At 28.0% G+C, this 45,482-nt stretch carries 36 protein-coding genes, 5 tRNA genes, 1 rRNA gene and 1 other annotated feature (1 of these 43 cut by a window edge); of the genes, 36 read left to right on the top strand and 6 right to left on the bottom strand.

The genetic code is table 11. The annotated features are described in order from the left end of the window. The first annotated feature begins 125 nt into the window (after positions 1 to 125). The 19 genes from rrf to addA all read left to right on the top strand — a co-directional run bounded on the left by rrf (position 126) and on the right by addA (position 20,727). Positions 126 to 242, top strand: a 5S ribosomal RNA gene (gene rrf, locus I2E83_RS10345). An 11-nt stretch (positions 243 to 253) separates the two neighbouring features. Further along, positions 254 to 329: transfer RNA gene (locus I2E83_RS10340), tRNA-Ala, on the top strand. A gap of 157 nt (positions 330 to 486) precedes the next feature. Beyond that, positions 487 to 963: an IS200/IS605 family transposase gene (gene tnpA / locus I2E83_RS10335; RefSeq protein ID WP_195429680.1), complete on the top strand. Its 477-nt coding sequence runs from the start codon at positions 487 to 489 to the stop codon at positions 961 to 963. A gap of 225 nt (positions 964 to 1,188) precedes the next feature. Continuing rightward, a complete protein-coding gene (locus I2E83_RS10330; RefSeq protein ID WP_195263959.1) occupies positions 1,189 to 1,692 on the top strand; it encodes an HDIG domain-containing metalloprotein in 504 nt (167 codons plus the stop codon). Between the two features lie 15 nt (positions 1,693 to 1,707). After that, on the top strand, positions 1,708 to 2,214 hold the full coding sequence (locus I2E83_RS10325; RefSeq protein ID WP_195263958.1) for a transcription repressor NadR: 507 nt from the start codon (positions 1,708 to 1,710) through the stop codon (positions 2,212 to 2,214). 20 nt (positions 2,215 to 2,234) lie between these two features. Next, positions 2,235 to 3,647, top strand: a complete 1,413-nt coding sequence (locus I2E83_RS10320) for an FAD-dependent oxidoreductase (RefSeq protein ID WP_195263957.1) — start codon at positions 2,235 to 2,237, stop codon at positions 3,645 to 3,647. After that, complete coding sequence (locus I2E83_RS10315) at positions 3,640 to 3,894, top strand: DUF1667 domain-containing protein (RefSeq protein WP_195263956.1); 255 nt, start codon at positions 3,640 to 3,642, stop codon at positions 3,892 to 3,894. Before I2E83_RS10320 ends, I2E83_RS10315 begins: the two co-directional genes overlap by 8 nt. An 89-nt stretch (positions 3,895 to 3,983) precedes the next feature. After that, positions 3,984 to 4,183: a binding site (T-box leader), on the top strand. Positions 4,184 to 4,248: 65 nt separating this feature from the next. Next, positions 4,249 to 5,526 (top strand): serine--tRNA ligase, encoded by a 1,278-nt coding sequence (serS, locus tag I2E83_RS10310; RefSeq protein WP_195429679.1) that lies wholly within the window; start codon positions 4,249 to 4,251, stop codon positions 5,524 to 5,526. A 288-nt stretch (positions 5,527 to 5,814) separates the two neighbouring features. Further along, positions 5,815 to 5,905 (top strand) — tRNA-Ser (locus tag I2E83_RS10305). Positions 5,906 to 6,078: 173 nt separating this feature from the next. Further along, a tRNA-Ser gene (locus tag I2E83_RS10300) sits at positions 6,079 to 6,169 on the top strand. Between the two features lie 24 nt (positions 6,170 to 6,193). Beyond that, positions 6,194 to 6,284, top strand: a tRNA-Ser gene (locus tag I2E83_RS10295). Between the two features lie 172 nt (positions 6,285 to 6,456). Beyond that, positions 6,457 to 7,464 (top strand): LacI family DNA-binding transcriptional regulator, encoded by a 1,008-nt coding sequence (locus tag I2E83_RS10290; protein WP_195263954.1) that lies wholly within the window; start codon positions 6,457 to 6,459, stop codon positions 7,462 to 7,464. A gap of 187 nt (positions 7,465 to 7,651) precedes the next feature. Then, entirely contained in the window at positions 7,652 to 8,596 is a 945-nt protein-coding gene (locus I2E83_RS10285) for an ROK family protein (RefSeq protein WP_195263953.1), read from the top strand. Positions 8,597 to 8,687: 91 nt separating this feature from the next. Beyond that, positions 8,688 to 10,358 carry an alpha-glucosidase gene (locus I2E83_RS10280; protein WP_195429678.1) on the top strand — a complete coding sequence of 557 codons (1,671 nt, stop codon included), beginning with the start codon at positions 8,688 to 8,690 and terminating at the stop codon, positions 10,356 to 10,358. Between the two features lie 23 nt (positions 10,359 to 10,381). Beyond that, positions 10,382 to 12,052, top strand: a complete 1,671-nt coding sequence (locus I2E83_RS10275) for a PTS transporter subunit IIBC (protein WP_195263952.1) — start codon at positions 10,382 to 10,384, stop codon at positions 12,050 to 12,052. Position 12,053: 1 nt separating this feature from the next. Further along, positions 12,054 to 12,842 carry an endonuclease/exonuclease/phosphatase family protein gene (locus I2E83_RS10270; protein ID WP_195429677.1) on the top strand — a complete coding sequence of 263 codons (789 nt, stop codon included), beginning with the start codon at positions 12,054 to 12,056 and terminating at the stop codon, positions 12,840 to 12,842. 133 nt (positions 12,843 to 12,975) lie between these two features. Beyond that, positions 12,976 to 13,506 carry a GNAT family protein gene (locus tag I2E83_RS10265; protein WP_195429676.1) on the top strand — a complete coding sequence of 177 codons (531 nt, stop codon included), beginning with the start codon at positions 12,976 to 12,978 and terminating at the stop codon, positions 13,504 to 13,506. A 31-nt stretch (positions 13,507 to 13,537) separates the two neighbouring features. Continuing rightward, positions 13,538 to 16,969 (top strand): helicase-exonuclease AddAB subunit AddB, encoded by a 3,432-nt coding sequence (gene addB / locus I2E83_RS10260; RefSeq protein WP_195429675.1) that lies wholly within the window; start codon positions 13,538 to 13,540, stop codon positions 16,967 to 16,969. Between the two features lie 2 nt (positions 16,970 to 16,971). Beyond that, positions 16,972 to 20,727 (top strand): helicase-exonuclease AddAB subunit AddA, encoded by a 3,756-nt coding sequence (gene addA, locus I2E83_RS10255; protein WP_195429674.1) that lies wholly within the window; start codon positions 16,972 to 16,974, stop codon positions 20,725 to 20,727. Between the two features lie 161 nt (positions 20,728 to 20,888). Here addA and I2E83_RS10250 read toward each other — a convergent pair whose 3' ends face one another. Together I2E83_RS10250 and I2E83_RS10245 are read right to left on the bottom strand one after the other, a co-directional pair. Continuing rightward, a complete protein-coding gene (locus I2E83_RS10250) occupies positions 20,889 to 22,235 on the bottom strand; it encodes a CCA tRNA nucleotidyltransferase (RefSeq protein WP_195263947.1) in 1,347 nt (448 codons plus the stop codon). A 166-nt stretch (positions 22,236 to 22,401) separates the two neighbouring features. After that, complete coding sequence (locus I2E83_RS10245; RefSeq protein WP_195263946.1) at positions 22,402 to 23,682, bottom strand: L,D-transpeptidase family protein; 1,281 nt, start codon at positions 23,680 to 23,682, stop codon at positions 22,402 to 22,404. A 159-nt stretch (positions 23,683 to 23,841) separates the two neighbouring features. Here I2E83_RS10245 and I2E83_RS10240 point away from each other — a divergent pair, with 159 nt between their 5' ends. The 6 genes from I2E83_RS10240 to I2E83_RS10215 all read left to right on the top strand — a co-directional run bounded on the left by I2E83_RS10240 (position 23,842) and on the right by I2E83_RS10215 (position 30,554). Continuing rightward, complete coding sequence (locus I2E83_RS10240; RefSeq protein ID WP_195429673.1) at positions 23,842 to 24,603, top strand: DUF1189 family protein; 762 nt, start codon at positions 23,842 to 23,844, stop codon at positions 24,601 to 24,603. 277 nt (positions 24,604 to 24,880) lie between these two features. Then, positions 24,881 to 25,783 carry a HAMP domain-containing sensor histidine kinase gene (locus I2E83_RS10235; RefSeq protein WP_195429672.1) on the top strand — a complete coding sequence of 301 codons (903 nt, stop codon included), beginning with the start codon at positions 24,881 to 24,883 and terminating at the stop codon, positions 25,781 to 25,783. A gap of 82 nt (positions 25,784 to 25,865) precedes the next feature. Further along, a tRNA-Arg gene (locus I2E83_RS10230) sits at positions 25,866 to 25,942 on the top strand. Positions 25,943 to 26,394: 452 nt separating this feature from the next. Continuing rightward, positions 26,395 to 27,810 (top strand): FAD-dependent protein, encoded by a 1,416-nt coding sequence (locus I2E83_RS10225; RefSeq protein ID WP_195429671.1) that lies wholly within the window; start codon positions 26,395 to 26,397, stop codon positions 27,808 to 27,810. A 136-nt stretch (positions 27,811 to 27,946) separates the two neighbouring features. After that, positions 27,947 to 29,089 (top strand): DUF1887 family CARF protein, encoded by a 1,143-nt coding sequence (locus I2E83_RS10220; protein WP_195429670.1) that lies wholly within the window; start codon positions 27,947 to 27,949, stop codon positions 29,087 to 29,089. Positions 29,090 to 29,189: 100 nt separating this feature from the next. Continuing rightward, positions 29,190 to 30,554 (top strand): 6-phospho-beta-glucosidase, encoded by a 1,365-nt coding sequence (locus I2E83_RS10215; RefSeq protein ID WP_195263942.1) that lies wholly within the window; start codon positions 29,190 to 29,192, stop codon positions 30,552 to 30,554. 165 nt (positions 30,555 to 30,719) lie between these two features. Here the strand turns inward: I2E83_RS10215 and I2E83_RS10210 are convergent, their stop codons facing one another. After that, complete coding sequence (locus I2E83_RS10210; RefSeq protein ID WP_195263941.1) at positions 30,720 to 31,523, bottom strand: MurR/RpiR family transcriptional regulator; 804 nt, start codon at positions 31,521 to 31,523, stop codon at positions 30,720 to 30,722. Between the two features lie 121 nt (positions 31,524 to 31,644). Then, positions 31,645 to 32,532: a phosphatidylserine decarboxylase gene (locus tag I2E83_RS10205; protein WP_195429669.1), complete on the bottom strand. Its 888-nt coding sequence runs from the start codon at positions 32,530 to 32,532 to the stop codon at positions 31,645 to 31,647. Between the two features lie 142 nt (positions 32,533 to 32,674). Here I2E83_RS10205 and I2E83_RS10200 point away from each other — a divergent pair, with 142 nt between their 5' ends. The 5 genes from I2E83_RS10200 to I2E83_RS10180 all read left to right on the top strand — a co-directional run bounded on the left by I2E83_RS10200 (position 32,675) and on the right by I2E83_RS10180 (position 38,059). Then, positions 32,675 to 32,998, top strand: coding sequence for a DUF1622 domain-containing protein (locus tag I2E83_RS10200; RefSeq protein ID WP_195263939.1), 324 nt, complete (start codon positions 32,675 to 32,677; stop codon positions 32,996 to 32,998). Between the two features lie 263 nt (positions 32,999 to 33,261). Continuing rightward, positions 33,262 to 34,989, top strand: coding sequence for a ferredoxin hydrogenase (locus tag I2E83_RS10195; RefSeq protein ID WP_195263938.1), 1,728 nt, complete (start codon positions 33,262 to 33,264; stop codon positions 34,987 to 34,989). Between the two features lie 245 nt (positions 34,990 to 35,234). After that, positions 35,235 to 36,023 (top strand): Cof-type HAD-IIB family hydrolase, encoded by a 789-nt coding sequence (locus I2E83_RS10190; RefSeq protein ID WP_195429668.1) that lies wholly within the window; start codon positions 35,235 to 35,237, stop codon positions 36,021 to 36,023. Positions 36,024 to 36,242: 219 nt separating this feature from the next. Further along, positions 36,243 to 37,574 (top strand): MATE family efflux transporter, encoded by a 1,332-nt coding sequence (locus I2E83_RS10185; protein WP_195429667.1) that lies wholly within the window; start codon positions 36,243 to 36,245, stop codon positions 37,572 to 37,574. A gap of 26 nt (positions 37,575 to 37,600) precedes the next feature. Next, positions 37,601 to 38,059 (top strand): GNAT family N-acetyltransferase, encoded by a 459-nt coding sequence (locus tag I2E83_RS10180; RefSeq protein WP_195429665.1) that lies wholly within the window; start codon positions 37,601 to 37,603, stop codon positions 38,057 to 38,059. A gap of 46 nt (positions 38,060 to 38,105) precedes the next feature. Here the strand turns inward: I2E83_RS10180 and I2E83_RS10175 are convergent, their stop codons facing one another. Continuing rightward, positions 38,106 to 39,716, bottom strand: a complete 1,611-nt coding sequence (locus I2E83_RS10175; protein WP_195263934.1) for an ATP-binding cassette domain-containing protein — start codon at positions 39,714 to 39,716, stop codon at positions 38,106 to 38,108. A gap of 479 nt (positions 39,717 to 40,195) precedes the next feature. Between I2E83_RS10175 and I2E83_RS10170 the strand changes: the two genes are divergently transcribed. From I2E83_RS10170 to I2E83_RS10155, 4 genes are all read left to right on the top strand, one after another. Further along, on the top strand, positions 40,196 to 41,506 hold the full coding sequence (locus tag I2E83_RS10170; RefSeq protein ID WP_195263933.1) for a sodium-dependent transporter: 1,311 nt from the start codon (positions 40,196 to 40,198) through the stop codon (positions 41,504 to 41,506). A gap of 217 nt (positions 41,507 to 41,723) precedes the next feature. Beyond that, positions 41,724 to 42,086 (top strand): GntR family transcriptional regulator, encoded by a 363-nt coding sequence (locus I2E83_RS10165; protein ID WP_195263932.1) that lies wholly within the window; start codon positions 41,724 to 41,726, stop codon positions 42,084 to 42,086. A gap of 3 nt (positions 42,087 to 42,089) precedes the next feature. Further along, positions 42,090 to 42,965, top strand: coding sequence for an ABC transporter ATP-binding protein (locus I2E83_RS10160; RefSeq protein WP_195263931.1), 876 nt, complete (start codon positions 42,090 to 42,092; stop codon positions 42,963 to 42,965). Then, the gene (locus tag I2E83_RS10155; RefSeq protein WP_195263930.1) at positions 42,965 to 43,729 is read left to right on the top strand and encodes a hypothetical protein; all 765 of its coding nucleotides are present in this window, start codon (positions 42,965 to 42,967) and stop codon (positions 43,727 to 43,729) included. The genes I2E83_RS10160 and I2E83_RS10155 overlap by 1 nt, the downstream gene beginning before the upstream one ends. Before the next feature lie 48 nt (positions 43,730 to 43,777). Here I2E83_RS10155 and I2E83_RS10150 read toward each other — a convergent pair whose 3' ends face one another. Continuing rightward, positions 43,778 to 44,425 carry a hemolysin III family protein gene (locus tag I2E83_RS10150; RefSeq protein ID WP_195263929.1) on the bottom strand — a complete coding sequence of 216 codons (648 nt, stop codon included), beginning with the start codon at positions 44,423 to 44,425 and terminating at the stop codon, positions 43,778 to 43,780. 210 nt (positions 44,426 to 44,635) lie between these two features. Between I2E83_RS10150 and I2E83_RS10145 the strand changes: the two genes are divergently transcribed. After that, on the top strand, positions 44,636 to 45,220 hold the full coding sequence (locus tag I2E83_RS10145) for a DUF1836 domain-containing protein (RefSeq protein WP_195263928.1): 585 nt from the start codon (positions 44,636 to 44,638) through the stop codon (positions 45,218 to 45,220). A gap of 10 nt (positions 45,221 to 45,230) precedes the next feature. Then, positions 45,231 to 45,482 carry the 5' end (the start) of an ABC-ATPase domain-containing protein gene (locus I2E83_RS10140; protein ID WP_195429663.1) on the top strand. 1,449 nt of this gene lie beyond the right edge of the window, so the window shows 252 of its 1,701 coding nt (coding positions 1–252); it begins with the start codon at positions 45,231 to 45,233; its stop codon lies beyond the right edge, outside the window.

The following is a 45,482-nucleotide window of genomic DNA, read 5'->3' as shown; positions in this document are numbered from 1 at the left end:
TGATAGGTCAGAGGTGTAAGTGTGGTAACATATTTAGCTGACTGATACTAATAGGTCGAGGGCTTGACCAATAAAAAATAGGCTTAAAATTAATTCATGTGCAATTTTCAGAGAACACTCTGAAATCTGGTGATGATGGCGTAGAGGAAACACTCCTTTCCATTCCGAACAGGAAAGTTAAGCTCTACAGCGTCGATGGTACTGCATGGGAGACTGTGTGGGAGAGTAGAACATTGCCAGGTTATTTTTTTATGGGGGTATAGCTCAGTTGGGAGAGCACTTGCCTTGCACGCAAGGGGTCAAGGGTTCGAATCCCTTTACCTCCACCAAAGCTACGATATTAATCGTAGCTTTTTTTGTTGTGTTGAAAACCACTGGCTATGCCGGTGGATAAAATGGCTTAAGCTCTGCACAGAAAAAAGCTCCTATGATATAATTTCAACGACTGACAATCGTAAAACAAATTAATCATAGGAGGTGTGTCATATGGGTAACGACATAGAAAGCTTATCACATACAAAATGGAGGTGTCAATATCATATAGTATTTGCACCGAAGTATAGAAGACAAATAATATATGGAAAATATAAGGCTGAAATTGGTAAAATATTAAGAACTATATGTATAAGACATGGAGTAGAAATAATCGAAGCGAATGCTTGTCTGGATCATATACATATGTTAGTAACTATTCCACCGAAGATGAGCGTATCAAAATTTATGGGAATATTAAAGGGTAAGAGTAGTTTGATGATTTTTGATAGATTTGCAAATTTAAAATATAAATATGGAAATAGACATTTTTGGTGTAGAGAATATTACGTTGACACAGTGGGAAGAAATAAAACTGCAATTGCAAAGTATATTCAAAACCAAATTCAAGAAGATCAAATAGCAGAGCAACTTAGTTTTAAGGAATATATTGACCCGTTCACGGGATCGCCGGTAAAAGGAAGCAAATAGAAAAACCACCCGATGAGGGTGGTAGCTGAAACTGTTTTGCGATTGGCGGTTATTCAGAGCACGAGTAGTGCCGCCAGTATCATGCCCTTATAGGGCTTAATCAAGCCACCAGCTAAGCTGGTGGTACATGACTTTTAATAAAATTATATATAATTGATAATAAAAATATATAATGTTATTATTTTTATATAAAATAAAGTTAATTAAAGCGGTAAGGTGATAGAAATGGCTTTATATAGAGTAAAACAATTTATATGGGGATTTACATCATTATTTAAGGAGATAGACTATAAGTATATAAGTGAATTTTTAAACGAAGATGAAATTAAAATTTTTAATAAATTAAAGCATAATGATAAACATCACTGTATAAGAGTTTGCAAGGACTCAATTAAAATGAAATATGATTTGGATATAGATATAGACGTATATAAGTTAGGAAAAGCTGCACTTTTGCATGATGTGGGAAAAAGTAAAAAGCATTTGAGTTTGATGGAGAAATCTGTAGTGGTATTATTAGATAAGGCTACTAAAGGGAAAATAAAAAAATATGATAATATAAAGCAAATAGATATATATTATAATCATCCTAAGATAGGATTGGATATTCTTAAAGGGTTTGATTATGATAAAGAATTTTTGCAGGTTATTAGATATCATCATAATAAAGATAAAATCAAGGAAAATGAGATACTTAATATAATAAGTAGGTGTGATGATAAAAATTAATAAAGAGGTGAATTTATGAGTTCTATAGAAAGAAGAGAAGAAATTATGAAAATGTTAGTGGAAAGCAACAAGGCCATTAAGGGAACGGAGCTTGCCTCTTTATTTGGTGTTACTAGGCAGATAATAGTTAAAGACATTGCCATATTAAGAGCAGCAGGTAAAAATATTATAGCTACTCCTGATGGATATATCTATAATAAAAATATTAATAAAGTTAAGTCTATTATTGCTGTCAATCATGATAGTAGTAAAACTATTAGGGAATTAGAAATAGTAGTTAAATATGGTGGAATAATAGAAGATGTTATTATTGAGCATCCTCTTTATGGAGAAATAAGAGGGAATTTGATGATAAAAAACTTAAATGACTTAAATAAATTTGAAAATGAATTTAAAAGAAAAAATGCAAAGCCACTTTCAAATTTAACAAATGGTATTCATCTTCATACAATAGCAGCAGATAGTAAAGAAGATATTGAGGCAATAAAGAGAGAGTTGTTAGAAAAGGGATTTTTATTATAGACTATGGGAGGAAATAGATTATGGATTACGATATTCTTATATTGGGTGGAGGAATAATAGGATGTTCAGTTGCTTATGAACTTTCAAAATATAATTTTAATATTGCTTTAATAGAAAGGGATTATGACATAGCAGATGATATATCATTTGTAAATACATCAATAGTATATGACGGATCTGAAACATCGGATGATGTAATGGCAGGACTTGAGTATATAGGGAACTCAATAATGCTTGATACTTGTGAAAAGTTTAAGGTTCCTTTTAAGAAAATTGGAGCTTTAAGAGTTGTAAGTGATGAAAATGGAGTTAAAAAATTAGAAGAAATGTATGAAAGAGCTAAAAGGCGAGGAATAGATGGTGTATATTTAATAGATGATAAAGATGTATATGATATCGAACCTAATATAAATCCTAATATAAAAAAAGGTCTATATTCAGAAAATATAGGGATAGTTGCACCTTATGACTTGGCAATTGCCTATGCTGAAGTAGCAGCAGATAATGGTGTTAACTTTAGGTTAGAAGAAGAAGTTTTAAATATACAAAACTTAGCTAAAGGTTTTAGAGTAACAACTAATAAGAATAAGTTTACCTGTAAGGTTGTAATAAATACAATTCCGCATGAGATATATATAAGGGAAAATGGAAAGGTTGAAGATAAAGAGTTAGAAAGTGAAGAAGAGTACTTTAAGAATATGAGTTACTTATTGGTAGATGATAACTATAGAAATAAATTAAATAAGATAGTAATAGAGACCTTTGATAAAAATACATTTGTGCTAAGCACACCAACAACTACTACAGGTTCGTTAATAGGAATAAAGAGTACTGAAAAAACTAGTTTAGAGGATAATTTAATATATGCTAATAGCCTTTTAAAGAACTTAGAAAAGAATAATATTAATAATTTATTTAGAGAAAGTTATAATAAGGATTCAATGTTAATAGATGATAGTGAAATAGATAAGGGATATATAAGAGTAACAGGTACTCACTATGGAAAGATTACAATAGCTCCAGCAATTGCAAAAATGCTTTGTGATACAATTGCAAATAATTTAAGCTGTACATTAAAAAAGAATTTTATAGATAAGAGAAGAGAAGTCTATAAGTTTAGAGAGCTTGGTAAGAAAGAAGCTAATGAGATAATTTCACTAGATAATAGATATGGAAAGATTATATGCGTATGTAATAATATATCAGAAGGCGAAATAGTAGATTGTATAAGAAGACCATTAGGTGCAAGAACAGTAGAAGGTGTTAAGAGAAGGACTGGATCTGGATTTGGAAGTTGCCATGGTTCTTATTGCTATGAAAAAATTGTAAATATACTTGCAAGGGAATTGGATAAGAAGGTTACTGATATAGTAGATGATTCTAAAAATTCTAAAGTAATTTCAAGCAGAATAAAGGAGTTTGGAGATGTCTAATTTGCAAAATAAAGATGATAATAAGGATATATTTACATCTATAGTTAGGGTAAAAGGAAGTGACAAATATAGAGTTGTTCCTGTTAAGTCTAGCGAAAAAGTTGATAAAGGAGTCTGGATAGAATTATCTAAGGTATTAGCAAGAATATATGTTAGCGTTCCAATTAAGTCTGGAAGTTTAATATGTAAAAATATACTTAATACTGGAATTGATATAATTTGTACAAGGGACTTATATGATGAATAAATAAAATATAAAAGTATAATAATATATATAAATCATCTTAGTAAAATATTGACATATATATATTTTTATAATATATTAAGAATAATAAAATAAAACTGTTGAAGAGGCTAGTAATAACAATATTTATTTTAAGAGAGTCGGTGGTTGGTGTAAATCGATAGTAAAATGTTATGAATCCACCTTGGAGGGACTGTGATGAGCAGTACGGCTTAAACCGTTAAATTTATTTAAGAGAATAGCATATTTTGCTATTAATTAGGGTGGCAACGCGGAATCTTTCGTCCCTTATTTTGGGGAAAGGTTCTTTTTTTATGAAAAAAATTAATAAATATAAATTATTAGGAGGTATACATAATGTTAGATTTAAAATTTGTAAGAGAAAATCCAGAGATAGTTAAGAAGAATATAAAAAATAAGTTCCAAGATAGTAAACTTCCATTAGTAGATGAGGTAATAGAATTAGATAAAAAGCTTAGGGAAGCTAAACAACAAGCTGAAGCTTTAAGAGCTGACAGAAATAAGTTTTCAAAGCAAATTGGAGCTTTAATGGCTCAAGGAAAAAGAGAAGAAGCAGAAGAAATGAAAAAGAAGGTAACTGAAAACTCAGAGAGCTTATCTGAGCTAGAAGTTAAGGAAACAGAATTATCTGAAAGAGTTAATACAATAATGCTAACTTTACCAAATATAATTGATCCAAGTGTTCCAATTGGTAAGGATGATAGTGAAAATGTAGAGGTTGAACGCTTTGGAGAACCAAATGTTCCAGATTTTGAAGTTCCATATCATACAGAGATAATGGAAAAGTTAAGTGGATTAGATTTAGATAGTGCTAGAAAAGTAGCAGGAAGTGGATTCTATTATTTAATGGGTAATGTTGCAAGACTTCATTCAGCAATAATTTCATATGCTAGAGATTTTATGATAGATCGTGGATTTACTTATTGTATTCCTCCATACATGATTCGTAGTGAAGTTGTAACAGGTGTTATGAGTTTTGCTGAAATGGATGCTATGATGTATAAAATTGAAGGTGAAGATCTATATCTAATTGGAACAAGTGAACATTCTATGATAGGTAAGTACATAGATACTATATTACCTGAAGATTCATTACCACATACTTTAACAAGTTATTCTCCTTGTTTTAGAAAAGAAAAGGGAGCTCATGGAATAGAAGAAAGAGGAGTATATAGAATTCATCAATTTGAAAAGCAAGAGATGATAGTTGTATGTAAACCAGAAGAAAGTATGGAGTGGTATGAAAAGTTATGGAGAAATACTGTAGATTTATTCCGCTCTTTAGATATACCAGTTAGAACTTTAGAATGTTGCTCTGGAGATTTAGCAGACCTTAAAGTTAAGTCAGTAGATGTTGAAGCTTGGTCACCAAGACAAAAGAAATATTTTGAAGTCGGAAGTTGTTCAAATCTAGGCGATGCACAAGCCCGTCGTTTAAAGATACGTGTAAATTCTAAAGATGGAAAATATTTTGCTCATACATTAAATAATACAGTTGTTGCACCACCAAGAATGTTAATAGCATTTTTAGAAAATAACTTAAATGAGGATGGATCAGTAAATATTCCAACTGCACTTCAACCTTACATGGGAAACATGAAAGTAATTAAATAGTTTTAATTTTAAAGGCTAAATATATAATTTTGTATTTAGCCTTTATTTATTCTAAAGGTAGATTAAATTATCTAAAATATATTATTTTTATTTATAATATATTTATTTTTTCTAATTCTATTAGATACTTAAATTATTATTAGGCTAATTAAGAGTAATTTTAGTGGATAGTGAAGAAAGAAGAGTTTATTTTTTATTAGATTCATTATTTAATTAAAAAATATATAAATTTATAATTGACAACAAGCAATCTCATTGCTATAATAATATTTGTCGTCAGACAGATATGGAGAGATGGTCGAGCTGGCTTAAGGCACCGGTCTTGAAAACCGGCGTACCTTTGCGGGTACCGTGGGTTCAAATCCCACTCTCTCCGCCAAAGATGCATCTAAGTTTTCTTAGATGCATTTTAAATTAAATATAGGAGAAACTCATTAAAAAATTATTTTACTAAATATTTATTATATAATAAAAATAATAAAAAAGTTTAAAATAATAATTGACAATATATAGAGTGGTTGCTATAATAATACTTGTCGCAAGACATAATATGGAGAGATGGTCGAGCTGGCTTAAGGCACCGGTCTTGAAAACCGGCGTACCTTTGCGGGTACCGTGGGTTCAAATCCCACTCTCTCCGCCATAAAAACTTCAATAGAAGGCACGTGGAGAAATACTCAAGTGGCTGAAGAGGCGCCCCTGCTAAGGGCGTAGGTCGGGCAACTGGCGCCCGGGTTCAAATCCCGGTTTCTCCGCCAGAAAGCATCTAACAATGTTAGGTGCTTTTTTATTTTTATAAAAATATAGAGTTCTTAAACTTAAAAAATGAGTTGTATAATATTTTTAATTAAATAATAATTGGGAATCAGATTTATTTTATATATAAAATATACTATAATTTTATTAAGTACTTGTTAGGGGGAAGATAAGATGAAAGTTACAATTAAAGATGTAGCTAGAGAAGCAAATGTCGCAACATCAACAGTTTCTAGGGTATTATCTAATAGCCATAAAATAAGTGATAAAACGAAGGAAAAAGTAAATGAAGCAATAAGGAAGTTAAATTATACTCCAAATATAATTGCAAGAGGACTTGCTAATAATAGAACAAGAATTTTAGCTGTAATATTACCAAAAGAAGCAGAGGATATATTTTCAAATCCATTCTTTGTACAAGCGATGAAGGGAATAAGCATATATGCTCAAAAAGAAAATTATTATATAATGTATGCTTTCAAGCAAGAAGGAAAAGATGATAAGGAATGGTTTAGAAAATTTATAGATAGCAATTTGGTTGATGGAATATGTCTATTAAATTCTAAGGAAAATGATGATACAATAAAGTACCTAAATGATATAGAATTTCCTTTTGTAGTTATAGGAAGGCCAGATGAAGTAAAAAATGTATTATGGGTAGATAATGATAATGTAAAAGCTATGTATGATTTAGTGCAAATGCTAATAGATTATGGACATAAAAAAATAGCTTTTGTTGGTGCAAAGGCTAATTTAAATGTTTCTAGAGATAGACTAAGAGGTTATAAGCAAGCATTAATGGATAATGGAATAGAGATAAAAAGTAGTTTAATATATGAAGCTGAAGAATTTACACAAATTAACGGGAGTTATGCTATAAATAGAATTTTAGATGGCAATAAGCCAACTGCTATAGTAGCTACAGATGATCTGTTAGCTTTTGGAGTTCAAGAAGCTTTAAATGACATTGGGATAAGGGATGTATCCATTGCGGGATTTAATAATATACCAATGTCAGAATATCAAAATCCTCCATTAGCATCTGTAGATATTAATGCTGAAGAGTTAGGATTTTATGCTACAAAACTAATTATAAATAAGTTAGAAGAGAAAAGTAATAATAAGAATTCATATATAATAGATACTAAATTAATAGAAAGAGAATCGATAAAAAAGATATAAATTTAAATTAAATGCAATCGGTTGCACAAAACTTTAAATGTTAAAGAAAAATAAAGATAATTTTAAATAATTAAAAATTTTGAACGAAAATAAGCAATTAAATTATTGTAAACAATTTCTGAAAATGATATACTATGTCTATCGTGATGAGAGAAGCAAAATAAAATTTATATCTAGGGGGATTGAAATGGAAAAAAAGTATGTAGTTGGTGTTGATTTAGGTGGAACTAAAATATACACTGCGCTAGTTGATTTAAAAGGATCTATAGTAAAAGAAGTTACTGTTAAAACTGAAGCTCATAAAGGAGAAAGTGTAGTTTTAGAAAAATTATTAAAGACAATAGATGATGTACTAGAAGGCACAGATTTAAATGAAGTTAAAGCAATAGGAATAGGATCTCCGGGACCTTTAGATGTGGAGAAAGGATTAATAGTATATACTCCTAATTTACCATTTAAGAATTTCAATATAGTTCAACCTATAAAAGATAGATATAAATTAGATACTTATTTAGATAATGATGCAAATGTAGCAACATTAAGTGAATTTATGTTTGGAGCAGGCAAGGGAAGCAAGAATATGGTTTTCATTACTGTAAGTACAGGAATAGGTGGAGGAGCCATAATAAATGGTAATTTATTTAGAGGAAGCACATCAAATGCATTAGAGGTGGGACATACTACTGTTATGAAGGGTGGCCCAAGATGTGGATGTGGTAATACAGGATGTGCAGAAGCAGTTGCATCAGGAACTGCAATTATGAAGAGAGCAAAAGAAGCTGTAGATAGTAAAGTAGAAACTTCGCTAAAGAATTATGAACAAGTAACTGCTAAGGAAGTATTCTTAGATGCAGAAAAAGGGGATAAGGTTGCGCAAGACATATTAAATGATGCGTTATCTTATTTAGGAATAACTGTTGCTAATTTGGCAAATACATTTGATCCAGATAAAATTGTTATTGGTGGCGGTGTAAGTGAAGCTGGAAGGATTGTATTTGATAAAATAGAGAATGAAATGGAAAGAAGATGCTTAAAGACAATTTATAATCACTGTAAAGTTGAAAAAGCTGTATTAGGTAATCAAGCAGGGGTTTTAGGTGCAGCAGCATTAGCTATTTTAGAAAGCAAATAGGATAATGTGTACAGAAATATCTGTACACATATTTTACACTATTTTGGGCAAACGATTGCATGAATTAGATTTAGTTAATTTGGAGGAATATATGAAGCAAGTTTGGTGGAAAGAAGCAGTGGCATATCAAATATATCCAAGAAGTTTTATGGATAGTAATAATGATGGAATAGGTGACTTAAAGGGAATAACATCAAAATTAGATTATTTAAAAGATTTAGGGATAGATGTTATTTGGATTTGTCCTATGTACAAGTCACCTAATGATGATAATGGTTATGATATAAGTGATTATCAAGATATAATGACGGATTTTGGAACTATGGAGGATTTCAATGAGCTATTAGTAGAAATTCATAAGAGAGAAATGAAGTTGATAATAGATTTAGTAATAAATCATACTAGCGACGAACATGAATGGTTTATAGAATCAAAGTCATCTAAAGATAATCCTAAGAGGGATTGGTATATATGGAGAAAAGGAAAAAATAATAAAGAGCCTAATAACTGGGAAAGTATTTTTAAAGGATCAGCTTGGGAATATGATAAAAAGACTGATGAATATTTCTTACATTTATTCACTAAAAAGCAGCCGGATTTAAATTGGGAAAATGAGAATTTAAGAAAAGAAATATATAAAATGATAAATTGGTGGCTTGATAAAGGAGTAGATGGATTTAGAATAGATGCCATAAGTCATATTAAGAAAGATATAGAATTTAGTGACATGCCTAATATGGAAAATAAACAATATGTAAGCTGCTTTGAAAAGCATATGAATGTTGAAGGAATACATGATTTTTTAGAGGAATTGAGTGAAAATACATTCTCAAAATACGATGTTATGACAGTAGCAGAAGCAAATGGGGTAAGTGCTGAAGAAGCAGAAGAGTGGGTAGGCGAAGAAAAGGGAAAATTCAACATGGTATTTCAATTTGAGCATCTAGATTTATGGAACAATGAAGATAATGAGAGCTTTAATGTAAAGGAATGCAAAGAAGTTCTAACTAGATGGCAAGAAGGGCTAAATAATAGAGGTTGGAATGCACTGTTTATAGAAAATCATGATATACCAAGGGTAGTGTCCACCTGGGGAAATGATAAGGCGTATTGGATGGAAAGTGCAAAAGCGTTAGCATTAATGTACTTTATGCAACAAGGGACTCCATTTATATATCAAGGACAAGAAATTGGAATGACAAATGTAAAGTATTCATCTGTAGATAAGTACAATGATGTTAAAAGTATAAATGCCTATAATGAAATGTTAGAAAACGGTTTTACTAAGGAAGAATGTATGAAGCATTTATGGGCTACTTCTAGAGATAATGCTAGAACTCCAATGCAATGGAATAGTTCTATGAATGCAGGCTTTTCTAATAATAAACCTTGGATAGAAGTTAATGATAATTTCAAAGACATAAATGTTGAAAAGCAAATTGATGATGAGTATTCAATATTGAATTTTTATAAAAAAATGATAAAGATAAGAAAAAGCAACAATGCACTTATATATGGTGAATACAAATTAATATTAAAAGAGGATGAAAGTATTTATGCTTATATAAGAGAGTTAAATGATAAAAGGTTTATTATAGTAACAAATTTAACAAATAAGTCAGCTAGATATATTTATAAGGATGAATTATTAAAGTATGAGAACTTATTAATATCAAATTACAAAGTTTCTGAACATCATGATTTAAATAGTATAGATTTAAGACCATATGAAGCAAGAATGTATAAAATAGATTTAAATTGAAAGTAGTAAGGAGAGGAATAATAATGGGAAAAGCAAATAAGAGAGGTAAACTAATATCATTTGATTTTTGGCAAAAGTTTGGAAAGGCTCTACTAGTTGTAGTTGCGGTTATGCCAGCAGCTGGTCTTATGATTTCTATTGGAAAATTGATAGCAATGTCAGCAGATATAGCAATGATAGATACAATAGGAAGAGTTATGGAGGATATAGGTTGGGCTATAATTGGAAACCTTCATGTATTGTTTGCAGTTGCTATAGGTGGATCATGGGCTAAAGAAAGAGCTGGTGGTGCTTTTGCTGGATTGTTATCATTCATATTAATTAATCGTATTACAGGAGCTATATTTGGTGTAAGTTCAGATATGTTAGCTGATGCTACAGCAACAGTAAACTCAATATTTGGTTCAAAGCTTGTCGTAGCTAACTATTTTACAGAGATATTAGGTGCTCCAGCATTAAATATGGGAGTGTTTGTAGGTATAATTGCAGGTTTCTTAGGAGCAGCCTTATATAATAAATATTATAATTATAATAAATTACCTAAGGCGTTGGATTTCTTTAATGGAAAAAGATTTGTTCCTTTTGTAGTTATTTTAGGATCAACAGTTACAGCTATAGCACTATCACTTGTTTGGCCATTTATACAAGGAGCTTTAAATAGCTTTGGAATCTGGTTAGCAGAATCAAAGGATACAGCACCAGTTTTAGCACCTTTTGTATATGGAGCATTAGAACGTTTATTATTACCATTTGGATTGCATCATATGTTAACAGTGCCGGTAAATTATACAGAGCTTGGTGGGGTATATCAAATATTAACAGGGCAATCAGCAGGTACTTTAGTAGCAGGACAAGATCCATTATGGTTAGCGTGGATAGGTGATTTAATAAATTTAAAAGACGCAGGGAATATTTCAGAATATAATACAGTATTAAATAGCATAGTTCCAGCAAGATTTAAAGCTGGTCAAGTAATTCTTTCAAGTGCATCATTATTAGGAGTAGCATTTGCAATGTATAAAAACGTTGAGCCAGATAAAAAGAACAAATATAAAACAGTATTTTTATCAGCTGGACTAGCAGTATTCTTAACAGGTGTTACAGAACCAATAGAATTTATGTTTATGTTTATATCACCTATATTATATGGAGTATATGCTTTAATTACAGGTATAGGTTTTGCTTTAGCTGATATTTTCCAATTAAGAGTTCATGCATTTGGGTTTATAGAATTCTTAACAAGAACTCCAATGATGGTTCATGCAGGATTAATAAGAGATATAATTAACTTTGTTATTGCATGTTTAGTATTCTTTGGATTAAACTATGGAATATTTAGCATATTAATTAAAAAATTCAACATTCCAACACCAGGACGTAACGGAAACTATATAGATTCAGAAAATGAAGATGAAGCAACATCTTCTACTAAGAATGATCCAAATACAGCAAATGATTTACAAGCAGTTAGAATAATTTCATTATTAGGGGAAAAGGATAACATAGAAGATATAGATGCATGTATGACAAGATTAAGAGTTACTGTTAAGGATATAAGTTTAGTAGCTGATGAAAAGGAATGGAAAAAGAATGGAGCTTTAGGACTTATATTAAGAGATAAAGGCGTTCAAGCGATATACGGTCCAAAGGCAGATGTGTTAAAATCAAACATACAAGATATATTAGGAGTTTAGAATGAAATTATTAACACTTAATTGCCATTCATGGATGGAAGAAAGTCAATTAGAGAAAATAAAGTATTTAGCAGAAGTAATAAAAGAGAAGCAATATGATGTTATAGCACTTCAAGAAGTAAGTCAAAGCATAGAAGAAAGTATAGTTAGTGGAATTATAAAGGAAGATAATTTTGTTTACTTATTAAATAAAGAGCTTGAGAAATTAGGAGAATTTAAATATAGGTACTTATGGGATTTTTCACATATAGGTTATGATATATATGAGGAAGGTTTATCTATACTTACCAGACATGAAGTTGAAGATGTAGAGTCATTTTATATAACAAAAAGTAGTGAAAAAACTTTTTATAAAAGTAGGAAAATAATTAAGTGCACTATAAGTATAGATAATAAAAAAGTTAATTTCTTTAGTTGTCACTTAGGTTGGTGGAATGATGAAGCAGAACATTTTAAATATCAAGCAGATAATCTTATAGAGAAAATCAATGGATTAAGTTTTATTATGGGAGATTTTAATAATGATGCTAGAATTAGAAATCAGGGGTATGATTATTTATTAAGTAAAGGATTAATTGATACTTATGGTATTGCACTTGAAAAAGATAATGGGATAACGGTTGAAGGTGAAATTGCAGGCTGGGAAGGTAAAAAGGAAAATAAAAGGCTAGATATAATATTTGCAAACAAAAATGTTAATGTAAAAAGATCTAACGTGATATTTAACAATGAAAATAAAAGAGTTATCTCTGATCATTACGGAGTTGAAGTGGAAATAGATATAATGTAGAAGAAAAAGAGCTCAATATTAAAATTTGGGCTCTTTTTTTATTGTTCTCTTTTTTGCTTTTACAAATAGATTTATAATTAAAGTATACAAAAATTAAAAATATGATATAAACTTTACTTAGGGAGATGGCAGTATGATATATGGAGAAAATATATACTTAAGGGATCCAGTAAAAGAAGATATAGAGATCTTATATGACATTTGTGCAGATAGAGAAGTTCTTAAGTATAATGGTTTATCTACGGGAATTATGACTAAGGAATATATAAGAAGTCAATTTCGTCATTTTACAAAACCGAATAAAAAGGAATTAGTTATAGTAACAAAAGATATTGATTTAATAGGATACGTCTATTATAAAGAAAATAGTTATACGAGAGATGTATACTCAATAGGGATAACTATTGGTAAGGGATATTGGGGAAGAGGTCACGGTAAGGACTCAATAAGGACATTATGTGAGTATCTATTTAATAAGAGAAAAGCTCATAAGATAGAATTAGAAGTCGTTAAAGAAAATATTAGAGCTATAAATTGTTATAAGAAATGTGGATTCAAGGAAGAAGGAATAAGAAGGAGTAAATATTATATTTGTGGTAGATATTTAGATACTATAGTTATGGGGTTACTTAAGGAAGAATTTATTCAAGCAAAAGGGGAATAATTTAAGATAGAATACTTTTAGGAGTGTGTTTATGGGAATAAGATTTATATTTGGAAGGGCAGGAACAGGAAAAAGTACGTTTTGTCTTGAACAAATAAAAAGGAAAATACAAAATTATGATAGTGAAAATAAATTAGTTTTAATAGTTCCAGAGCAATACACTTTTGATACAGAAAAGAAGTTCCTTGATACGGTAACAGAAAAGGGATTACTAAGAGGCGAAGTACTAAGTTTTAAGAGAATGGCTCATAGAGTATCAGAAGAATGTGGTGGACGAACAGAAGTTAGAATAAGTGATTCAGGAAGGAATATGCTTATTTATAAGTTATTAAAAGATAAAGGTGAGGAATTACAATACTTTAATAGAATGTCTAAGCAACAGGGATTCTCATCAATAATATCGAAAATAATAACAGAGTTTAAAAAATATAATATTTCCGGGGAAATATTAAATGCAAAAGAAGAAGAAATAAATGATGAAGAGCTTAAGAAAAAAATAAATGATTTAAAATTAATTTTTAATAATTTTAACGATGTACTTCATAGGAGATTTATTGACTCGGATGATGAGTTAACTTTTTTAGCAAAAAGGTTAAAGGATTGTAATATATATGATGATGCAGAAATATGGATAGATGAATTTACTACTTTTACACCTCAACAATTGGAGGTTATAAAAGTACTCGCAAAGAAAGCAAAGGTTGTAAATATAACCTTATGTAGTGATTCCTTAAGTGGTGGTGCTGATATAGATTATACAGATATATTTGATGCTATAAAAAATACTGAGAACTCTATATTAAGAATTATGAAAGAAGGAAATATATCATACTTAGAACCGATTGATCTAAATAAGGGACAGTCATATAGATTTTTAAATAGTGAAGATTTACAACATTTAGAACGTCATTTCTTTACGTATCCATTTAAAGAGTATAAAGGAAAAGCTAATAATGTAAGAATATATAAGGCAAATAACAGTTATGATGAAATTGAAGTTGTAGCTAAGGATATATTAAGAATGGTTAGAGATAATGGGTATAGATTTAAGGATATAGCTGTTGTATGCAGAAATATAGATGAGTATGAAAAGATATCTACAGTTATTTTTAATGAATATAACATTCCATTTTTTATAGATAAAAAAAGAGAAATACTTAATAATCCATTAGTTGTAGTTATTATTTCATCTCTAGAAATATTAGCAAGTAATTGGTCATATGAAAGTGTATTTAAATATTTAAAGAGTGGATTAGTAAATGTTGAAAGAGATTATATTGATGTATTAGAAAACTATATATTAGCTAATGGAATAAAGGGTTATAAGTGGACTAAAGATCTTTATGATAAAGAAGATATTTCAGAAGAAGAAAATTCAATTCTTGAAATTATGGAAGAAATACGAGCTCCTTTAATGAAGTTACATAATAAAATAAAGGGAAAGAATAAAGTAAAAGAGTTTGCAACTAATCTATATGAATTTTTAAATGAACTAAATGTATTTAAAACCTTAGAAATATGGTTAGAAGAATTTAATTCATTGGGGCTACAAGATAAAATAAAGGAATATATACAAGTTCCTGAGATTGTAATAGAAATTTTAGATCAAGTTGTGGAAGTGTTAGGAGATGAAGTATTAGATATAAAGGAATTTACTAAAATACTTATATCAGGATTTGAAGAAAAGGAGATAGGGGTAATTCCTATGTCTTTAGATCAAGTAAATATAGGTGATATATCAAGAGTTAAAGGTAGAGAAGTAAAAGCTTTATATTTAGTAGGAGTAAATGATGGTGTATTACCAGCTGCTAATAAAGAAGAAGGAATTATAAGTGATAGAGAAAGAGACTTATTAAGGAATATAGGAATAAGATTAGCTTCAGATACTAAAAGTAGAGCTTTCGAAGAGCAATTTATTGTTTATACAGCACTGACTATTCCTTCAGAGTATTTAATGGTAACTTTCCCTATGGCAGATTTTGAAGGTAAATCATTAAGGCCATCTATAATTATTCCAAGGCTTAAAAAGGTGTTACCAAATGTAGTAGAGGAAAGTGAAATTTATAATGTAAGAGATAGAAGAGATAAATTTAATAAAATAACAGCCCCTACACCTACCTTCAATGAACTTATTTCAGCACTTAGAATGGAATTTGAAAAGGAAAAGGTAGACGAATATTGGGCACAAGCTTTTAAATGGTTTGAAAATAATGATGAGTTTAAAAATAAATCGAATAGAATGTTTAAGGGATTGACATATACTAATTTGGTTGAAAAAGTTCCTAGAGAAAAAATAAAGAGATTATATCAATCAGAAAATAAAAAGCTTATATTTAATGTATCTAGAATAGAAAAGTATGCTCAATGTCCTTTTTCTTATTATGTTCAATATGGATTAAAGGCAAAGGATAGAAAAGTATATGAATTCTCTGCTCCAGATTTAGGATCATTTATGCATAATGTGCTAGATGATTTTACAAATACAGTTAGAAATGAAAAAATAGCATGGTCTGATTTAAATAGAGAAAGATGTAAGGTAATAGTTAATGAACTAGTTGATAAGAGGTTAGAAAGTGACTCTAATTCAATATTAAATAGTACGAAGAAATATAAGTATTTTGCAGATAGATTCAAGAGAACAATAACTAAATCTGTTATGGTAATATCAGAACAAATGAGAAAGGGTAAGTTTGAGGTATTTAAGAATGAGTTTGCCTTTGGAGGATTTAGCGATGGAGAGCCAATAAAAATAGATTTACCATCAAATGAAACAGTATATCTAGTTGGTAGAGTAGATAGAATTGATACTTTAGATTTAGATGGAAACACATATATAAAGATAGTTGACTATAAATCAGGAGCTAAAAAGTTTAATTTAACAGAAGTTTATTATGGTCTTCAAATACAATTATTAGTTTATTTAGATGCTCTTATAAAAAACTCAAAATATATATTACAAAAGCAAGCAATGCCAGGTGCTATATTATATTTTAGAATTGATGATCCAATAATAAAGTCTAAAAAGCAACTTACTGAAGAAGAAATAAAGGATAATATATTAAAGGAATTAAAGATGAGTGGATTGCTTCTAAAAGATATAAATGTTGTTAAGGCTATGGATAATGATATGGATTCATATTCATTAATAATACCAGCTGCAATAAAGAAAGATGGTAACTTCACATCAAGTAGCTCAGTAATAACAGAGGAACAATTTGATACATTAAGAAAATATGTTAATGATAAGATGTCTGAAATATGCGAGGAAATGTTAAGTGGAGAAATAAAAATAGAGCCTTGTAAAAATAATAACACTGCATATTGTAGTTATTGTGATTATTCATCAGTATGTCAGTTCGATACATCAATAGAAAATAATAAGTATAGAGTAGTTTTAAAGAAGAGTAATGATGAGGCATGGAAACTAATAAAAGATGAGGTAGAGAAGGGAGGTAGCAACTAATTATGGGAGATACAAAGTGGACTGATGATCAGCTTAAGGCAATAACAACTAGAGGATCTAACTTACTTGTAGCTGCTGCAGCTGGTTCAGGAAAGACAGCAGTTTTAGTAGAAAGAATAATAAGAATAATAACTAATGAAAACAATCCAGTAGACATAGATAGATTATTAGTTGTTACATTCACATCTGCAGCAGCAGCAGAAATGAGAGAAAGAATAGCAGCTGCAATATCAAAGGCTTTAGAGGTAAATCCAAATTCAAAAGTATTGCAAAGGCAATTAACTCTTTTGAGTAGAGCTAATATAACTACGATGCATTCATTTTGTTTAGATGTTATAAAAAACTATTATCATGTTATAGATTTAGATCCTACATTTAGAATTGCTGATGAAACAGAAAATACATTGCTAAAATTAGAAGTTATAAATGATATGTTTGAGGATTACTATGAAAGTGAAAATATAGAATTTAGAAATCTAATAGAAGCATACAGTGGCTCAAGAGATGATCAAAGATTAAAAGATATAATACTAGATTTATATAGATTTTCAATGAGTGGGCCTTGGCCAGAAAAATGGTTAATCAATAATGCTGAAAAGTTTAATATAGAAACTATAGATGATTTAAATAAAACTATATGGATAGATATATTGAAAGAAACTATAAATATTGAAGTAAATGGATATATTAAGATGTTAGAAAAGGCTATAGGTATAATAAGAGATACTGAAGGTTTAGAGCCATATGAAGCAACATTCTTAGATGATTTAGATATGTTTAAGTCGATTGAAGAATCACTAAGTTTAGGAATAGAGGAACTATATTCTTCTATCAATAATATAAGTTTTTCTAGATTAAAATCAGTTAAAAAAGATAAAGTTTCAGATGAAGAAAGTTTAGAAATAGTCAAGGGTATAAGAGATAGCATCAAAAAGAAAACATCAAAGTTGATTGAAGATAGTTTTTCAATGACAGTAGAAGATGCCTTAAATGGAATAAAAAATTCATACCCTTATATGAAAATGATAAGTCAATTGACATTAGAATTTATAAATAGATTTAAAGAAAAGAAAAGAGAAAGAAATCTTCTAGATTTTAATGACTTAGAGCATTTATGTTTAAAGATACTTATAGAAAATGATGAAGAAGATAATATACATCCATCTAGCGTTGCAAAAGGCTTTAGAGAATACTTTGATGAAGTCTTAGTTGATGAATATCAAGATTCTAATAATGTTCAAGAAGCAATAATAGATTTAGTTTCTAGAAAAACATTAGAAAATCCGAATGTTTTTATGGTTGGAGATGTTAAGCAAAGTATTTATAGATTTAGGCAAGCAAAACCTGAATTGTTTTTAGATAAATATAACAGATATCCACTAGAAGATGGTGATTTAAATAGAAAAATACAATTATATAAGAACTTTAGAAGTAGAGAAGAAGTAATTAGTGGAGTAAATTATATATTTAAAGAAGTAATGTCTAAGACTGTAGGTGAACTTGAATATAATGATGAGGAAGCTCTTAATCTTGGAGCCAGCTACAAAGAAAATAATGATGAAAATACAATGATAGCAGGACCAATAGAACTTCATATTCTTGATAAGTCAGGAGAATATACTACTGAAGTAGAAGAATATGATGGTGAAGGTTTAGTAGAAGAGGAAGAAGATATTGATTCAATAGGACTAGAGGCAAGGATAGTTGCTAGAAGGATAAAAGAATTATTAAATCCAGATCCTAAAACAGGTAAAGTATTTAAAGTATTGGATAAGGAGACTGGAGAATATAGACCTTTAAAATATAAGGATATAGTTATATTATTAAGAGCAACTAGAAATTGGTCTGAAATATTTTTAGAAGAGATTGGATCTGAAGGAATACCTGTTTATGCTGATACAGGAACAGGTTATTTTGAAACTATAGAAATAAGAACAATGATGTCATTATTAAAAGTTATAGATAATCCAATGCAAGATGTTCCTATGATTTCTGTATTAAGATCACCTTTAGTAAGTTTTAGTGCAGAAGAGCTTGGAGATATAAGATTATTAGATAAGGAAAAATACTTCTATGAAATAATAAAAGGTGTTTCTGATGACATATATGAAGTAAATGAAGAACTTAAAAATAAATGCAAGATATTTATAAATAATTTAGGAAAATGGAGAAATAAATCAATTTATACTCCAATAGATGAATTCATTTGGTATCTTTATATGGATACAGCTTATTATGGGTATGTTGGAGCTATGCCAAATGGTAAGCTAAGGCAGGCAAATTTAAAAATATTATTCCAAAGAGCAAAACAATTTGAACAAACTAGCTTTAAGGGATTATTTAACTTCATTAATTTTATAAATAAGCTTAGGAATTCATCAGGAGATATGGGAAGTGCAAAAATACTTGGTGAAAATGAAGATGTTGTTAGAATAATGAGTATTCATAAGAGTAAAGGACTAGAATTTCCAGTAGTATTTACATGTGGTTTTGGTAAGCAATTTAACTTAATGGATTTAAATAAATCTATTTTATATCATGATGATCTTGGATTAGGTCCAGACTATGTTGATTTAGAAAGAAGAAACTCTTATAGTACATTAGCTAAAGAAGCAATAAAGAAAAAAATATTATTTGAGACTCTTTCAGAAGAAATGAGAATACTATATGTTGCATTTACAAGAGCAAAAGAAAAACTAATTATTACAGGGGCCACAAGAAACTTAGAAAAATCAATCTCAAGATGGGCTTCGTCAGCAGCTTTAGATGATGAAATTGTTCCAGCATCAGAAGTATTAAAGGGTAAAAGTTATTTAGATTGGATTGGAATGGCTATATGTAAGCACAGAGATGGAGAAGAACTAAGAAAATATATTGGAGCAAATAATAGTTCAATAGTTAATGACTTTTCAACATGGAAGACACAAATGTGGACTAAAAATTTATTAACTGTGGAAAAAAATGAAGTAGCTGTGGATGAAAATGAAGAAACAGATTTGTTTATTAATTCGGATGTGGATCATATAGATAAAGAAATTGAAAGAAGATTAAATTATAAATATAAATATGATTTAGCAGGTAAGTTGCCTAGTAATGTTTCTGTTTCTGATTTGAAAAGATCTCTTTATAATAATGAAAATGATGATGTTATTACAGTAAATATTTTTAGTGATAAAGAAGTATTAAAACCAAAATTCCTACAAGAGAAAAAAGGTTTATCAGCATCAGAAAGAGGTACAATAGCGCACTTTATAATGCAAAAGCTAGATTTGAATAAAGTCAATACAAAAGAAGAAATAGAGACTCAAATATATTCTATGAAAGATAAGAATTTACTTACTGAAGAAGAAATAAAAGCTGTGCAAAAAATTAGTTTTATAAGCTTTTTTAAGAGTAATTTGGGAAAAAGACTTTTAAGATCATTTAATGCAGGAAAATTAGTTAAACGAGAATTACCTTTTTATACTGAAATAAGTAGCTTAAATATTGATAGTACTTTGCCAAAAGATCTGTATAGGAATGAAAATGTTAGGTTGCAGGGTATAATAGATTGTATATTTGAAGAAGAAGATAAAATTATTTTATTAGACTATAAAACTGATTACGTTGAGCATGGAAAAGAAAGTGAAATTTTAGACAAGTATAAAATACAAATTAAATATTATAAAGATGCTGTAGAAAAGATTACAGGAAAAGAAGTTAAGGAATGCTATCTTTATTTATTTGGCTTAAATAAAGAAGAAAAAATGAATTTGTAAATTTGTAATATAAAATTATAAAGGTGGATGTACCAACTATCCTTCGCTAAGTATGCTAGGAAAATTCAATACATCCACTTTTGTATTTTTTAGTTAAATATACTCTTAAATACATAGCTTAAAAAGTTTTAGTTAATAGTACTTAAAGATAAATAACGGGTTTATAAGATGCTTATAAAATCATGAGAGAGTTTTAATAATGATTCCTTAGTATTTAAATCTGGATTTTCTAAGACTTTATTCAATAAAAAGTTTAAAGTATCTCCAATTAGCTTACCAGGTTTTAAATTGAAGGATTTTATTAATATTTCACCACTTATGTTAAGATCTTTAATTTTAAGAGGCTCATTATTATCTATTATTTCAGATACTAAGTTAGCTATATAGTCTACTTTAGCTAAAAATATTTTAGGATTATCTAAGGAATTAATATCAGCTCTTTGCAAATCAAATAAAAGGGCTATATTTTCATTTCCAATAATGTTTAATAATTTTTTTACTTCAGGTTTTGATGGTAGATAATTAACATTCAATACTAAATGGTGTTCTATTAGCTTACAAACTATATTTATAGTACTGTTATCAAATCTTAATTTAGATAATATCTTTTTAGTCATTACTGAACTTTCAATATTATGATTAGGAAAATAATAAAATCCATTTTCATTGCGAGTAAGAGTATTTAGTTTCCCCACATCATGAAATAATGCAGATAATCTTAATATTAAGTTATCATATGTATTATCAATTACATTAAGAGTATGTTGAAATATATTATTGTTATGATTTGTGCACTTTGGAGTAAAGTTATTTAGTTTATATATTTCAGGCAGAATTATTTCTAATAGGCCTGTATCTTTTAATAATCTTAATCCTTTAGAAGCATTCTCAGAAATTAATATCTTACAAAGTTCATCTCTTATTCTTTCAAAACTTATATTACTAATTAGTTCATGATTATTTAATATGGCATTATAAGTTTCTTCTTCTATATCGAAGCCTAGTTGACAGCTAAACCTAATTGCACGAAGCATTCTAAGCGCATCTTCTTTAAATCTTTTATCTGCTTCTCCGACACAACGAATAATCTTACTTTCAATATCAGAGAGACCATTAAAGTAATCAATAAGACCAGCTGATTTGTTATAAGCTAAGGCATTTATGGTAAAATCCCTTCTAGATAAATCTTCTCTTATATCCGTAACAAAATTTACAGATGAAGGATGTCTATTATCTATGTACTTTCCTTCAGTTCTATAAGTTGTAACTTCATATGGATTATTGTTTATAAGCACAGTTACCGTACCATGTTTTATGCCAGTTGGAATTGTCTTTTCAAAAAGATATAATGTATCTTCTGGTTTTGCAGATGTGGTAATATCATAGTCTTTAGGTGAATTATTTAAAATTGAATCTCTAACACAACCGCCAACCATAAAGGCTTCAAAATTATTTTTATAAAAAGTATCTATAATAAATTTAACTTCATTTGGAATATATATATTCATTATTACCCTACCTTTAAAATCGATAATATTATTATAAACATAATATCATATAATTGATAAATAAATTAAGTATATAATTTATGTGATTTATAATAGTATAAAATAAGCCATATAAAGTGAGAAATTATCTCTTTTTATATGGCTTATTTAAAAATATTTATATAGATTAATTAATGATTATCTTGGTATCATTTGCAACATTATCATATAACCACTTAGCATCTTCTACATTTAATCTTATACATCCATGAGAGGCAGGAGTACCAAGAGTATCATCTAAAATAACACTTTGTGTTTCATCAAAAGGAAGAGAGTGGAACAAATAATCACCCATAAATTGGACCCAATACTTACCGCCTTGACCAAACTCGTCAGAGAAGAACCATTCCCCCCTATTAGTAACTGCAAATATTCCCTTAGGTGTTTCCTTACCAGGAAGCCCTGTAGAACAATCAAATTCTTTAACTAAATCCCAGTTATTAGTTGAGCCTTCATAAACGTAAGTTTTTTGTTCATCTAAATTTAAGTAAACAAAATAATTAGTTTTACTACTTATAGATAAGGTATTTACATTATTAAGTGTTATAGATTGGAGAATCGCGTTCGAAGTATATTCAGAATCATCTCCTTGATATTCTTCTCTAAATAACTTTATAGAACTAATTTTATTTTTTATTTCAGTTATATCATTTTTAGCTAATAATTTTGAATCATATTCAGATAAAAAATCAATTGCTTTAGTATAATATTTATTTGCAACTAATTCATCAGCTGATTCAAGTAAGTAATCTTTATAATTTGACTTACATTTTTCTATGTATTCTTGAGCTAGTTCATAATCATTATCTGATGAACTAGGGATTAGACTAAAATATTTCATTGCTCTTGAATAATCCTTTGAATTAAAGGCTGAAATACCTAAATTTAAATAATTATCCGTATCTGCTGAAATATCATTAGCATCATTACTTGGATTTAAGGTATTAAAATCATCATTTTTAGAAGATATTTCATTATTAGAATTATCTTCAGTAGTTGAGGTTATGCCGTCACTATCTTTATCATCTAATGCTGAAATTAATTTATCTAAAGATGAACTTAATACATTATAGCTTTTAATTTCATTTAGTACACTTAAGGCTTGATTAGTACTAATTTCATTTTTAGATAAAGAAGTACATATTTTATCAACTATATCTGTAAAGTAATTATTTAAATCGGAATTAAGTTGTTTTTTCTTTAAAGATAAAACTTTACTATTTAAAGTAGTTTTTGCATCAGAAAACTCACAATTATTAAAGGCTCTATAAAAGCTAGAAGTTACCTCATTATATTGAGAGCTTAAGTAAATATTTGCTCCAAATCCTAATAAAATAAATAAAGCGATAAAAGATAGAATCATAAAGATAGAAATTTTATTCTTGGGTTTGGATTTAGTATTATACATCCTTATACCTCCTTACAACTTATACTATTAATCATTAACAAAAAGCTCAAACTTTAATCTTAAAAATAAATTTTTATGAAAATAAGATCTGTTTATAAAAGCGAATACATATGATAGAATATTTATTAAGCATTAAATTCCATATAATTGGAGGTAATTATGAAAGATAATATAGGCTTTATAAATAAAGTTAAAATTAGTATTTTTAAAGTAGGAAAATATAAAGAATTATTAAGATTAAGATTTTCTCATGCAATAATATATTCTATATTATTAAGTGTGCTAGTTGGAGGTATATCAGGAATTATGAATTTTGTTAGTGTGACAACAATACAAAATTCTATTGAGCAAATGATGACTAGTGATGAATTTGAATTCGAAATGAAGGATGGAATATTAGATTTTAAAAATTCTCCTATAAAAAGAGAAAAGGGGAAGTTCCTTGTTTTAATTAACACTAATATATCACTTGAAGAAATTGAGACTATAAGAAAGATTGTAATTCACAAGGATGTTTCAGTATCCATACTGAAAGACGGAATATCATATAGAGCTTATGATGAAGTACTTTCATTTAAATATAGAGATATTCCATTATTTTCTAATAATATGGATAATGAAACAATTTTAATGGCGACAAGTATTATGGGGATATTAAAATATGGTATTTTTATATTTAGTCTTCTATATACTTATGTAGTTCTTTTATTTAATTCATTTATACTATCATTAGTAGGAGTAATTCTAAGTAAAATGAATAATATTAACATAAATTATGGAGATGTTTTTAAATTATGTATTTATTCAATGACATTGCCAACGTTAATTAATTTAGTTTATCCATTAGGATCATTTAGTATATTAATTTCAGGTATTTATTTAATACTTGCGATGAATAAAATAAGAAATATTATAATTTAGCTTGAAAATGATAAAATCTTAACAGATAAATTTAAATTGTTTGTTAAGATTTTTTTTTAATATAAGTAATATTTAAGTAATGATAATATTTATAAAATATAAGAGTTAATTATGGATTAATATAATAATAATTTTATATAAAATATGTAAAGTTAACGTTATATTCAATATTTTGGAAAATAAAATCAAAATCACTTGTTGGAGAAATACGCATATGGTAAACTATGTATATAGTCTTTAAACAAAGTCTAAAACTGTTATGAAAGGAATTATTATCATGATTAATAATGAATTTATGGGGAAATTAGATAATAAAATGGATATAAGTGAAATTATATTAAATGGAAATTTTAATTTTACAAATGAAGAGTCAGTAAGTATCATAACAGGATTAATAGATAAAAACAGTAAGCAAGAAAATTTTTTGCTTAATATTTCGCATGATTTAAGAGGACATTTAAATGTAATATTAAGTATTATGCAATGTATAGATTATGGTAGCATTTCTCTTAATGATAAAAAAGCACTAGAATATATGAAAATAGTAAAAAGAAATAGTCTGAAGATGTTAAAGTTAGTAAATAACCTAATTGACACAACAAAACTAGAGAATAATTACTATATTTTACATAAAAAAAATATAGATATTATATCTATGATTGAAAGTACTATAAGTTGTATAGATAAATATGCTAAACAAAAAAATATACAACTTATATTCGATACGAATGAAGAAGAATGCATAATGGCAGTAGATCCAGATGTTATAGATAGAATTATAATGAATTTATTATCAAATTCTATTAAGTTTTCATATACTAATACAAATGTGTATATAAATATAATGGTTATGGGAGATAAAATCACTATATCTATAAGAGATGAGGGTCCAGGAATATCAAAGGAATATCAAGAAAAGATTTTTAATAGATTCTATCAACTATCTAATAAAAAAGATAGAGAGAATTCAGGAAGTGGGATAGGATTGGATTTAGTGAATTACTTGGTAAAATCTATGGATGGAAATATTGAGCTTAAAAGTGAAGAGGGATATGGTTGTGAGTTCATAATAACTCTACCTATAACGATTGTAGATGAACAAGATGATTTTTGCATAAGAGACGAAAGTAGTAAAATACAAATGCTAGAAGTGGAATTTTCAGATATATATAATAATTAATAAAGTATAATATTTTATAAAAATTAGTTGCTTGATTTATTTAGGTAGTTATGATAATATAAATATTGTTAAAAATTTATATGCGGTGGTAGCTCAGTTGGATAGAGTAGCTGGCTACGAACCAGTTGGTCGGGGGTTCGAATCCTCTCCGCCGTACCAGAAAAGCCTTGTAAATAGCATATTTACAGGGTTTTTATTTTGCTTAAAATAAATTAAAATATGAATTTTGCCAAATGTTTTTGCCATTTAGAGCTTTTTATAAGCAAAAAAGAAGTGAGTTATTTAATATCCGCTTTATTATATAAATCATTTTTCTTAGCATTTAGATAAATGTTATATGATTATATAGAGTAAAGAGTAGAATGAATTAGTTAAATAAGATTAATGTAGTTATTATAAAATTTAAAAAGTAACTACATTTTGTATAGTCAAGATTGTAGTTATCAGAAAAATAAGTGTAGTAACTACAATTTTTTATTTTTTTAAGAAAATTCTACTAAAAATATGAAAATTAAATATTAAAATTATAAAAAAGCATTGATATTCCTATAAAATGGCGTATAATTGTTTATGGATTTACAATAATGTTCGCAATATAAGGGGGCTATCAAATGAATTTTATTAAAAATAAATATGATGTTGTAATTGTGGGTGCAGGACCTAGTGGTATATTTACTGCCTATGAGCTTTCAAAAATTAATCCAGAAAAGAAAATTTTAATTATTGAAAAGGGAAAATCTGTTTATAAAAGATATTGTCCAATACCAAAATTAAATAAATGTGTTAAGTGTAAGCCATATTGTAATATAACTACTGGATTTGCAGGAGCAGGAGCATTTTCTGATGCAAAGCTATCTTTATATGATAAAGATTCAGAAGAAGTTTTAGTTGGAGGAAATCTACCAGAAATAATTGGACATCAAAGTACAAAGGATTTAATTGATTATTGTGATGAGATATATTTAGAATTTGGGGGAGAAAAGAATATAGCGGGAATAGAGCATAAAGATGAAATAAAGAAGATAAAGGATAAAGCAAAAAAAGAAAATATAAATTTGGTGGATATTCCTATTAGACATTTAGGAACGGAAAAATCGAGAGAGCTTTATGGAAAATTAGAAGATTATTTATTGGAAAACGGTGTGCAAATAATATTTGGAACTATAGTTAAGGATATTATAATCGAAAATGGTGAGGCTAAAGGCGTGGTAACTGAAAATGGAGATTACTATGCTGATAAAGTAGTTATATCAGTTGGAAGAAATGGTGCTGATTTCTTATCTGCCTTATGCGATAAGCATAAGATAGATAAGGAAGTTGGAGTAGTAGACATTGGTGTAAGATTTGAAATGAAATCAGAAGGAGATATACAAAAGGTAAATGAACTCATGTATGAAGGTAAATTTATTGGAAATGTAGCTCCATTTAGAGATAAGGTTAGAACTTTCTGTCAAAATCCTGATGGATTTGTAGCAGCCGAAGTTTATGATAATGGTGTTTCATTAGCAAATGGGCACGCTTATAAGGAAAAGAAAAGTATAAATACAAACTTTGCAATACTTTCTTCACATAAATTTACTGAACCATTTAAAAAACCAATAGAATATGCAAATAAAGTTGCTGAGCTTACAAATCTACTATCCAATGGAGAAGTTGTTGTTCAAAGATTTGGAGATATATTAAATGGTAAGAGAACTTGGAAGGAAGAACTTGAAAATAATTCAGTAGAGGCAACATTAAAAACTGCAATGCCTGGAGACATAACATTGGGAATTCCATATAGAACAATGACTAATATAGTTAATTTTATATTAGAGATGGATAAAGTAGTAAAGGGATTTGCGAATCCTGATAATTTACTATATGGACCTGAAATAAAGTTTTACTCAAATGCTGTTAAACTTAGTAAGAATTTAGAATCAAATATTAAAAATTTATATGCTATTGGAGATGGAGCAGGATTAACGAGAGGATTAATGATGGCATCATGTTCAGGAGTGCATTTAGCGAGACATTTATTTAGCTAACACAAAAGGAGAGGTTTCTTGATGAGATCTCTCTTTTTGTATTGTAGGAATATAATATATATATGTTTATTTAGGATAAAATTATCCCCTTTGGATAAATTAGAAATATATAAATTAAAAAAGAAGGATTAGAGATATGAATGTAGATATATTAATAAACCAATTAGATGAGCATAATCAAGCAAATATATTAGCAACTAAAAAATTTAATCCAAAGGAAGTATTGTTTATATATGATAAAAATAACGAAATTCTAATGGATTCTGTAAAAAGGTATTATGAAAACTATATTCCAAATGTGAAATTTAATAAGGCAATTATCAATGAAGGCGAAATTGATAAATTAATTAAAATAATAAATGAAAATAAAAATAGAAATATATTAGTTAATTTAACCGGCGGTAGCAGAGTAAACTCTTTGGCGTTATTGAATATAAGTAAAGATAATTTATTGAATTCAATATATGTAGATATAAAAAATAAATTTTTATATACATTTGGTAAGAGTATTGAAGTTATTAAGGAAGAATATGAAGATATGCAATTAGATAATCTTATCAAGGCATCTGGAGGAGAACTTTTAAATGATGCAAGTAGTCTTTGTGATAAAGAGGATTTAATTTATTTAACTAAAAAGATATATGAAAATTTAGGGCTATGGCATAAATATAAGCAAAAGTTATATGATTCAAATATTTTCATACATGATTATCAGGACGCTAAAAAGGTTACTATAAAAGCTGAATTTTTAGAACAAGAGGAAAAAAGCATATTAAATAAAATATTAAACAAGTTAGAGGAAATTAATGGAATAGATTATATTAAGGATTCTAATAATGAGATTCATGTTAATTTTAAAAATGAATATTTAAAATCATTTATATTTAAAAGTGGAACTTGGCTTGAGATGGCAACTAATATTATGATTAGTGAAATTAAAGAAATAGATGAAGTGAAAAGTGGAGTTATGTTCTTATGGAATGATAAGAGTAAAATTGTTAGAAATGAAGTAGATGTAGTTGCAGTAAAGGATTCAGTTCCTATTTGTATATCATGTAAGGATAGTGATAAATATAATGAAGATGCTCTAAATGAGCTAGATGTTTATAGTAAGCAAATTGGTGGAGAAAAGGTATATAAGATTCTAGTTGCAACAAAAGAACCTGTGAAAGCTGCAGTTAAAGAAAGGGCTAAAGAAATGGGGATAAATCTTATTATTTTCAATGGTAACGAAGAAAAGTTTAAAACTGAAATAAAAAATATAGTTATAAAAAATTAAAATTAAATTAGATTTTCAAATTTTGAAATTGTTTTCTGAAATGTGCAGATATAATTAAGATATAGAAAAAAGAATATTAAATGTTATGGGGGTTGGGCACATGGATAGAAAAGGCTTAAAGATAGTTACAATAGGTGGAGGATCAAGTTATACACCTGAATTAGTAGAGGGATTAATTAAGAGATATGACGAAATGCCTGTAAGTGATTATTGGCTAGTAGATATTGAAGAAGGTAAAGAAAAGTTAGAAATAGTTGGTGCACTAGCAAAGAGAATGGTAGAAAAAGCAGGAGTGCCAATGAATATTCATTTAACTTTAGATAGAAGAGAAGCTTTAAAAGATGCAGATTTTGTAACAACACAACTAAGAGTAGGGTTACTACCTGCAAGAGTTAAAGATGAAAGAATTCCACTAAGTCATGGATTTTTAGGACAAGAAACTAATGGGGCTGGTGGATTATTTAAAGCATTAAGAACAGTACCAGTAATATTAGATATAGCTAAGGATATAAGTGAATTATGTCCAGATGCATGGTTAATAAACTTTACAAATCCAGCTGGAATAGTTACTGAAGCTTTATTAAGATATGGAGTTCATAAAAAGGTAGTAGGAGTTTGTAATGTTCCTATTGGGTTACAATATTCATTTGCTGATATATTAGGTGTAAATAGTGATAGAGTAACAGTAGATTTTGCTGGATTAAACCATATGGTTTATGCAGAAAAAGTTTATTTAGATGGTAATGATGTTACAGCAGAAGTTATAAAAGAATTAACAGCACCTGATTCAAAGACACAAACAATGGCAAATATAAAGGGATTCGATTGGGATGTTGCAACAATGAAGGCATTTGGAGTAATTCCTTGTCCTTATCACAGATATTATTACAAAACAAGAGATATGATAAATAGTGAATTAGAAGAATTTAAAAAGGGAAAGACTAGAGCAGAAGTAGTAATGGAAGTAGAAAAGAAATTATTTGAAATGTATAAAGATGTTAATCTACAAGAAAAACCAGAAGAATTAGCTAAACGTGGTGGAGCCCATTATTCAGATGTTGCATGTAACGTTATAAATGGAATATATAATGATAAAAATACTATAATTGCTGTTAATACTAGAAATAATGGAACTTTAAAGCAATTCGAAGATGAGTCAGCTGTAGAAGTAAGTTGTTATGTAGGAAAGAATGGTCCAGTCCCAGTAGAAACAGTTACTGACTTACCAATATTTGCACAAGGCTTAGTTGCACAAATAAAATCATTTGAAAGATTAGCAGCAGAAGCAGCTTATACAGGAGATTACAATACCGCATTATTAGCTATGGTAACTAATCCTTTAGTAGCTGATGATGTTAGAGGAAGAAAGTTATTAAATGAAATGTTATTAGCTCATAAAGATTATTTACCACAATTTAAAGATGTTATAGAAAAAATTGAAAAGGTAGAAAGAGCAGAGTTTTAATGCAATTTATAATGGACAATGCATAATGAATAATTAAGGAAATAACTCATCTTGATGAGTTATGTAATGAAAAAGGAACTCAATTTAAAAATTGAGTTCCTTTTTAGTTACTGAAGCTAGCCTGAAATAGATTTCCTTAAGTTTTTTACCTTTACTTTTTTACTATTAAATGTTTTTATACATGCTTCCGTATCTAACATAAATATATTCAATTAGATAGCTTAAGTCATATCTGTGACTTTGAACATATTCATTTGAATCATTTCTAGGTGGCAGATAAATTATATAATCACTTCTTTTTATATATTCAGGTTTATGTTGCTCGGTAATAACAACTACTGTAGTGGGACTTTTCTCTATCTTTTCCCAAAGTCTTTCATGATATAGAGTAAATCTACCAGTAGGAGAAATTAGAATTGCTAAGGAACTTTCATCCAAATCATCAGCTAATCTTTCCTGCTCTTGAACATCATTAGCATGATATATAAGTTTAGACAAATTAGCTAATTTACGCTGTAGGTCCTGAGCCATTAATTGTGAAAATTGTGTTCCGAATATACAAACATTATTACTATTAAAAATAAGTTCAACTACTCTATCAACAACCTTTAAATCTATAAATGATTTAAAGGTTTCTATTTCATTTATGATTTCTAAAGACATATTATTTAATATATCTTCTCTTGAAAGATCATAATACAATGCTTTAGGCTTCATAAGACCTTCATTATAATGACCTATATTTATTTTTATATTTTCTTTAAATTCTATCAAATTAGAATACCCTAATTTGTGACAAAACCTTGTAATAGCAGCTGGAGATGTAAAACAAAGATCAGCTAGCTTATTTATGGACATATCAGGAATAGAACGTATATTTCTAAGCATCGTTATTGCAATATTATAATTAATATCATTTTCTTTACTGCTATTTAAAAATAATAATAATCTATATATTAAATCCCCCATAAATACTTACTCCTATAATATATTTTATTATATAAGAAATTTTACTTTAGTTACCTGTTATAATTTATACCCTAATATTTACTTCGATAGTTCATAAGAAACTATTAAAAATACGAATATATTAGTTTCTTTTTCCTATTACTTCTCCCATTAATACTTTACATTCAAATCCAAGCTCTGTTTGATTTAGTATATCTTCATCAATTTTAACTGTATCCTTTTTAAATAGAAGAATTGTAGTTGAGCCACCAAATTTAAAATAGCCTTTTTCTTCACCTTTTAAAACCCTATTACCAGGAGTATATGTTTGGATTATTGTTCCAACACAAGTAGCGCCAACTTCAATATGAATAATATCGTTGAAGTTATCAGATTTAAATATGCTCCACTCCCTTTTGTTTTGACAATAAAGTTTAGGAATTCTTTCGAGAGCAACTGGATTAACAGAATAATAGTTACCATTTATGAAATTGCTTTGCATAGGGATTCCATTATCAATAAAATGGAATCTATGATAGTCTGTTGGACAAAGTCTTAAAACTAGACATACTCCGCCTTCATATTCTTTAGCAATATCATTATCTCCAATTAACTCAGATAAACTATAGTGAATTCCTTTAACTTGAACTAATTTATCAAAAGAAATATTTTCATATGCAAATAATCTTCCATCTCCAGGAGAAATAAGAAGGTTATTATCAGATGCAATAGGTCTTGCATCTTTTTTTAATGATCTCACAAAGAAATCATTGAAATTATTAAAATCATCAATCGTACTTGAACTTATATTCATATCTATATCAAAATCTTTTATAAAATTAGATATTTTCTTCTTGCTTAATGAAGTATCGCAATAAGCTCCGTAAAGCTTTGAAAATAACTTTTTCTTAACTAAAAGCTCTGTTATGCTTTTTCCAACAGGTGAATCATAAGACCATTTGATATAATTTCCTCCTGCGACCTTTTCTACTTCATAATTGTTTGTTTTTCTATTATACACTTGTATCATATGGTACCTCAAATAAATATATTTTATAGTATTATATTAACATAAAAATGCAATAAAAATTCTAAATTTGTTTAAATTCACTTTACTTATTTTTTATTATAAAAGATAATTGGTAATAAAGACAAGTTTGGAGGGGATAGGTTTGATAGAGCATTTTGTTGAGTTGGTAACTCCATTTGCCATACATCTTTTAGAATCAATGGGAATATTGATAATAATAGTTGGTGCGGTTAAGGCTTTTTATAAATTTATACTAAATATAATCACTAGAAATAATTATCCTATAAAAGTAGAATTTGCGCAGTCATTAACACTTGCACTTGAATTTAAGTTAGGGGCAGAAATATTAAAAACAGTAATTGTAAGGTCTTTAGATGAGATGTATATATTAGCGGCAATAATAATTTTAAGAGCTATACTAGCTTTTGTTATACATTGGGAAATGAAAGCAGATACGCATAGTTAAAAGTAGATACTAAACATTAATATCAAATAATATAAATTTAAGTATTTAATTTGTATTTTAATAAAAAGAACTAAAAGAATACACCTTTGGTTATAATTTTACATTGTCCATGTGCAATTTTTAGCGTAAAATCATAAGTGGGAAAGTTGAAGAAAACAATAATAATTAAAGGATAGTAATTATTGTAAATATGGTGTAAAATGAAATTGTTAATATTGTAACAAAAGAAATTTACTTACCATTCAATTATAGGGGGAATTATAATGAAAAACATAACTATTAATGGAAATAAAATTCTAGTGAGTGATGATAAAAACTTAATGAAAATAGCTAAAGAGAACGGAATAGATATTCCAGCTTTATGTTTTTTAGAGGATTGTAGCAATGTTGGACAATGTGGAGTATGTTTAGTTGAAGTTGAAGGACAAGAAGATTTAGTTAAAGCGTGTTGCCTTGTTCCAGAAGATGGAATGGTTATTAACACTAATACAGAAAGAGTTCAAGAAGAAGTTAAAAGTACAGTTTCATCATTATTAGATAAGCATGAATTCAAATGTGGACCATGCAAAAGAAGAGAAAACTGTGAATTTTTAAAATTAGTAATAAAAACTAAAGCAAGGGCTTCTAAGCCTTTTGTTGTTGCGGATAAATCTGAATATGTAGATGATAGAAGTAAATCAATAGTTTTAGATAGAACAAAGTGTGTTACATGTGGAAGATGTGTAGCTGCATGTAGAACAAAGACAGGAACTGAATCAATAAAGTTCATAGAAGTAGATGGACAAAAAATAGTTGGACCAGAAAATTTAAAGTGCTTTGATGATACTAATTGTTTATTATGTGGACAATGTGTAGCAGCATGTCCTGTAGATGCTTTATCAGAAAAATCTCATATGGATAGAGTAAAAGATGCATTAGCAGATGAGGAAAAGCATGTTATAGTAGCAATGGCACCATCAGTTAGAACTGCTATGGGAGAACTATTTAAGATGGGTTATGGGATAGATGTTACAGGTAAGGTATATACAGCTTTAAGACAGCTTGGATTTGATAAGATATTTGATATAAACTTTGGAGCAGATATGACAATAATGGAAGAAGCTACAGAGTTAATTCAAAGAATTAAAACTGGTGGGCCATTCCCTATGTTTACATCTTGTTGTCCTGCATGGGTTAGACAAGTTGAAAATTATTATCCAAACTTTATAGATCATTTATCTAGTGCTAAGTCACCACAACAAATATTTGGAACAGCTAGTAAAACTTATTACCCACAAGTTGTTGATATAGATCCAAAGAGAATATTTACAGTAACAATAATGCCTTGTACTGCTAAGAAATATGAAGCTGATAGACCTGAAATGGAAAATGACGGTATAAGAAATATAGATGCTGTAATAACAACAAGAGAATTAGCAAAGATGATTAAAGATGCAAAAATAGATTTTGCTAAACTTGAGGATAGTGAAGCAGATCCAGCAATGGGTGAATACACTGGAGCAGGTGCTATATTTGGAGCAACAGGTGGTGTTATGGAAGCTGCACTAAGAACAGCGAAAGACTTTGTTGAAGGTAAAGATTTAGAAAATATAGAATATGAGCAAGTAAGAGGCTTAGCTGGAATAAAAGAATCTACAGTTGAAATTGGTGGAGAAAATTATAATGTTGCAGTTATAAATGGAGCTTCAAGTCTATTTGATTTTATGAAGAGTGGAAAAATTAATGAGAAAAACTATCACTTTATAGAAGTAATGGCATGCCCAGGTGGATGTGTAAATGGTGGTGGACAACCTCATGTAAATGCTTCAGATAGATTAACTATGGATATCAGAAGCGTAAGAGCATCAGTATTATATAACCAAGATAAAAATGTATTAAAGAAGAGAAAATCACATGAAAATGGTGCTTTAAATAAAATGTATGAAACATTTATGGGGGAACCAGGACATGGAAAGGCTCACGAATTACTTCATATAAAATATAACAAATAAAATAAGTTAAAATAAAAAAGCAAAATAACATGATATCAGTGTTATTTTGCTTTTTATTTTAGATTTTCTTATATATAATTTGAAAATAATTATTTATATTTCACAAAGAATGGTGTAGTGAAAATAATTAATGTTAAGCATGATAAGAAAAATATAATTAAGTGCAAAATTTCATATCTTAAAAATTAAAATTAGTACTATATGTTATAATTTGAAAGTAGAAAATATTAGGGGAGTGTATATAGATGAAATACTTAGCTTGTGATTTAGATGGAACTTTAGTACAACATGATAATACTATTAAGGAAGAAGATATAAATGCTATATTAAAACTTAAAGAAGAGGGACATAAGTTCATAATATCAACTGGAAGAAGCTTAGAAGGAATACATAAAATATTTAATGAATATCCTGAAATAAAATATGATTATATAGTTGCATGCAATGGATCTATAATAATAGATAGTAATTATAATGTAATTTATGATAATTATATCGGTAATGAAGTTGCAGAAGAGGTATTTAGGGATTTTATAGGTGAGGAAGATATTTATGTTCATTTTGAACATGAAGGAAGTAATTATCTTATAGAACCAGAAGACTTTAGTGGAATAGAACATTTAATGGATTACTTCAAAGGTGTAATATCAAAGGAAGATGTATTTTCGGAAAAAAGAAATTACTCAATTATAAGCTTATTTGCAAAAAATATGAATATAAATAAAGCTGAAGAAGCAAAAGAATTATTAATAAAGAAATACGGACATGCTTTAGAAGCTTTTAGAAATCAATACTTTGTTGATATAGCTCCTAAGGATTGTTCAAAAGGAAATGGACTAAAAAAATTATTAGAACTTAATAAATTAGATATAGAAAAGCTTTATGCAATTGGAGATTCATATAATGATTTATCTATGTTTAAATTAACTAAGAATAGCTTCACTTTTCATCACGTAGAAGAAGAATTAAAAGGTTATGCAAATAATCATGTTTCGAGCGTTAGTGAATGTATAGAAATGATGATTGAGAAATAGAATATTAGATAATACAAGGTATAATATTATAATTAAACTATTTTAGAATTTTTAAATATTGACAATAACAGTAAATTGTAATAATATTGTTTCAATTAAATAGTCTTGAGTAGTTATGTCGCCGGACATAATATTCGCATAGCAAGCATTAGGGATTCATGCCATTAGGCCTTTGGGTATGAACCACCTAATGCTTTTTTATTTATAGGGGGAAGAGTTATGAGAAAAGAATTAAGTAATGATATTTTAAAGGATTTTATAAAATATGTATCTTTCAATGTTATTAGTATGATAGGACTTTCATGTTATATATTAGCAGATACATTTTTTGTAGCAAATGGAGTAGGAAGCATTGGATTAACTGCATTAAACTTAGTTTTACCTGTATATAGTTTAGTTAGTGGAATTGGATTAATGATTGGAATGGGGGCAGCAACAAAATATTCTATTTATAGAGGTAGGAATAATGAGAAAAAAGCAAATAAAATTTTTACTCATGCAATTATTTTAGGAGTGTTGGTCGGATTAATTTTAACAGTTGCTGGGATACTCTTTTCATATGATATTGCTAGTATACTTGGAGCAGATGAGCTTGTTAATCCTTTAGCTGGAATGTATTTAAAAACAATCTTAATGTTTTCATGCGCGTTTATAATAAATAATATAGTAATATGCTTTGTAAGAAACGACGATAATCCAAATCTATCTATGATAGCAATGCTTCTAGGAAGTTTTAGTAATATAATTTTAGATTATATATTTATATTTCCTTTTAAACTTGGAATGTTTGGAGCTGCATTTGCAACAGGACTTGCTCCAATAATCAGTTTAATAGTGTTATCAATGCATTTTATTAAAAGGGCAAATAATTTTAAGTTTGTAAAATGCAAAATTAATATGGGTTATATAAAAAATATAGTTTCATTAGGAATTCCATCATTTATAACAGAGTTTTCGTCAGGAGTAATAATGCTAGTATTTAATTTTACAATTTTAAATATTGCTAATAATATAGGGGTAGCCGCTTATGGAATAATAGCGAATCTTGCTTTGATAGTAGTTGCAATATTTACTGGCATAGCACAAGGAATACAACCTATAATAAGCAATAATTATGGAGAAGGTAAAACTAAGAACATTAAAATTATATATAAGTATGCTTTAATTACAGCTACAGGTATTGGACTTCTTTGTTATCTATCAGGGATAGTATTTTCTGAGGAGATAATTAATATTTTTAACAAAGAGAGAAATCAAGAGTTGTTATCTATAGCAAATGAAGGTATTAAAATTTATTTTACTGCTTTCTTTATAATGGGATTAAATATTGTAACTACATCATTTTTTGCATCAATTAATGAAGCAAAAGAATCCTTTATAATTTCTATTATGAGAGGCTTAATTATAGTTACTCCATTGATATTATTATTACCGAGATTATTTGGAATAATAGGAGTTTGGATTACTATTCCCGTAGCAGAAGTTAGTACTTTATTAATTGGTATTGTGTTATATTTAAAATACGCACGAGGGTTTAAGGAAGAAAAATAAATATAGTATTAAGGGAGAGATTAGAGATGAATATAGAATTTAGAGAAATTGATAGAAGTAATTATAATGAATGTATAGAATTAAAAATTAGTGAAGAACAGAAAAGATTTGTTGCTTCCAATATGTATTCTTTAGTGCAAGCAGCATATGAGCCTAATTTATATCCATTAGGTATTTATAAAGATAATAATATTGTAGGCTTTATTTTATATGATTTTGATGATGAACTTAATGGATGGTCAATGAGCAGATTTATGATAGATATTAAGTATCAAAATAATGGAATAGGAAAAGTAGCAGTACAGAAATTTTTAGAGTTCTTTGTAGATAAATATGGACATCAGAATCTTTACACAAGTGCTGAGGTTGATAATATTATCGCAATAGATTTATATGAAAAAAATGGATTTGAGAAGAAAGAAGTATTTGAATATGAATTTTCAGGAGTAAAATATAGAGAAATTAGAATGATAAATAATCTATAAAAAATAAGGAGCTGTTTTCAACAGCCCCTTATTTTTATATAAATCTTTATTTAGTCTTACCTGAGAACTCTAAGTATTCATCATATGTCATAGCTCTATCTACTATTGATCCATCTTCTTTAATATCTATTATTCTATTAGCAATAGTTTGAATAAATTGATGGTCATGAGAAGCAAACATTATAACACTCTTATAATCTTTAAGTCCGTTATTAACAGCAGTTATAGATTCAAGGTCTAAGTGGTTTGTAGGTTGATCTAGCATTAATACATTAGCATTTGTAAGCATCATTCTAGATAACATACATCTAACCTTTTCTCCCCCTGATAATACGCTAGCCTTCTTTAATGCTTCTTCGCCAGAGAATAACATTCTACCTAAGAATCCTCTTAAATAAGATTCGGATTGTTCTTCAACAGTGTTACCTGAGTATTGTCTTAACCAATCTACAAGGCTTAAGTCACAGTTATCGAAGAATTCGTTGTTATCTTTAGGGAAGTAAGATTTTGTTATAGTAATTCCCCATTTAAATTCTCCACTATCTGGTTCCATTTCGCCATTTATTATTTTAAATAAAGTTGTTATAGCGATATCATTGTCTCCAATGAATGCTATTTTATCATCTTTATTAACTCTAAAGCTAACATTATCTAAAACTTTAACTCCGTCAATAGTCTTAGTTAAGCCTTCAACTGTTAAAATTTCATTACCAACTTCTCTTTCAGGCTTAAATCCAACGAAAGGATATCTTCTGCTTGAAGGTTGAATATCATCTAAAGTTATTTTATCTAATAACTTCTTACGTGAAGTTGCTTGCTTAGACTTAGAAGCATTAGCACTAAATCTTGCAATAAAGTCTTGTAATTCTTTAATTTTTTCTTCCTTCTTCTTGTTTTGATCCTTAGCCATTTGTAATGCTAATTGGCTTGATTCATACCAGAAGTCATAGTTACCAACATATAATTTAATTTTGCCAAAATCAACATCTGCCATTACAGTACATACTGTATTTAAGAAGTGTCTATCGTGGGATACAACGATAACAGTTCCTTCGAATCTTAAAAGGAAGTCTTCTAACCAGTTAATTGATTGTATATCTAAGTGGTTTGTAGGCTCATCCAGAATTAGAATTCCAGGATTACCGAATAAGGCTTGAGCTAAAAGAACTTTAACTTTTTCTCCACCTACTAGCTCTGACATCTTTTTGTAGTGCATGTCAGTTCCGATTCCTAAGCCTTGAAGTAATGAAGAAGCATCTGATTCAGCTTCCCAACCGTTCATATCAGCAAATTCACCTTCTAATTCAGAAGCTCTTATACCATCTTCATCAGAAAAATCAGGTTTTGCATATAAAGCATCTTTTTCTTCCATTATTTCATATAATCTTTTATTTCCCATTATTACTGTTTGTAAAACTTCGAACTCATCATATGCATAATGATCTTGTTTTAAAACAGACATTCTTGTATTTGGAGCGATAGAAACATCACCAGTGTTTGGTTCAATTTCTCCAGAAAGTATTTTTAAGAATGTACTTTTACCAGCACCATTGGCACCGATAACACCATAACAGTTACCAGGAGTAAATTTTATATTTACATCTTCAAAAAGCTTACGTCCACCAAATCTTAAGCTTACGTTTGATACAGTTATCACTAAAAACCGACCTCATTTCTAATATTATTCATTTCGTTATTATATCATAAACTCAACATATTTTCATTTAATGCTCAAATAATATTTAGAAAATTTAATGGAAACATAGTAAATTATTTAAATATTGTACTTTATAGGGGTTGACACTTATATAATAGGGTGCTAATATTTACTAAAATGTAGTTTGGGAGAATAAGAATGAGCAAAAGAATTAACTTTAAAGAAATAAAAGTTAATATGAATTATTATTATAGCTATTATAGATAGGACTTGTATTTATAAAGTAATTATAGATGCAAGCCGTAAGCAAGATTTAAGGTTTGTGTCTATGATGGTTATAAATATTAATTATGCTCAGATTTATAGAGATAATTTAACCACATAGATAAATGCTATGTGGTATTTTTTATTCCTGTTTATTTACCACATAGTAGAGACTATGTGGTTTTTTTATATATAAATAAGGAGGAATGTAGGTTATGGAGAAAAGAGAACATTTTACAAGTAGGGCAGGATTTATAATATCTTGCATTGGAGCAGCTGTAGGGCTAGGTAACATTTGGATGTTTCCATATAGGCTAGGACAAAATGGAGGAGCAGTATTTTTAATACCATACTTTATATTTGTATTATTACTTGGTTCTATAGGTCTTATTACAGAATTTACTTTTGGAAGATCAGCTCATGGAGGATCATTAACAGGAATAAAATATGCATTTGAAAAAAAGGGCAAAAAAGGTGGAATATTAATAGGAGCAATACCAGCAGTAGGATTGGCAGGAGTTTTTATGTTTTATAACGTAGTTGTAGGCTGGATTATTAAATATTTTACTTTAAGTACAACAGGAGAAATAAATAAGATACAGATAGATAGCTTCTTTAATAATTTTGCAGGAAGTAAGGAAACTATATTATGGAATGCAATTGCTATATTTATAGCTCTAATTATAGTAATTATAGGGATCACAAAAGGAATAGAAAAGGCAAATAAGATAATAATGCCATTACTTTTTATAATTTTTATATTATTAGCTTTTAGATCATTAACTTTACCAGGAGCTATGAAAGGAGTTAAATACTTATTAACACCTAAGTGGGAATACTTATTTAAAGTTAATACGTGGGTAATGGCTCTTGGACAAGCATTTTTTACAGTATCACTAAATGGATGTGGTATGGTTGTATATGGTAGTTATATAGAAAAGGATATGGATATACCAAGATCAGCAATTAGTACAGCAATATTAGATACTATATCTGCATTATTAGCTTCATTTGTTATAATGCCAGCAGTATTTGCATTTGGCTTAGATCCTATGTCAGGACCACCATTGTTATTTATAACACTACCAACTATATTTAAATCAATGCCAGCAGGTCAAATACTATCAATGTTATTTTTCTTAAGTGTAATATTTGCAGCTGTAAGCTCATCCATAAATATGTTGGAAGGACCAGTAGAAGCTTTAATGTCCCAAACAAAATTAAGTAGAAAAAAGGCTACAATTTTAATATCAATTATATTATTTATACTAGCAATACCATTAAATTTAAATATGAATTTATTTAATAATTTTGCAGATTTTATAACAATAGTTATATCTCCACTTGGAGCTTTGATAGTACTTATAGTCTTCTATTTTATGAGAGATAAAGAAGAAGTTTTAGAAGAAATAAACATGGGGGCAAGTAAGAAGGTTGGAAATAAATTTTTATTATTTGCTAAGTATGGTTTTACGACTATAACAGCATTAGTTATAATACTTGGAATAATGTATGGTGGTATATAGTAGATTATTAAATTTTAAATCCAATAAAGAAGATGATGTTTATTAAAATGGACCCTATATAAATAGACACTGATAAAAGAGAGTCTATTTATAGGGTTTTTTTTTAGTTTCCAAGTATTGACAACAGGTCTCGAAAGATATATAGTTAATTACATGAGTAATGAACCAAATAACATAATTCACATATATTATATTAGAAAGTTAAAAGGAGGTAGCTATGAATTTAGATTTTTCTAGTGAAATACCTATATATATTCAAATAGCACAATCAATAGAAGATGGAATTTTAAATGGAGTTTTTAATGAAGATGAAGTAATACCATCAACAACAGAGATATCTGTAAAATTCAAAATTAATCCAGCAACTGTAGCGAAAGGCTTTAATTTATTAGTAGATGAAGGAATTATTTATAAAAGAAGAGGTGTTGGAATGTTTGTTTCAAGTGGAAGCAAAGAAAAGTTAATACAAAAGAGAAAAGATAAGTTTTATTCTAATTATATAGTTTCATTAATTGAAGAAGCAAAAAAGCTTAATATTTCCACTACAGATATTATAGAAATGATTAAAAAGGGGGAGTAGCTAATGTCATTAATAAAAATATCTAATTTAACTAAGGAGTATGGAAATCATAGAGTTTTAGACAATATTTCATTAACAATAGAGGAAAATAAGATATATGGATTATTAGGAAGAAATGGTGCAGGAAAAACAACTTTACTAAATCTTATAACTAATAGAATATTTCCGACTGAAGGTAAAATTACAATAGATGGTGAGAATGTTATAGAAAATGATAAGTTGAATGATAAGATTTATTTTATGACAGAGCAAGATTTATACCCGCCAAGTTTAAAAATTAAGGATTTATTTAAATGGACAAAAGAGTTTTATAATAATTTTGATATGGAATATGCATTAAATTTAAGCAAAAAGTTTGGACTTAATGTTGATAAAAAATTTAAAGATTTATCTACTGGATATTCTTCAATATGCAAAATAATAATAACTTTATCATCAGGAGCTGAAATATTACTTTTTGATGAGCCAGTCTTAGGATTGGATGCAAATCATAGAGATATGTTTTATAAAGAACTAGTTGCAAATTATATAGATAAGCCAAAGACTATAGTGCTTTCGACTCATATTATAGAAGAAGTTTCAGAGATTTTGGAAAAAGTAATAATAATTAAAGATGGGAAAGTTTTAGGTGATAGAGAAGTAGAAGGCTTACTAGGAGAAGCTTACTTAGTATCGGGTGCCGCTGATAAAGTTGATAAATATTTAGCAGGCAAGAATTGTATTAATATAGAAACTATAGCTGGATTTAAGGAAGCTACAATCATTGGAGGATTAACTAAAGAAAGTAAAAAGGAAATAGTAGAATTAGGATTAGAAATTTCAAAAGTTGAACTTCAAAAATTGTTTATTCATTTAACAGGAGAGGAGGAAGTTAAATAATGAAGGTGAAATCAGTAGTTAAATATAATTTAAGCTCTTTAAAAAATTCAATATTAATGTTTTATTTTGTATTCATTTCGATATGCGTTCTCCTTACAATACTTTCTTATAATAGTGATGGAGCGGTATCATCATCAGGAATAGAGCTTTCTTCTGCAATATTTATATTTGTTGTGGGATTAAATATGTTTAAGGAAAATTTTTATTTTATAAAGGGAAATAACTTATCTAGAAAGAGTTACTTTTATGGAACAGTATTATCAATGGTTCCAATATCTATAGGGATGTCATTTATAGATATAATTCTAAATAGAATATATAACATTTTTGTTAATTGTCCAACTAATTATGACATGATATACACTGATTATATTAATATTTCTAATTATGCTAATAATGGTTGGATTCAAAGTAATAGTATAGAAACGCTTTTTAATACGTTTTTATTTCAAGCATCTGTATATTTAATGGCATTTATTTTAGGGTTTGTAATAACTATGCTTTATTATAAATGCAATAAATTAATGAAGACTGTAATATCAATTATCCCAATATTACTAATTATAATATTTAATATGGGATTTTATATAATGGCCTTAAATTTTCCATATTTAACAGGAAAAATTGGAGAATGGGTATTTTATATTTTGGGGATTTTACCTAGAAATGTATATATGACTATCTCAACCTTTAGCATTATATCTGTAGTATTAGCTACAGTGGCATATTTATTAATAAGAAAAATGAGAATAAAAGAAAAATAGTATAAATAAAAAAATGAAATCCTAATTAATAGGATTTCATTTTTTTATTTATATGAGATATGTGAAAACACATATGAAGTGACTTAAGCTTCCTAAGATAATAAATATATGGAATATTTCATGAAAACCAAACTTACCTAATTGAAGTTTTTTAGGCTTTATTCCATATATAACACCACCAACAGTGTAAAGAACGCCTCCAAGTACTAATAAAAATAAGCTTATTGGACTAAGTACTTGTGATAATGGTTTAATCATAAATATAGCGGCCCATCCTAGGCCAATATAAAGAGATGTTTGTAACCATCTTGGACAATTAAACCATAACATTCTAAATAATATGCCAGCTAAAGCTATAGACGCTATAGTTGTAAAAAATACAGTTCCTTTTGAACCACCAAGAGCAATTAAGCAAAATGGTGCATAAGAGCCAGCTATTAAAATAAATATCATAGAATGATCTAATTTTCTAAGTCTAAATATTACTTTTTCACTTGTTATTACGCCATGATAAGTTGCTGAAACACTATATAGTAAAATTAAGCTTATACCAAATATAACTACAGAAACAATTGCTACATTAGATGCATTATTAATTAATCCTTTTGTTAACATTGCAATTAATGCAAATAGTGATAAAATTGCGCCAACCCAATGAGTTAAGCTATTTATAGGTTCTCTTAAATGCCTTTCCAAAACAAACACCCCTTTATATGTAGTTTTAAAAACTACGTATTGTTATTATTATATTAATAATATAGATTAAAAAAGTCAAAGTCTATAATACCTTAAATTTTTAGAAAAATTTATATATTTTATTAAATTCCTTGAAATATCTAGCTGATACTAGTATATTTAAATATAGATATATTAATAGGTAGTTTATAAAACTACATGGAGGTACATATGGATATTAATGAATTAAAAGAAAAGTTTACTGAACTAAATTTGCAAAATCAATTAACATTAGATGAGATACCTGAGATAGATTTATATATGGATCAAGTAACGCAGCTTTTTGATAGTAAGTTTAATGAAACTAAAAGAAATGAAGATGATAAGGCGTTAACTAAAACTATGGTTAACAATTATGCTAAGGGTAAACTTTTAATGTCTGTAAAAAATAAAAAATATAGTAAAGAACATTTAGTTTTGATGAGTCTTATTTATAATTTAAAAGGAGCATTATCAATAAGTGATATAAAGAGTTCATTAAATAAGATAGTTACATCATTAGAAAATGAAGAAGATTATCCAATAAGAGATTTATATAAGGTATATTTAAAGCAATATGGTGAGGATTTAAAGGACGTAGAAAATTCCATTGAAATAAAATATAATAGCATTGAAAATATGATAGAAAAAGAAGGAAAGTTAAATTCTGATGAATTTGAAAAAAACTTTTTACTGCTTAGTTCATTTATTAATATGAGCAATATGTATAGAAGAATGGGTGAAAAGTTAATAGATGATTATTTTAATAAGTTATAAGAGGTAGTTTATGAGAGATTATAGCATTTTAAAAGAAGAATTAAGAAAAATAGATGGCAAAGGATATAAAGCATATAAGGATTTACAAGGAGAATATGATTTTAAAAATTATATTTTATGTATTGACCATGTTCAAGGAGATCCATTTGCATCTCCATCAAGAGTTAGGGTTATCATTGATAAAAAAACAGCTAATTTCCCAGAAAATTTATTAGATAAAAAATATAAGAGAATTGCAGTTTCGGATTTTATAACTAGATTA

It is taken from the genome of Clostridium sp. D46t1_190503_E9, assembly GCF_015555225.1.
GTDB lineage: Bacteria > Bacillota > Clostridia > Clostridiales > Clostridiaceae > Clostridium.
Note: the sequence above shows the minus strand (reverse complement) of the source record. Positions and strands in the feature narration are given on the sequence as shown.

Excerpts from the sequence above, each read along its gene's own strand:
- tnpA (WP_195429680.1), top strand. The coding sequence starts at position 487 with ATGGGTAACGACATAGAAAGCTTATCACATACAAAATGGAGGTGTCAA.
- I2E83_RS10330 (WP_195263959.1), top strand. The coding sequence starts at position 1,189 with ATGGCTTTATATAGAGTAAAACAATTTATATGGGGATTTACATCATTA.
- I2E83_RS10325 (WP_195263958.1), top strand. The coding sequence starts at position 1,708 with ATGAGTTCTATAGAAAGAAGAGAAGAAATTATGAAAATGTTAGTGGAA.
- I2E83_RS10320 (WP_195263957.1), top strand. The coding sequence starts at position 2,235 with ATGGATTACGATATTCTTATATTGGGTGGAGGAATAATAGGATGTTCA.
- I2E83_RS10315 (WP_195263956.1), top strand. The coding sequence starts at position 3,640 with ATGTCTAATTTGCAAAATAAAGATGATAATAAGGATATATTTACATCT.
- serS (WP_195429679.1), top strand. The coding sequence starts at position 4,249 with ATGTTAGATTTAAAATTTGTAAGAGAAAATCCAGAGATAGTTAAGAAG.
- I2E83_RS10290 (WP_195263954.1), top strand. The coding sequence starts at position 6,457 with ATGAAAGTTACAATTAAAGATGTAGCTAGAGAAGCAAATGTCGCAACA.
- I2E83_RS10285 (WP_195263953.1), top strand. The coding sequence starts at position 7,652 with ATGGAAAAAAAGTATGTAGTTGGTGTTGATTTAGGTGGAACTAAAATA.
- I2E83_RS10280 (WP_195429678.1), top strand. The coding sequence starts at position 8,688 with ATGAAGCAAGTTTGGTGGAAAGAAGCAGTGGCATATCAAATATATCCA.
- I2E83_RS10275 (WP_195263952.1), top strand. The coding sequence starts at position 10,382 with ATGGGAAAAGCAAATAAGAGAGGTAAACTAATATCATTTGATTTTTGG.
- I2E83_RS10270 (WP_195429677.1), top strand. The coding sequence starts at position 12,054 with ATGAAATTATTAACACTTAATTGCCATTCATGGATGGAAGAAAGTCAA.
- I2E83_RS10265 (WP_195429676.1), top strand. The coding sequence starts at position 12,976 with ATGATATATGGAGAAAATATATACTTAAGGGATCCAGTAAAAGAAGAT.
- addB (WP_195429675.1), top strand. The coding sequence starts at position 13,538 with ATGGGAATAAGATTTATATTTGGAAGGGCAGGAACAGGAAAAAGTACG.
- addA (WP_195429674.1), top strand. The coding sequence starts at position 16,972 with ATGGGAGATACAAAGTGGACTGATGATCAGCTTAAGGCAATAACAACT.
- I2E83_RS10250 (WP_195263947.1), bottom strand. The coding sequence starts at position 22,235 with ATGAATATATATATTCCAAATGAAGTTAAATTTATTATAGATACTTTT.
- I2E83_RS10245 (WP_195263946.1), bottom strand. The coding sequence starts at position 23,682 with ATGTATAATACTAAATCCAAACCCAAGAATAAAATTTCTATCTTTATG.
- I2E83_RS10240 (WP_195429673.1), top strand. The coding sequence starts at position 23,842 with ATGAAAGATAATATAGGCTTTATAAATAAAGTTAAAATTAGTATTTTT.
- I2E83_RS10235 (WP_195429672.1), top strand. The coding sequence starts at position 24,881 with ATGATTAATAATGAATTTATGGGGAAATTAGATAATAAAATGGATATA.
- I2E83_RS10225 (WP_195429671.1), top strand. The coding sequence starts at position 26,395 with ATGAATTTTATTAAAAATAAATATGATGTTGTAATTGTGGGTGCAGGA.
- I2E83_RS10220 (WP_195429670.1), top strand. The coding sequence starts at position 27,947 with ATGAATGTAGATATATTAATAAACCAATTAGATGAGCATAATCAAGCA.
- I2E83_RS10215 (WP_195263942.1), top strand. The coding sequence starts at position 29,190 with ATGGATAGAAAAGGCTTAAAGATAGTTACAATAGGTGGAGGATCAAGT.
- I2E83_RS10210 (WP_195263941.1), bottom strand. The coding sequence starts at position 31,523 with ATGGGGGATTTAATATATAGATTATTATTATTTTTAAATAGCAGTAAA.
- I2E83_RS10205 (WP_195429669.1), bottom strand. The coding sequence starts at position 32,532 with ATGATACAAGTGTATAATAGAAAAACAAACAATTATGAAGTAGAAAAG.
- I2E83_RS10195 (WP_195263938.1), top strand. The coding sequence starts at position 33,262 with ATGAAAAACATAACTATTAATGGAAATAAAATTCTAGTGAGTGATGAT.
- I2E83_RS10190 (WP_195429668.1), top strand. The coding sequence starts at position 35,235 with ATGAAATACTTAGCTTGTGATTTAGATGGAACTTTAGTACAACATGAT.
- I2E83_RS10185 (WP_195429667.1), top strand. The coding sequence starts at position 36,243 with ATGAGAAAAGAATTAAGTAATGATATTTTAAAGGATTTTATAAAATAT.
- I2E83_RS10180 (WP_195429665.1), top strand. The coding sequence starts at position 37,601 with ATGAATATAGAATTTAGAGAAATTGATAGAAGTAATTATAATGAATGT.
- I2E83_RS10170 (WP_195263933.1), top strand. The coding sequence starts at position 40,196 with ATGGAGAAAAGAGAACATTTTACAAGTAGGGCAGGATTTATAATATCT.
- I2E83_RS10165 (WP_195263932.1), top strand. The coding sequence starts at position 41,724 with ATGAATTTAGATTTTTCTAGTGAAATACCTATATATATTCAAATAGCA.
- I2E83_RS10160 (WP_195263931.1), top strand. The coding sequence starts at position 42,090 with ATGTCATTAATAAAAATATCTAATTTAACTAAGGAGTATGGAAATCAT.
- I2E83_RS10155 (WP_195263930.1), top strand. The coding sequence starts at position 42,965 with ATGAAGGTGAAATCAGTAGTTAAATATAATTTAAGCTCTTTAAAAAAT.
- I2E83_RS10145 (WP_195263928.1), top strand. The coding sequence starts at position 44,636 with ATGGATATTAATGAATTAAAAGAAAAGTTTACTGAACTAAATTTGCAA.